The organism is Chryseobacterium sp. FH2, from assembly GCF_001045455.1.
In the GTDB taxonomy this organism is placed as follows: Bacteria; Bacteroidota; Bacteroidia; order Flavobacteriales; family Weeksellaceae; genus Chryseobacterium.
In genome coordinates, this window is the sequence record NZ_LFNE01000005.1 from 115,344 (window position 1) to 173,014 (window position 57,671).

Sequence of the window (57,671 nt, forward strand, 5' to 3'; positions counted from 1 at the left end):
AATACACTGTGATATCTTTTTCCACCAGCATCTGGCGGTATTTGTATTTATTGGAAAAGGTAGAAATTCCCGGCTTATTTTCAGGAAGAAGTCCTCCGAAAATTTCATTCACATACATTTTCGCAACACGTCTCGGAGAGTCTTTCAAAGAATCATCAGTCATATCCATTCCCAACGTTTCCATGATCTCCCCAAAAAGTCCCGTAATTTTCTCTATTTTTTCTTCTGGTGATTTATCAAAAGCATCTTTCCTTATAGGCGTATGTTCTTTTCCAGTGAAAATATCATCGTCGTTATCCGTAAAATCAACCATTTTTATTTAATTTGCAACAAAAATACGGATAATATCTTTTTAATTTATTTCAATTAAACTAAAAATATTATCTTTCAACCCCTACTCTCACTACAAGCTATGATTATTGTTGAAGAAGTACATAATGAAAATCAAAAACGAGAATTTTTAGAGTTTCCTGCGAGACTTTACCGGCATGATAAAAACTATATCAGACCTTTAGACAAGGATATCGAAGAGATTTTTAATCCCGAAAAAAATAAATTCTTCAAAAACGGGGAATGCAGTAGATTTTTATTTAAAAATAAACAAAATGAAACGATCGGGAAAGTTGCTGTTTTTGTGAATAAACTTTATAAACAAAAGCAGCCAACAGGAGGTCTTGGATTTTTTGACTGTATTAACAATCAAAAAACAGCAAATTTTATTTTTGATTATTGCAAAAACTGGCTTCAGCAAAGACGAATGAAAGCGATGGATGGTCCCATAAATTTCGGGGAACGGGATAAATTTTGGGGACTTCTCATTGAGGGTCTTATTGAGCCGTTGTATGGAATGAATTATAATTTTCCTTATTACAAAGACCTCTTTGAGAATTATGGCTTTAAAATATACTTTGAACAGCTTTGTTTTTCAAGACCAATATTTGCTGAAGTCTCGAGGGTTTTTACAGTAATGCACGCAAAACACAGTAAAAATCCGGATATTTCCGCAAGACCACTGAAAAAAAATAATCTGGAAAAATTTGCGAAAGATTTTACTGAAATTTATAATAAAGCGTGGGCTGCACACGGTGAAGGGAAACAAATGAGCGAAGATAAAGTTCTGAAAATGTTTAAAATGATGAAACCTATCATTAATGAACATATTTCTTGGTTTATATATGAAAACGAAAAACCTGTAGCCATGTGGATGAATATTCCAGATTTAAATCAATGGTTTAAATATCTGAATGGAAAATTTGGACTTTTAGAAAAACTTAAATTTTTATGGATTAAAAAATTCAAGAGAAATGAAAAGATGGTCGGAATCGTTTTCGGGGTAGTTCCTGAATGGCAAAGGAAAGGTCTCGAAGGCTATATGATTTGGGAGGGAACCCAACATCTAAGAAAACATACTGATTTTAAAACAACCGAACTCCAGTGGATTGGTGATTTTAATCCTAAAATGATAAAAATTGCTGAAAATCTGGATACGACAGTGACCAGAAAACTAGCAACTTATCGATACTTGTTTGATCAGAATAAGGAATTTGAAAGACATCCGATGCTGTAATATTGCTGGTTTCGGCGGAGCCAAAGGCTCCGCCGAAACCAGCAATATTACACAAAAAAAGCCTTGCTAAAAAAAACAAGACTTTAAAATCAAAATATCACTTTACTTTATTAGAATAGCTCTCCGGCTACTTGTTTAATATTATCACTTTTACCCATAGAGTAAAAATGCAGAACAGGAACTCCAAAATCAAGCAATTCTTTACATTGATTGATGGCCCATTCAATTCCGATTTGTTTTACAGCTTCATTATTTTTGGCACTTTCAACCTCATTAATCAATTCTTCAGGTAAATCAATTTTAAAGACCTGAGGTAAAATTTTTAAATGCTTTTTTGTTGCAATTGGCTTTATTCCAGGAATAATAGGAACTGTAATTCCCATCTCTCGTGCTTTTGTTACAAATTCAATATACTTTTTATTATCAAAAAACATTTGGGTTACAATATAATCCGCCCCGGCATCAACTTTTTGCTTCAGCCATTTCAAGTCATAATTCATGGAAGGTGCTTCCATATGTTTTTCTGGATATCCTGCTACTCCGATACAGAATTTATTATGCTCTTCACATTCTTTCTCTTCGTTATGAAGGTATTTTCCACGTCCTAAATCATTAATCTGATGAACCAAGTCCATCGCACTTGCATGTCCTCCCTGTGTGGGTTCAAAATATTGATGACCTTTCATCGCATCTCCTCTCAAAGCCATAATATTGTCAATTCCCAAATACATACAGTCAACCAAAAGATATTCCGTTTCTTCTTTGGTAAAACCTCCGCAAAGTAAGTGTGGAACGGTATCTACATTATATTTATGTTGAATAGCAGCACAAATCCCCAATGTTCCGGGACGCATTCTTGTGATACGGCGTTCCATCAAGCCATTTCCTTTATCAATATAAATATATTCTTCTCTGGAAGTCGTAACATCGATAAATGGAGGCTTAAACTCCATTAAAGGATCTATATTTTTATATAAATCTTCAATACCAATCCCTTTTTTCGGTGGAACAACCTCTAAAGAAAATAGAGCCTTTCCATTTGCATTTTTTATATGATCTGTTATCTTCATGTCTGTTATTTAATCTGCTAAATTTGGTGACAACCATTTTCTCGCTTCCTGTAATGAAATTCCTTTTCTTTTTGAATAGTCTTTTAACTGGTCTTCTGTAATTTTTCCCAAGCCAAAATATTTTGCATGCGGGCTCCCAAAATAATATCCCGAAACAGAGGCTGTAGGGAACATCGCTAAACTTTCTGTAAGATAGACTCCAATATTTTCTTTAACTTTTAATAAATCCCAAATCGCATGTTTTTCCAAATGATCTGGACACGCAGGATAACCGGGAGCCGGACGGATTCCTTTATATTTTTCGGCAATTAAATCTTCATTGCTTAAATTTTCCTGATTCGCATACCCCCAATATTCGGTTCTGACTTTTTTATGTAAAAATTCAGCATAGGCTTCCGCAAAACGGTCTGCTAAAGCTTTGACCATAATCGCGTTATAATCATCATTTGCTTTTTCATATTCTTCTGCCAGTTCATCTGTACCAAAACCTGTTGTCACACAGAAAGCTCCCATATAGTCGGTTTTTCCTGAACTTTGAGGAGCAATAAAATCGCTTAGCGCCAAATATTCTTTCCCTTTTGATTTCTGAACCTGTTGTCTTAATGTTAAAAATTTAACCTGCTCGTTATCATTTTCATCAAAGATTAAAATATCATCCGTTTCATTAGAATTTGCTTTAAAAATTCCGAAAATGGCTTTTGCGGTTAATAATTTTTCGTTTAAAATTTTCTTTAAAATAACCTGCGCATCTTTGAACAATTCTTGCGCCTGCGCTCCGACTACCTCATCTTCTAAAATATTTGGATATTTTCCGTGTAAATCCCAGCTTCTGAAAAATGGAGACCAGTCGATAAAAGGAACCAATTCATTCAAATCCTGATTTTTAAAAATCTGGATACCCAATTGATTCGGTGTGAAAATTTCTTCATTTTCCCAGTCAATTTTAAATTTATCTTTTCGTGCATCTTCAATGGAAACGTAATTCTTATCAACCTGTCTGTTTAAGAATTTTTCCCTGAAATCAGAATAATCATTCTTCAAATCCTCAACATATTCTTTATTTCTGTCTCCCAATAAAGAACTCACCACGTTTACCGCTCTGGAGGCATCATTTACGTGAACGACAGCATTTTTATATTTTAAATCGATTTTCACTGCGGTATGTGCTTTTGAAGTTGTTGCACCACCGATTAACAATGGAAAATCTAAATTTTGCCTTTCCAATTCCTGAGCTATATATACCATTTCATCCAAACTTGGTGTAATCAATCCGCTCAATCCGATAACATCTACTTTTTCTTCAATTGCAGTCTGAATAATTTTTTCGGCAGGAACCATCACTCCAAGGTCAACAATTTCATAATTGTTACATCCTAAAACTACACTCACAATATTTTTACCGATGTCATGAACATCACCTTTTACTGTAGCCATCAGGATTTTCCCATTGGCAGGTTTTGTTCCGTCTTTTTCCGCTTCGATGAATGGCTGTAAATAAGCAACCGCTTTTTTCATTACCCTTGCCGATTTTACTACTTGCGGCAAGAACATTTTCCCGCTTCCGAACAAATCCCCGACAACGCCCATTCCAGTCATTAAATTAACTTCAATAACATGCAAAGGTTTTACAGCGTGTTGTCTTGCTTCTTCCACATCTTCTTCAATAAAACGGTCGATTCCTTTTACTAAAGAATGCGTAATTCTTTCCTGTAAAGGTTTTGTTCGCCATTCAAGTTCTTCAACCTTTTCTTTTTTTACAGATTTATGCTTTTCAGAATAATCTAAAAGCCTTTCCGTTGCATCTTCTCTTTTGTCAAGAATAACGTCTTCAACAAGTTCCAGAAGCTCTTTATTAATCTCATCATAAACCTCCAGCATCGCAGGGTTTACAATTCCCATATTCATTCCTGCCTGAATAGCATGATAAAGGAAGACCGAGTGCATTGCTTCCCTCACTGTATCATTTCCACGGAAGGAGAATGAAACATTACTCACTCCCCCACTCACAGACGCATACGGAAGATTCTGACGAACCCATCTGGTTGCTTCGATGAAGTCGATTGCATTTCTTCTGTGTTCATCCATCCCGGTTGCGACAGGAAAAATATTTAAATCGAAAATAATATCCTCTGCAGGGAAATTCAGTTGATTCACCAAAATATCATAAGAACGCTTTGCAATCTCAATTCTACGTTCATAAGTATCGGCTTGCCCTTCCTCATCGAATGCCATGACAATCATCGCGGCACCATATCTTTTGATAGCTTTTGCATGTTTGATAAACTCTTCTTCACCTTCTTTTAAGCTGATGGAATTTACCACACATTTTCCTTGAGCAACCTGCAATCCCGCCTCTAAAATCTCCCATTTTGAAGAGTCAATCATGATAGGGATTCTGGAAATGTCAGGTTCGGCAGCAATTAAATTTAAAAACTTAATCATCGAAGCTTTTCCGTCAATCAATCCGTCATCGAAATTGACATCAAGAATCTGCGCCCCACCTTCAACCTGATGACGGGCAATATCCAGCGCTTCCCCGAATTTTTCTTCTTTTATTAATCTTAAAAACTTCTTTGAGCCGGCAACATTAGTTCTTTCACCAACGTTGATGAAGTTACTTTCCGGCGTAATAATCAAAGGCTCAAGCCCTGATAATCTTAAATATTTCATCAATTTATTCTTCTAAGATAAAATATGCGTTATTTGCATTTTGCCTCAGCAAATCAACATGTTTGCCCAAAGCGGTAAAAATTGGAAACCTCTTGTATGCCAAATTGTGCTTTTGGGCAAATTCTTCAATTTCCTCTGTAATTTCATTATAATAACAATAACTGTAATTTGGAAAAAGATGATGGGCAACGTGAAAGTTGAAATTTCCCAACACATTTCTTATAAACCAGTTATTTTCTTTTAAATCATTGGTCACCTCAAACTGGTGGTGAAGCCAGCTGAACGGCAATCCGTTTTTTTCATCCAATTTTGGAAAAGCGTTGTCTGGAAGCGGATGCAAAGGCAGCAAAACAAACAGCGCGAAAATACTCGCGGCAATCACCTGCAGAAACCAGGCTCCCAACGCCAAGCCGACAGACACTTTAAAAAATAAAACAGGAACTGCAATCTGATAGAAAAAGTAGAACAGTTTATAAAATACCATTTTTGCTTTCTCAATTGCTGGTATTGCTCCCTGAGTTTTCAGAATTACTCTTTCTTTATCAAAAAAATCCCTGAAATCTCTTATAAACATCCAATTGAACAGATATAAAGGATACACCAAAAAGAAAAAGAAATGCTGATATTTCTGAATTCCTTTCGCTTTAATCCAGGGAACAATTAAGAGAAGCCCACTCTGCTCAATATCTGTGTCCCATCCGTCCACATTCGGATAAGCGTGGTGGCTTGCGATGTGTCTCTTTTTCCAGATGTAGGAGTTTGCGCCTACAAAATCAAAAATCTGTAACACCAAACCGTTTAATTTTTTGCTTTTGTAAATATTATTATGGGCAGCTTCGTGGATTAAATTTAAATAAATCAATACCAAAGAAATTCCCATCAAAACAAAACTCGAAATATAAACCCAAGGTTTTCCGGCATTAAAAACAGCAAACACATATAAACTGAAATAGACCAAAGGCAAAATAATGGCTTTGATCTGAATATAAATATCCCTGTTTTCGGGAATGGCTTCTATACGCTGGTTCACTTTTTTTCTTAGTTCATTAAACAGTTGTATATCTTCTGAATCTTTTAAGTAAATCGGCTTTTCCATATCTTTAAATTTTGTGGTTCATTTAAAGATAATATTAAAAAACCGTTCCTTTTTTATCGATTCAATAAAAAAAATCTATCAAATCAGACAAATTCCTTCAATTTTCTTGGTGGGTAATTCGCGACCAAATCTGCAATCGCTTTGATATGGTCCGGTGTTGTTCCGCAGCAACCTCCGATAATATTGACTAATCTTTTTTCTACATATTCTTTAATCTGACCGGCCATATCTTCCGGTGTTTCATCATATTTTCCGAAAGCATTCGGAAGACCTGCATTCGGATATGCAGAAACATGGAACTCTGAATTATGCGCCAATGTTTCCAAATATGGTGTCAATTGATTTGCTCCTAAAGCACAGTTGAAACCTACACTTAATAAATTCAAATGTGAAACAGAAATTAAAAATGCTTCTGCAGTTTGTCCGCTCAACGTTCTGCCTGACGCATCTGTAATGGTTCCGGAAACCATGATGGGGATTTTAATTCTTCTTTCATCCTGAATTTCATCGATAGCGAATAATGCCGCTTTTGCATTTAATGTATCGAAAATCGTTTCAACCAAAAGAATATCCGAGCCTCCATCTAATAATGCCTCGCTCTGTTGCTTATAAGCTACTCTCAATTCTTCAAAAGTGATTGCTCTGTAACCCGGGTCATTGACATCAGGACTTAAACTTGCAGTTCTGTTTGTCGGTCCGATAGAACCTGCTACAAATCTTGGTTTATCCGGATTTTTTAAAGTAAATTCGTCACAAACTTTTCTTGCAATTTTTGCAGATTCATAATTCAGTTCATATACTAAATCTTCCATGTGATAATCTGCCATTGCAATCGTCGTTCCCGAAAATGTATTAGTCTCGATAATGTCTGCTCCGGCTTCCAAATATTTTTTATGAACTTCTTCAATTGCTTGTGGTTGTGTTAATGAAAGTAAATCGTTATTTCCTTTCACCGGATGTACCCAGTCTTTGAAACGCTCGCCACGATAATCTTCTTCCTCGAATTTATATCGTTGAAGCATGGTTCCCATTGCTCCGTCCAGGATTAAAATTCTCTCGGATAACGCTTTGTATAATTGTTCTGAATTTTTCATTACTTTTCTTTCTATTAATTTTTCAAACCGCAAAGGCCTTGACAAGGCTTGTTTTTAATCCAATGCCTGTTTTAAATCTGCAATAATATCATCTACATTTTCCAAACCGACAGAACAGCGAACCAAGCCGGCCGTAATTCCGACTTCATTTCTTTCTTCATCAGACAATTTGGAATGTGTCGTAGATGCAGGATGCGTAACAATCGTTCTTGTATCTCCAAGGTTTGCAGAAAGTGAACACATTTTAATTTTATCTAAAAAATTTCTTCCACCTTCAATTCCGCCTTTGATTTCGAATGCAACGATGTTTCCTCCCAGTTTCATTTGCTTTTTTGCCACATTATAACTTGGATGAGATGGCAGAAATGGATATTTTGTCAATTCTACGTTCGGATGGCTTTCTAAAAATTCAGCAACCTTTAAAGCATTTTCACAATGTTTTTCAACACGGATTGCCAATGTTTCCAAGCTTTTTGATAACACCCAAGCGTTAAAAGGCGACATTGCAGGACCTGTATTTCTTGCGAAAAGATATATTTCTCTGATTAAATCTTCTCTTCCAACCGCCACTCCACCTAAAACACGACCTTGCCCGTCAATTAATTTTGTAGCGGAATGTACCACGATGTCAGCTCCGTATTTAATCGGCTGTTGGAGATATGGTGTTGCAAAGCAATTATCTACAATGAAAATCAGATTATGTTTTTTTGCAATCTGTCCAAAAAATTCTAAATCTAAAACCTCAATTGCAGGATTAGTCGGGGTTTCCAGATATACAATTTTCGTATTCGGCTGAATATATTTTTCTACGTTTTCTGCATCTTCTGCTTTAAAATATGTTGTTTCGATATTCCATTTCGGGAAATATTTTGTGAACAGTGTGTGCGTTGAACCAAAAACGGACTGACAACTCACGATATGGTCACCTGCATTTAACAAAGTCGCGAAAGTTGAATAGATTGCCGCCATTCCCGTTGCAAAAGCATATCCTGCCTCTGCACCCTCCATTTTGGCGATTTTATCCGTGAATTCAGTCACATTAGGATTCGAAAACCGGCTATATAAATTCTTTGATTTTTCTTCTGCAAAACTTGCTCTCATGTCTTCCGCATCCTGAAAAATAAAGCTTGACGTGAGATATAAAGGCGTTGAATGCTCATCAAACTGGGTTCTCTCAGTTTGTGTTCTTATCGCGAAGGTTTCAAAATTTTCCATAAACTTAAAAATGTAGTAATGTATAGTTTAGCAATGTAACAATGAGATGCTTCAACAGGCTCAGCATGACAATGGTAATGAATATTGGTAAACTGTCACATTATTAATTGTTATATTAATATTATTATTTCGTTTCACTTACTCTTAAAATATCCCCGAAAACTCCTCTCGCAGTCACTTTCGCTCCGGCTCCGGCGCCCATAATAACGATGGGATGCTCTCCATAACTTTCGGTATAGATTTCAAAGATTGAATCTGAGCCTTTCAATTGCCCTAAAGCGGAAGTTGCAGGAACGGAAATCAGTTTTACATCAAGCTCTCCTTTTTCTTCCTGTAAATCTCCGTGTAAATCTCCCACATATCTTAAAACATGGCCGGGTTCTTGATTATCTTTGATTTTCTGATATTCTTCATCCAATTCTTCCAGTCTTAAAAGGAATTCTGATTTAGAAACAGAAAGTAAACTTTCAGGAACCAGATTTTGAATATTGATATCATTAAATTCATTGATTAAGTCTAATTCTCTTGCCAAAATCAACAGTTTTCTCGCAACGTCATTTCCTGATAAATCTTCTCGTGGATCCGGTTCCGTATATCCTTTTTCCAATGCTTCATTAATGATTGTTGAAAAATTATCGCTTCTCAAAGAAAAATTATTGAAAACATAACTCAATGTTCCGGAAAACACTCCTTTAATTCTTGTAATATTTTCTCCCGAAAGATGTAATAATTTGATGGTATCAATTAATGGTAAACCTGCGCCAACATTAGTTTCGTATAAATACCGTCTATTATTTTTGTTCAACGTATATCTTAGTTTACGGTATTCTTCAATAGGAAGTGTATTGAAAATTTTATTGGAAGAAACCAAATCAAATCCGTTTTCTGCCAAAGCATGATAATTATGAACAAAATCTTTACTCGCTGTATTATCAACAACGATAAGATTTTCAAGTTGGTTTTCTTTTGAAAATCTGATTAATTCCTGAACATTTGATGGGCTTTCTGCCGTTAGAATCTCATCGTTCCAATTATTATCAAAACCTCTTTTGTTGAAAGCAATTTTTCTTGAATTTGCCACCGCTACAACTTTAAGGTCAATTTTTTTACGTCTTCTGATTTCCTCTGAAGATTCCAAAACCTGCTCTATCAAAGTTTTCCCAACATTTCCATGACCGATAATTGCCAGATGAACCGTTTTTGGTTTTTTAGAAATTTCAGATTCGATGATATTTTTTGCTTTTTCATCTTGTGATGAGGTCACGACAATATTTACTCGTTTTTCGCTTGCTATTTGGTTTAAAAGCAGTGGAAAAACGTTATTTCTGGCTAATTCTGCCAATATTTTGTTAAAATCTTCTGCAACAAAGCCTAATACAGAGACATTATTTATACTGTAAATCTGAGAAACCTTTCCTGATTTTCTTTCCGCCTCAAATTCGTCAATCAGACAATTTACCGCTTTTTCTGAATCATTTTCATGGACCAAAATTGATAATCCGTTTTCAATTGCCTGTTGGGAAATTACTCCAACGCTGATTCGCGCCAAAGTAAGCGCTTTAAAAATTCGCCCGTCAATCCCGATTTCCCCTAAGAAATCTTCTCCTTCAAATTTAATGATTGATCTGTTTTTTAAAAATTTTATTTCGTTAGCATTTTTCATTCTACAAAATATTTTTAATGATATTATTTAATTGTTCGTATTCCATTAAAAAGGCATCGTGCCCATGAATTGATTTTATCTCATGATAGAAAACATTTTTTTTATTTTCCCTTAGCTTTTCGAAGCACATTCGAATTTCCAAAGCCGGGAAAAATAAGTCTGTATCTACTGCAATAAGGTGCATTCGCGCCTCAATCTTTTTCAATTGAGTTTCATTGGCATTAATATTCATCAGCAAATGATTCATCAGCCTGTAAGCCCTTAAACTAAATCTCTCGTTTAAAGCATCTCCGTGATAAACCAACCAATCTTCCGAATCTAACCGTTGCTTTTCCTGATTATATTTGTTTTGAAATCTATCATTTAACGATTCCGGCGTTCTGTAACATAACATCGCATGAATTCTGGCTCTTTGTAAGGGTTTATCATTCCCATCCAATAAAAATTTCTGAACCAGACATTGTGCATGAAGCCAATCATGAGTTTTAAAATCGCAGGCAATAGGAATAAAAAATTCGGCAAGCTGTGGATTTTTCGCTAGCATTTCCCAACCTATTCCACCTCCCAAAGATCCCCCAATAATGGCATATAAATTTTTGATTTGTAAAATCCCAAGACCTTTTAAAAAAATATTTGCGATATCTGAAGGCGTAAAATCTTCATATTCATCAATTAAAAAATCATCATAGCCGTTTCCGGGAATATTGAAACACAGAACCGTATATTTATTCGTATCAATAACCTGATTCTCACCAATTAATTTTTTCCACCATCCTTTTTCCCCTGAAACATTTGAATTTCCGGTTAAAGCATGATTTACTAAAATGATCGGTGCTGAAAACAAGCTTTTCCCGAAAAGCTGATAGCTCAACGAGATATTATATTCCTTATTGGAATTGGTTTGATACGAAAAATTAATATAGTTTAGTTCTGTTTTCAATTCTATTATACTTTTTTGATAATACAATTGAAAATGCCATGAGAAATGGCTGAAAGAACTTCAGTAAGTTATCTGTCCAAAAAAATCTTGGTAGAACGTAGCACCTTCTTCGCTTTCGCGAAGGGTTGCTAAGGTTTCACAGGGTCTAATCCCTCAACCTTTCTTGATAACATTTTCAATATGTGAATGATCGAATGGTGCAAAGATAAAACTTTTCTTTTAAATATTTATAAAAATTTAATTTAATGTAATAAACCCCGATAGATAAAAGGTTTTCACGGTAATATTAAATATTATTCAGATTAGGTAAGTTGGATTTTTTTTCCAAAAAAACTACCTTCGTAATGAAAAATGGTGAAATATGAGTGCCGAAAAACAAAGATTACAAGATAATAACTGGAAAAATTGGGGACCTTATGTCAGCAACAGGCAATGGGGAAATGTACGGGAAGATTACAGTTCAAACGGTGATGCATGGAATTTCGCCAACCACAATTCCGCAGAAAGCTACACCTATCGTTGGGGTGAAGAAGGAATTGCAGGAATTTCTGATGTAAAGCAAATTTTCTGTTTTGCCCTCTCTTTTTGGAACAGGAAAGATAAAATGGTAAAGGAGCGCTTTTTTGGACTGAGCAATCCTCAGGGAAATCACGGGGAAGACATCAAAGAAATTTTTTACTATCTTGATAATACCCCAACTCATAGCTATATGAAAATGGTGTATAAATATCCCATCAATGAATTTCCTTACGATGATATTCTTAATGAAAACGGAAGACGAAGCAAAAAACAACCTGAATATGAGCTCTTCGATACCGGAATTTTTGACAAAGATGAATATTTCGATATTTTTATTGAATATGCCAAGGCTGAACATAATGATATTTTAGTTCGTGTTACAGTCTGTAACAGAAGTGAGATTGACGCCCCGATTGTAGTTGCTCCGACTGTCTGGTTCAGAAACAACTGGAAATGGGGTTATAATACTTATAAAGGTCAGACTAATGCTTCATATGAGGGCTGTATTGATATCAATCACGACAGTATTCCCATAAAAAAGTTTTATTCCAGAAATATTAATGTAGAAAGTGTTTTTTGTGAAAATGAAACCAATAATCCCAAATTATACGGAGCCCCTTATCCTGGAAACTCTTACTTTAAAGATGGAATAAACGATTATATCGTTTATGGAAGCAACACTGTAAATCCTGAAAAAAGAGGGACGAAAGCTTCGTTTTTAGTTGATGAAACTATTGAAGCCGGACAATCAAAAGTTTTTGATTTCAGACTGTCTCCAAATGACTCAGATGAGCCTTTTGAGAATTTTGACGAAATATTGAAAACCAGAATTGCCGAAGCAAATGAATTTTATGATGAAATTCAGAATGACGTGGCAAATGATGATGAAAAAAATGTCCAGAGACAAGCTTTTGCAGGACTTCTTTGGAATAAGCAATTTTATCATTATAATGTCGGAAAATGGCTCAAAGGTGACCCCAATTTTGAAGCTCCAAGAGATTTCAACAATTATGTAAGAAATACAGAGTGGAACCATATGCACAATAAAGACATCATCTCCATGCCTGATAAATGGGAATATCCTTGGTATGCGACGTGGGATTTGGCTTTCCATTGTGTACCTTTTGCTATTATTGATGCTGAATTTGCGAAAGGGCAGCTTCTTTTGTTGACAAAGGAATGGTATATGCACCCGAACGGGCAGCTTCCTGCTTACGAGTGGAATTTAAGTGATGTGAATCCGCCTGTGCATGCATGGTCATGCTTTAGAGTTTTTAAGATTGATGAAAAACAAAATGGGAAACCCGACCTTTTGTTTTTAGAAAAAGTTTTCCAAAAATTACTTTTAAATTTCACTTGGTGGGTGAACAGAAAAGATAAAAACGGAAAAAATATTTTCGGAGGAGGTTTCCTTGGACTCGATAACATTGGGGCTTTTGACCGAAATATGGAATTAAAAGACGGTCAACATCTTGAACAAGCCGATGGAACAAGCTGGATGGCAATGTATGCATTGAATATGATGCGAATTGCGATGGAACTGGCTCAATATTATCAGGTTTACGAAGATATGGCGATTAAATTTTTCGAACATTATCTTTACATTGCTGAAGCGATGGAAAATCTGGGTGAGGGCACAAAAGGACTTTGGAACGAAGAGGATGGATTTTTTTATGATGTTTTACAGCTTGGAAACGGTGACAGTGTTTCTTTGAAATTGAGAAGTATTGTAGGATTGATTCCTATGTTTGCCGTAGAAATTATTGACCATCATTTATTAGAAAATATGCCAAATTTCACGACAAGAATGGAATGGATTTTAAAAAATAAACCCGAACTTACCAAGCTTGTTTCTCATTGGGACGAAGAAGGTCATGGAAGAAAACATCTGATGAGTATTCTTCGTAAGAACAGGCTTACAAAAGTTTTGACGAGAATGCTTGATGAAAAAGAGTTTTTAAGTAGTTACGGAATCCGCGCAATGTCGAAAGTGTATGAGGAAAATCCGTTTGTATTTTCTGTTCACGGTACTGAAAATGTAGTATATTATACCCCTGCGGAAAGTGACAGCCGAATGTTTGGAGGAAATAGTAACTGGAGAGGCCCCATTTGGTTTCCTATTAACTTTCTGATTGTTGAAAGTTTACAGAGATTCCATTTTTATTATGGAAATAGTTTAAAAGTAGAATTACCTACCGGAAGTGGCGATAAAAGAAATCTTGACGAAGTAGCCCAAAATATCAGCAGCAGATTGTGCTCTATTTTCTTAAAAGATGAAAACGGAGAGCGAGCTTTCAACGGTGGGAATGCCAAGTTCAACTATGATAAAAATTTTAAAGACTACATTACTTTTTACGAATATTTCCATGGTGATAATGGTCGTGGAGTTGGTGCATCACATCAGACGGGCTGGACTGCAACAGTTGCAAAATTAATGAAACCAAGACTAACAATATAATGTAAAAGCCTCTTTTTAAGGTGCCTTTTTTAATAAAATTTTATTTATTTTTAAATTATTCAGTATAAATTATATAAAAATGCGGACAAAAATTGTCCGCATTTTTTATTATTAAAGATTTAAAAAATTATATTTTTTCTCCGTTTACATAAACTTCATACCCTATTTCTACATTTGGTTCTAAAGTTTTAGAAACTGAACAATATTTGTCAAATGATAATTGAGCAGCTTTCTCCGCTTTTTTAGGATCAATATTCCCTTCTAAAAGAAATTTCACATTGATAGATTTAAATGGTTTGGCATCTTCCACCACTACTCTCTCACCTTCTACCTCAGCCTTGAAACCTGTAATTTCCTGTCTTTGCTTTTTTAAAATAGAAACCACATCTATCCCGCTGCAGCCGGCCACAGCCATCAAAACACTTTCCATAGGAGAAACTCCTTTCGCTCCCGGTTGCGTTGTATTATCTAAAAGAATTGAATTCCCCTGAGAATTGGTACATTCAAATAAAAAGTCGTCATTGATTCTATTAAGTGTTATTTTCATTCTAATTACTATTTTTCTTTATTCATAAATTATTCCTTCCGCATCCATTTCCTTCTTCTCTTCAGGAGTCATATACTTTCTCATAACCTTTATCGTATAAGCTCCTTTTACAGTATTCTTATCATTGTACATCCAATCACTGATTTTTCCAGCTGGAACTTCAACAGAATCACCTAGTTTTACCCCTACTTTTGGATCAACCGGTTCATTTTGAACTATACCATAATATTTTCCGTCTTTAAGATGAATATTACCTATCCATATATGCTCTCCCCCTCCATCAGATGTATCAAATTCTTGCTTTAGTGTAAAATTGGAATAATCAGGATTATTGCTTTGTATAGCTTTTTCAAATTCAAATAAAGTTTCTTTTGCATTTTTTACCGCGATATTCATTTCCTCATCAGAATTTTCAAAATATACTACATTAGGTTCTCCTTTTCGTTTAAATATTTCATGTTCTTTTTTCTCCTGGCAATTCATCATGAATGCCAAAAGGCAAATAGTTATTAATTTTTTCATCTGCAAAATTATAAAATTCCCCTTGCTTTTATCTCTAAATATTTATTGATAACGTCGATATTCAAATTTTCAGGAAGCGTATAAACCGTATAAATTCCATATTTACGGAGCTCCTGAATGATTAATTTCTTTTCAAATTCAAATTTCTCAGCAATAATTTCATCATAAATTTCCTGTATACTTTCAGGATTTTTATGAATTAAGGTCTGAAGTTCGGCATTTTTAAAGAAAACCACTACCAATAAATGGTTTTTGGAAATTCCACGGAGATATTTTAATTGACGGTTTAGTCCGTCAAGAGTTTCAAAATTGGTAAAAAGTAAAATCAAACTTCTTTGATTAATCGAATACTTCACATCCTGGTATAACCTGTTGAAATCACTTTCAAAGAAGTTGGTATTGATATTATAAAGCGCTTCCGAAATCTTTTTTAACTGTCCTGATTTATTTTCAGCAGCAATTTTATTTTCCGTTTTTTTAGAAAAAGTCATCATCCCTGCCCTGTCACCTTTCTTCAAGATAATGTGGGAAAGCGCCATAGCCGCATTAATGGAATAATCTAAGAGACTCAATCCGCTGAAAGGCATTTTCATGGTTCGTCCTGTATCAATCAGCATAAAAATACGTTGCGATTTTTCATCCTGAAACTGATTTACCATCAGGCGGTTTGTCTTGGAAGTCGCTTTCCAGTTAATTGTTCTGATATCATCCCCCGGAACGTATTCTTTGATTTGCTCAAATTCCATGGTATGGCCGAGCTTTCTGATTTTCTTAATTCCGCCCAGCAAAAACTCGCTCTGAATAGCCATCAATTCATATTTTCTTAAATGAATAAATGACGGATAAGAGGGCAGATTGGCATCTTTCTGAAACTGAAATCTTTTTGATACAAAACCAATTGGTGATTCTGCGTAAACATTTAAGCTTCCAAAACTATATTCACCTCTTTCTTTTGGCTCTAAAATATATTGAAAAAAGCTGTTTTTCCCAGACTCAATCTGCTTTTGAATCATAAAATCCCTCTTTTGAAACTGAAAAGGAATTTCATCAATAATTTTAGTCTTAATCTTAAAACCGTAATTGTTTTTAGCATCTATTTTTACCGGGTTTTCATCACCATTGGATAGTTTTTCAGGTAAAATTCTTTGCGCTAGAATTCCATCTTTTTGATTGAACAGCAAAAGATAATCTACAAATCCCGCAAGAAAACACAATAGCAACACGATATGAGCAATCCACATAAAAAATGGAAAAAAAAATGCCAAAACATACAGTATTCCCACTCCTATGAGTGCGAAGAAAAAACGCGTATTGATGTATAAGTTTTTCATTGGCTATTGGCTATAGGCAGTAAGCTAAAAGCTGACAGATGGCAACTCTCCACAAACAACCGATTTCCTATCTGGGAATCTCTATTCCCTCTAATATTTGTCTGATAATTTCATCTGCAGTTAAGCCCTCCATTTCTCTTTCCGGCGACACAATTATTCTGTGCCTTAATACTGCGTAACTTGCTTCTTTGATGTCTTCAGGTGTTACAAAATCCCTTCCTCTCAATGCTGCGAAAGCTTTAGACGCTGTCAATAATGCCAGACTCGCTCTTGGAGAAGCTCCAAGATATAAAAATTGATTTTCTCTTGTATTGATAATAATTTTTGCGATGTATTCCATCAACTGAGATTCAACAATGATTTCCTTTACCAAATGCTGATAACTTTTCAATTGCTGAGCCGAAATCACTCGGTTCACAACTTCAGTTTTATCTTCTTTTTTGCTTTCGTGCTGATTCCTGATGATGGCAACTTCCTGTTCAAGATTCGGATATCCTACATTTATTTTAAATAGAAAACGATCCAGCTGAGCTTCAGGAAGCCGGTAGGTACCTTCATGCTCGATAGGGTTTTGAGTGGCAACTACTAAGAATGGTTCTTCCATAATATAGCGAATTCCATCCATTGTAATTTGCCTTTCCTCCATTACTTCGAATAATGCTGCCTGAGTTTTTGCCGGTGACCTGTTAATCTCATCAATTAGGATAAAATTGGAGAAAATGGGACCTTTTTTAAATTCAAATTCAGAATTTTTCACATTAAAGACAGATGTTCCTAAAATATCAGAAGGCATTAAATCCGGTGTAAACTGAATCCGGCTGAATCCCACATCAATCGTTTTGGCCAACAATTTTGCCGTAATAGTTTTGGCAACTCCCGGAACACCTTCTATCAAAACATGTCCGTTTGATAACAATGCGGCCAAAAGATGCTCAACCATACTTTCCTGACCAACAATTACCTTCGCAATCTCCGTTTTTACTTTATCTAAACTCGCACGAAGCTTAATCATATCAATTCTTGACTGAAATTCGGTTCCGTTATTATCAGGGTTTACAGAATTTTGATTTTCTGCATTTTGATTATCAAAGTTTTCCATATTATATATTTTTCAATACAACAATGTAACAGTTACTCATTAATAAAAGCATTGGTACATTATCATACTTTTAAATTCCTATATTTAAATTATTTCGTCCAGCAATTTATTCATTCTGGCTAAATCTTCTTTCATTACACTTGCATAAGGATCTTGTCCTTTTTTAATCAAATCAATTGCTTCGTTTATCGTTTCAACTGATTTTCCGGTTTTCAGCTGAAGCTTTTTCGCAAACTCTTCATCTAAATTTTGAGTATCAATTAAAAGCTCCATCCTTATTTTATTCAGAAAATATTGGGCTTTTTTTGCCATCATATCATGAAAATCACCTTCCTGCAAATACAGATTCCCTATGCTTTTCACAAAATCTACAGAAGTATTTTTCAAAGGTTCGATTACAGGAACAATACGCTGTTTTCGTTTTGCATTAAAGAAAATGAATAAAATCAAGCCTCCCAAAAACACCCACCAGGCGTATTTCAGCGCAGGTTTTGAAAGAATAAACCTCATAAAAAAACTTGAAGCTTTTGTATTATTTTCTACAAACCAAAGCGTTTCTTTGTCATCAAGATAGGAAAAAACATCCTGAGCATATTTTATACTTCCTTTTTTCAGCAAATAATAGTTGGTGAGAAAAAGAGGCTCGCTGTGTACATAGATATTTCCTTTTCCAAATTTAGCTTTAATAAAATTTGCCTGATCAGAATTGTTTTTCTCTACCGTTTTCCCAAGGACTTCAACGTTAGGTTTCACATAGGTAAAGCCGTTTCCTGACGGAAATTTATCCAGTTTAATAAAATCGTTTTGATATTTTTTATCTGTAAGTTTCAATACATTTTGCTCATCAAAAGAAATCATAGAATCATAATACCCGATGCTGTCCGAAATTTCTTTTGGGATTTTTGAAGCAATCAGCATAGCATCAGAGCCTTTGGAAACCTCATCTAAAATTCTGTACCAGGATTCAGTATCAATTTCGCTTTCTATAACTAAAATATTATGTTTTTGCTTTTTATGTTGATTGTAGTATTCGAAAGGAGATTGATCTGTTTTTTTAAGATTATTTTTGAGAAGGCTATTTACTTCCTGATTAAAAACAAACAATCCGAAAGGTGTTTTTTGATTAACATCAAAATTTTTGCGCCAGTCCGTAACATCCTTTTTATTAACCTCAAGCAATGCCAATATCACCAGGATAATGATGAAAATTACAGCATATATTTTGAAAGTTTTGTTCATGATAAAAGCTTAATTACGGTTTAAATGACTGGTATTGGTTTTTAAATTTCAGATAATTATCCTCATCGATACTGAATTCTCCGTACCAAACATAATCGAAGATATAGGAAAGATTATAAAATTCATTTTTCAGATGCGGTGCCTTTAATTCTGCCACATAATCTTTATTGGTTTTTTCCGGGTTCCAGTTGATGATTTTTTTATCACTTAATTTTTTAAGGATAAACAAAAACTGATACCGAATTGCCGAACGATAGTCTTTTTGATTTTCAAATTTGGCAATACTTTCCGGGAAGTTAATTTCATGAATGTTCTCATGTAGATCTTCGTCATTAATATCAACTTTTTTATTTCTTTTACCAAAAATAAAACTTCCGTTTTTCCCCAATAAAGTTTTAATAATAAAATACAATAAAAAACCAACCAAAAGGATCGCAAAAAGACGTAAGACAACCCATGCTATATCTCCAGAAGTTTTAAAGCTTGTTTCTCCGAAAATATTTTGTAAGATCCTTGCTATTTTTCTCTGAATTTTTTGCCAGAAAGACTCTCTTGGTTTAGAAACAGAATAATCGAACTCCTTGTCTTTATATTTTAAATTAAAGTTTTCTCTGAATTTTTTCGGGTACACTGTATTATCAGTAACAGGATTTTTAATCAAAACAGAATCTGCGCGGAGCATATTTCTATAATGTCCCGTATGAATCGAATCTACATAATTTTCTACAACAGGCTCATTGTAATTGCCTTGTGCGTATGCAAATCCGATGGAGGAAAAAATCAGTAAAAAAATAAGAGTTTTATTCATTGATGCCAATGGTATCTATTTCTGCCAATTCTACTTTTTGGTGAAGGTCTGTTCTGCTGTCATAATATAGCAAACCGATATTCACATACAAGATATTAAAAAGAAAAAACGACAACAGCATGGAAATTCCGTATATCACAAAAAAGATAATCCCGACAGTTCCTGTGAACGGATTTGCTTCATAGCTCGCTGAAGAAGGTGCTGTAAGAAGTGAACTGTAAAAAAATATCATCGGAATAAACGTAAAAATCGTCGTAATAACATATATAAGTACGAAAATTATCAACGTAGCTCCCCAATATTTCCAGTAAGGAGATTTTTCTCTTCCGTTCGGATAAGAAAACTGCGCTCTCATAGAATAGCTTAAGCTTTCAAAAAAACCTCTTTCAGTGTTGAAAAAGTCAAACATCAAAAAGGTTGTAACATTGAAAACCGTCGGATAAACAATTAATATCAACAATATCCCTATAAAAACTAAAATCAGCGCATAAGAAATTCCTAAAACTATGATTGACAAGGGTGTTACAATAAAGATCATTCCGAGACACAGAACTCCTATTCTTCCTGCGTTGTTTTTAAAATCATTTAAAATATCATCAGTCCTGATTTTAGTTTCTCCTCTTGCCACTCTTTTCATATAAAAAACAGGATAGAGATAATTAACAATCATCAAAATCAGGAATAATAAAAACGTGAGACTTCCTACAGCGATTAGCATTCCTAAATTATCCTCAAAATAAGTTTCAAAGTAAGTACTTTGACCGCTCAGATTTGAGCCCAGAATCTGTGTGAAAAGTTCTTTATATCCAAAAATAAAAATCGTTACCATTAAAATTAATAGTAATCCGTTTATCAAAATATAGTTTTTGAAATAATTTTTACCGTATAATTTGAAAAAAGCGAAAGTGTCACTTATAAAAGTTCCAAAATCTCTTTTCTTATAAAACTGCATCATTGATTTGGTTATTTATGTTTTTATTTACAATATAAGGATAAACGACATAATAAAATCCTATCACCACCAAACATCCGAAAATAATAATCAGGTTTAGCATTAAAGGCATTTTTAAAGCATGCCTGGTGATATATCCTTCAATAATTCCTGCACAGATTGTAAAAGGAATGGTACTTAAAAATATTTTGAATGAATCTCTGAAACCATGTTTAAAGGATTCAAACCTTGAAAAAGTTTTCGGAAATAATATAGATGTCCCTAAAATCAATCCACACATAGCTTCTACCACCATGGCAAAAATCTCGAAAACACCGTGAAGCCAGATCCCTCTTGCACTGTCTTTCAATGCACCATAATCATAAAAGAAATATTGGAATGAACCCAACATTACGCTATTTGAAAGCAAAGCATACAATGTTCCCACACCTCCAAAAACTCCGTAAATATAAAGTTTCGCACCTACCCCGATATTATTGAAGATAATTCCAATCGTACTTCCCCAGGTGGAACCGCTTTGATATACGCCGACTGCATTCCCTTTTTTAATATTGTCGATTGTTTCGTTTACATAGCCTTCTCCAAGAATAATATTGGCAAAATCCTTGTCATAAATTCCGGAAAGCACGCCTATCAAAGTAAAAAGTGTAAAGAATAAAAAAGCATACAGCAAATATCTCCTATACTGAAAAACCAACATAGGAACTTCGGTAGCAAAAAAATGAAAAATTCTGTTTCGTTCTACTCTTTTCGTTTTATAAATTTTTTGAAAAATCTGAGAAGATAAATGATTCAGATAGACTGTAGTATTGCTTTTCGGATAGTAAGTTTGCGCAAAAGCAAGATCATTCGTAAGGTTAATATACAGCGAAGACAGGTCATCAGGATTTTTTTTAACTTTCCCCTGAACAACCTGCTCTATTCCCAACCATTTTTCTTTATTTTGTTTAATGAAATAAACCTCTCTCATAATTGTAAGGCTAAAATAATAAAAAATATGTCTCAAATTGCGATCAATACTTCACAAAATGTAAATATTAATTTCAACATTGCCAGTGTTGGCGAAAGGATGCTTGCATTTATAATTGACATGCTGATAAAAGTTGCTTACGTAATAATTACCCTTTACCTGTTTTTTAATTTTTTCAATCTTGATTATTTCCTTCGAGGTTTAGATACTTGGTCACAAATGGCTATTTACATTGCTATCACTTTTCCGGTTCATATTTATTCTTTAGTTTTGGAAAGCCTTATGGAAGGGCAAACCCCCGGCAAAAAGGCAGTCAGGATACGAGTGGTAAAAATTGACGGCTATCAGGCAAGTTTTGGAGATTATATGATTCGCTGGATTTTCAGACTTATCGATATTCTTATGCTCAGCGGAGTTGTGGGCCTGATTTCAATGATTATTTCTAAAAATAACCAGCGTCTAGGTGATATGGCTTCCGGAACAGCTGTCATTTCTCTAAAAAATAGCATCAATATTTCTCACACCATTTTAGAAAATATTCAGGAAAATTATGTCCCTACCTTTCCGCAGGTTATTGCACTGAGTGACAATGACATGAGAATTATTAAAGATAATTATATCAAGGCATTAAGAATTGACGACAGACAAATTATAAGCAAACTTTCCGATAAAATTAAAAGTATTTTAAAACTGGAAATTGATCCTACAAAAATGACGGAAAGACAGTTTATCGGTGTCGTTATCAAAGATTATAATTATTATACCGGAAAAGATAATTAATTTTCAATAAAAGCTTTCTTGATTCAGATCAAAACAGAGACGGTGCAGTTTTTGTATTTTTATTACTGTAAAAAACTTTGGTTATGAAATTTAACAATAATAAATCCGGAAACGGAGGTGTGATCACACTCAATAACGAAATAAAAGAAATCGGAAGACTTACTTACACAATTTTTCCTGATGATAATAAATTTATTATCTCTTTTGTGCTTGTACATCCCGAATTTGAAGGTCGTGGAATGGGAAAATTCCTGGTAGAAGAAGCTATTAAATTCGCAAGAGAAAATAATTGGAAAGTTTATCCACACTGCTCATATGCAAGAGCTGTAATGACCAGAATGAATGATGTGGAGGATGTTTTTCTAAAGTAATTATTACTTAATGGGTTTCATCCTTAGTTGATATAAATCTGTTAGGATATTTTTATAAATTACCAAAAATGCTGGCTGATTTAAATTACTAATAATCTTATTGTAATTCCAGCCAAAATACTCCATATTAACATTTAATAATAAGCAAATTTGAAGCCTTCATAATATTTCAAATGAGATTAAAAATTAGAAATTATTTTAAAGAGTGTCTGTGTGCACTCTTTTGCTTTTTTTTATCTGGAAATTATTTTTCACAAACAATTGCTATAAAAGACAGTATAGACAAAAAACCTATTGCATTTTGCGAAATATTAATTAATGATAAAACATATTACTCGGATTCATTAGGCAATTTTGAATGTAAAGACATTCAACATAAGCTGAATATTAAAAAATTTGGTTATAAGGATAAAATCATTTATAAATTATCCGATACACCCTATCAAATAATTTATATGTCACCAAAATACATTTCTATTCCGGGAATAGATTTGAAACCAACAGAACAATTAACTATAAAACCAAATGTAAAAAAAACTAATACAACAATATTATCCACCGGATTTGATCTAGGATTTAAGCTGGTAAATAATACCGGAAGAAATGCACTTATAAAGCAGATTATTTTACCCATAAAAGAAATCCGAAACAGCAACTATTATTTAAAATTAGACTTTTACGAATTAACTGATAACAAAAATGATATAACGAGTAAAAAAATCAATGGAGATTCCCAATTTATCCCTGTGGCTTCTCTACAAAGCGGAAATAACGCAATTAGTCTGGATGAAAAAATAGCTTTACCCAAAGAAGGTGTCCTATTAAGCATGAGAATTATTGAAAACATTGGTAAATATTCAGATAGAGTAACCAATCCTGTTATTGTATTTTATCATGACAAGGTTTTTGGTAATACCTATTTCTATAACAGTAAGCATATCTGGGAAGAATTCAAATCAAATCCTAAAATTGCTATTGGCCTGGTTCTTTTACAATAAATATGATCTACTTAACTAAAACTTCGTTTAACAAAATATCTTCAATATCATCGGGATAGTTTACCTGAAGGTGCTGATCGGAAGCCACCCAATCCTGAATCTCTTTTACCTCTAAGACTTTAGAATTTGGTATTCCCATTTTATCTAAAGCACAGGCATTGCATTCCTGTTCGTATTGATTATGAATAGGAATGACAAATAATTTTTTGTCCATGAAAAGGGCTTCAGCCGGAGTTTCAAAACCTGCATTGCATAAAATCCCGTCACAATTTTCAAAATATTTTAAATATTGAATTTCATCAATCGGAAACACTTCTACATTTCCATCTTTATGCTGAAGTTTGCTGTATTTCGAAAATACTTTCCATTCAACGGAAATCTGCTTTAAAACTTTAATGATATTTTCATCAGAAAAACTAGGAAGATAAACCAAATAAAATCCTTTTTTGTCAGGATCTAAATTTCTTATTTTCCTTCTGATAACCGGTTTCTTGATTTGCGGATGATAATTTTCGAAATGAAATCCTATTTTTCTTTCGCTGGGAACGTAGTATTTAAGAATCATTTCGCCAAAAAAATCTTTCTTTTCAGGTTTAGGTGTTTCTTTAAAGCTCATGGAAGCCTGATGGCTCAGCTCAATCATCGGGAGCTTTTTCGTTTTGCAAGCCCAGCCTGTCAAAGGTTCATAATCATTGATAATCAAATCATACTCAGACAAATCTAAATTTTTAATGATTTTAACAGCTTCTAAAAACTTGTTCTCAGTAAACGTTTTCCAATAGGATAAACCTCCTGTTTTATCATAAAGCAAGGAAATACCCTTGTATTGATAATTTAAGTCAAATGTGGCCTTTAATTGCGATTGATGGCCACTGATGAGCGTGTCAACAGAAACATGTTTTTTAAGGATGGGAATAATCTCCTGGGCCCTGGCTATATGACCGTTTCCCGTACCTTGAAATGCATATAAAATTTTCATTGAGTGAAGTTGGTTACTATTTTCAAAAGCTCGAAACTATTGATATCCTGAATATCTTCTGCTTCGTCATCTTTCAGCGAATGTTTGTGTTCATCATAATAAAAAATTTTCCATTCTTTATCATTGTATTCTAAAGCAGAGAGGTTTTCAATCCAGTCACCGGAATTCAGGTAAACACAAGATCCTTTTTTATTAACCACCTCCCGTATCTGGGGCTGATGAATATGCCCACAAATTACATAGTCGTAATGATTATCAATGGCCAATTCGGAAGCCGTTAATTCAAAATCACCAATATATTTTACCGCTTTTTTTACGTTGTTTTTAATTTTTTTTGAAAATGAATATTTTTCTTTACCCATTTTTTCTAAAAACCAATTTACAACATTATTTATTATAATTAATAAATCGTAGCCTTTTCCGCCCAATTTCGCAATCCATTTAGAATGCTGAACAGAAGCATCGAAAACATCTCCGTGAAAAATCCAGGTTTTTTTTTCGTTAATATTAAGGCAAATTTTATTGCATACTTTTAATTTACCTAATTCGAAATCAGTAAACTTCCGGAACATCTCGTCATGATTCCCGGTAATGTAGTAAACATCTGTATTTTTGGTAGCAAATGAAAGAATCTTTTTAATTACTTTCAAATGAGGTTTAGGGAAGTAAGACTTTTTGAATTGCCAGATATCTATAATATCACCGTTCAGCACCAACGTTTTAGGCTGAATGGAATTGAGATATCTCAATAATTCTTTAGCCTTACATCCATAAGTTCCCAAATGAACATCCGAAATTACAACTAACTCAACGTTTCTTTTCATATTTGATGCAAAGAAACTAATTGAAAGTTAACTATATATGAATGTTATATTATTTTTTATAAAGAGTCCATCAACTCCTCTGTGATTTCCATGTTGTGATAAACGTTTTGTACGTCATCATCTTCCTCGAAACGCTCAAGCATTTTCATATTTACTTTGAATTGCTCGTCTGTCACTTCTTTCGTATTATTAGGAATTCTTTGAAGTTCTGCACTCTTCACCTCAATTTTAAGTTCGTCCAATTTGTGAGATAAAGAACCAAAATCTTCAAAAGCAGTTGTAATCATTACCTCTTCCTCATCTTTTTCTACATCCTCTGCACCTCCGTCAATCATTTCCATTTCAAAATCATCCCATTCCATTTTGATTTGAGCTAAATCGATAGTGAAAATTCCTTTTCTGTCGAAGATAAAAGCCAATTCTCCGTTTTTACCAAGATTACCATCAAACTTATTAAAAATAGCTCTTACATTGGCAACAGTTCTTGTTGTGTTATTGGTAGTACATTCCACAAAAAAAGCCACGCCACCTTGTCCGTATCCTTCATAAGTGATTTCCTCATAGTTTTCTGCATCAGCCCCACTTGCTTTTTTGATAGCTCTTTCTACGTTATCTTTTGGCATATTTGCGCCTTTTGCATTTTGGATACATCTTCTCAATGCAGGATTCGATTCCGGATCCGGCCCTCCGGCTTTTACCGCTAACGCAATATCTTTACCTATTTTAGAGAAAGTTTTGGCCATTTTATCCCATCTGGCCATTTTAGAAGCTTTTCTATATTCAAACGCTCTTCCCATTTTTATTTTAAATTTTCAACAAAATTACTTAAAAGTCAACAAAAAAAAAATACCTCCAAAAAATTGGAGGTATTTATTATTTAGAAAAATTAATTATTTTTTCTTTTTAGCTGGAGCTTTTTTCTTAACTACAACTTTTTTCTTAGCAACAGCTTTCTTAACTGGAGCATCAGCGTAATCTTTCTTAGCGATTGCATTCCACTCAGCGTCATCTTCGATAGCAGTTACAACTACTTTTCTGTCAACTTGTCTTTCAGCATCAGAAGCTTTTTCAGAAACTGTAGCTTTAGATTCACCAACACCTACTGATTTAAGAGAGTTAGCATCTACACCTCTAGCATCTAAAGCAGCAACTACAGAAGCAGCTCTTTCTCTAGATAATTTCAAGTTGTAAGCTTCAGCACCTTTAGCATCTGTTCTACCTTCTAATAGATAGTGACCTCCATCTTTCTTAATGATTTCAGCAGCTCTATCTAATGCTGGTTTTGATTCAGCTTTGATTGAAGATTTGTTGAAATCGAAGTAAACATTTCTAAATTCGTTTTCTACTTCAACAGCAGTTTGTTTTTTAGGCTTAGGACATCCGTTGTATTCTGGAAGACCTGGAACTGTAGGACAAGCATCATCTTTATCAAGGATACCGTCACCGTCTGTATCTGGCCAAGGACAACCGTTGTTTTCAGCAGGACCTGCTACTGTAGGACAAGCATCATCTTTGTCGATAACACCATCACCGTCAGTATCTGGCCAAGGACAACCGTTGTTTTCAACCGGACCAGCTACATCTGGACATTGATCGTCTTTATCTGGAACTCCATCACCGTCAGTATCAGGACATCCTTGGAATTCTGGTAAACCTGGTGTATCTGGACATAGATCGTCTTTATCTAAGATACCATCCTTATCTCTGTCTCTGTTACCAAATCTGAAGTTTAATGATGCAGAAGCCTGCCAGAAGTTAGCAACTGTAGACTTATCACCTGGAGTTGATACGTAATCTCCTTGAACACCTAAACCAAAGTTTTTAGTCAACCAGAAGTTTACACCAGCACCTGTAGAAACTGTAAAGAAATTAGCTTTACCATTTTCGTTACCGTTTTCGCCATTAGATACCCACTCACCATTAACGTCAGTTCTTGGGAAAGTAAGAGCAGTATAGTCATGTCTTAAATAGTTAGCACCAACTCTTAAATATGGATCGAACCAAGATTCTTCATTCCATAAAAGACCGGCAGCTTTAACTTGTAAACCAAGACCTGTCATTAACATGAACTCTTTACCCATGTTGAATCTTTTGTTTTCAACATTTCCTACAGAAGTCTGCCAATCCACAACGAAACCTTTAGCAACGTTTCTTGCAACTGTTAACTTAGATAGTGGTGGTGTAATAGAGAAGTTGTTCATATTGAACATCGTCTTCGTTAAATTCTTTGCAGCAAAAGTATTACTGAAACCGTTTCTAACTGCTGTATGGTTCTCCGCATGAGCACCAACTCCGATCAACCACGGATTGTTGGTAGTCTGAGCGAATACAGTAGAAGCAACAGTAAGTGCCAATGCTGAAATTCCTAATTTTAGATTTTTCATAGAATTAAATGATTAAATAATTGATAATGCAAAATAAATATAATTTTTCTTTATAAACAAAGTTTTTCCAATGATTTTTAACTTTTCTTTAATATTCTGTCCAGGTTTCGTTTATTTTCTCTATCTTTTATGCTCTCCCTTTTATCAAAAAGCTTTTTACCTCTTCCCAGGGCTATCAACACTTTAGCTTTTCCCCTGTCATTAATATACAATTTTAAAGGTACGATAGTATTTCCTGCATCCTTTAACTTTTTTTCAAGTTTCTGCAATTCTTTTTTGTGCAAGAGCAATTTCCGTTCCCTTTTTGTTTTGTGATTATAAAATGTCCCCAATTTATATTCATCAATCATCATATTAATGATGTATAATTCCCCATCAATAAACTGACAGAAGGATTCTGTGATAGAGGCTTTCGAAGAACGCAAAGATTTTATTTCCGTACCCGTCAAAACCATTCCTGCTTCATAGTCTTCAAGAATTTCATATTCAAACCGGGCTCTTTTATTTAATATACTAACTGTTTTTTCAATCTTCATCATTCTAAATTTAGTTAATGAAATATATAAAAAATACCATCCATTTAAAAACTTGAGTATTACATTATTATAAATTACCCAAATTCTTTTCGTATTTTTGCGCCAAATTTACAAAACTATATGTTAACAGTATCTAATTTATCTTTACAATTCGGGAAAAGAGTTCTTTTTGACGAGGTAAACATAATGTTTACAAAAGGAAACTGCTACGGGATTATCGGAGCAAATGGTGCAGGAAAATCTACATTCCTTAAAATATTAACAGGAAAGCAGGATCCAACGACAGGACATGTGTCTCTCGAGCCAGGAAAAAGGATGTCAGTTCTTGAGCAGGATCACTTTGCTTATGATCAATATACTGTTCTTGAGGCTGTTTTGAGAGGGAACAAGAAATTATTCGAGATAAAAGAAGAGATGGACGCTTTGTATGCAAAAGAAGATTTCTCTGACGAAGATGGTATCAAAGCCGGTGAATTAGGTGTGGTTTATGATGAAATGGGCGGTTGGACTGCAGAGTCTGATGCACAAACAATGCTTTCAAATGTTGGAATTAAAGATGATATGCACTGGCAAATGATGAGCGAGCTTGAGAACAAAGACAAAGTAAAGGTTCTTTTGGCTCAGGCACTTTTTGGGAATCCTGATGTATTGATTCTGGATGAGCCTACGAATGACCTTGATATTGATACAATTTCGTGGCTGGAAGATTTCCTTGCTGATTATGAAAATACAGTAATTGTAGTTTCTCACGACCGTCACTTCTTAGATACGGTTTGTACGCACATCGGAGATTTAGATTATGCTAAACTTAACCTTTATACAGGTAATTACTCTTTCTGGTATCAGGCTTCGCAATTAGCAACGAGACAAAGAGCCCAGGCTAACAAAAAAGCGGAAGAAAAGAAGAAAGAACTTCAGGATTTCATCGCAAGATTTAGCTCCAACGTTGCAAAGGCTAAACAGGCAACTGCAAGAAAGAAAATGATCGACAAATTAAACATCGATGATATCAAACCATCTTCAAGAAGATATCCTGCAATTATTTTCGAAATGGAAAGAGAAGCAGGAGATCAGATTTTAGACGTAAAAGGTCTTGAAAAGACTAAAGACGGAGAATTATTATTCTCAAACATTGATTTAAATCTTAAAAAAGGAGATAAAGTTGCTGTATTGTCTAAAAACTCTTTGGCAATTACAGAATTTTTCGAAATTTTAGCCGGAAATACAGAAGCTGATAAAGGAACTGTTGCGTGGGGAGTTACCACTAACCAATCTCACATGCCTTTAGATAATACCAATTTCTTCCAGGAAGATTTAAGTTTAGTTGACTGGCTGAGACAATTCACTAAAAATGATGAAGAGCGTCATGAAGAATTTGTGAGAGGATTCTTAGGAAGAATGCTTTTCTCGGGTGATGAAGCCTTAAAATCTTGCAAAGTTCTTTCGGGAGGTGAAAAAATGCGATGCATGTTCAGCAGAATGATGCTTCAGAAAGCAAATGTTCTTTTATTAGACGAGCCTACCAATCATTTAGACCTTGAAAGTATCACGACATTGAACAACTCATTGTCAAACTTCAAAGGAAATCTTTTATTGGCATCTCATGACCACGAAATGCTATCAACTGTCTGTAACAGAATCATCGAATTGACTCCAACAGGAATTATCGACAGAGAAATGACTTACGACGATTATCTTGCTGATAAAAAAGTAAAAGAATTAAGAGAGAAAATGTATTCTTAATCTAAAGACAACATTAAAATTTATTATAAAAAATCCTCAAATTACTTTGAGGATTTTTATTTTAATTCGTTTACAATTATTTTGTCAATTTTGTTTTTGGCAGGGTAACAGTTCCCGGATCTTTCCACAGACCATCTTTTTCAGCACGTTTTTTTACCACTTCTGCCCTTTTATTACTATCCGGATGTGAGTTAAACATTTTTTGAAATCCAGACTGAGCCGTTCCGCTTTCAGACAATAATGCTAATTTTTTAAATGCGGTATATGCTCCTACTACATCATATTTATTAGCTTTCATGAAATCATAAGAATACATATCTGCTTCTGATTCTTGTTTTTTGCTGTGAGAAGCATCCAAAAACGCATTGGCCATTTTTCCAACCTGGCTTTCATTTAAAGTTGCAACCGTACTTGAAGCCGAAGAGGCCGCATCCAATGCAGCAGCTTTTAAATAAGCTGATTTAATAGCATCTTTTGTATCCTGATTTTTAACATGACCGATTTCATGACCGATTACAGCCAACAATTCATCGTCCGTCATAATATCCATAAGAGATGAAAAAACGCGTACACTCCCGTCTGCACATGCAAAAGCATTGATATCCGAAACCTTATAAACTTTATAATTAAGGTTTAATCCGTCTTGCGATTTATGCTTTGAAAAAAGCTTGTTTAATCTTACTGTATAAGGATCTTTTGGCCCTGCAACAGCATTATTCTTATCCATATAATCTACAGATTCTTTGGATAGTTTAACGGCATCTTCGTTGGTAAAAGTAAGAGCTTTAGAACCTTTAGAAACTACATCAACTGCTTTTCCTAAGTTGATTTTTTGTGCTTGTAGCGAATACATTGCCCCAATAAGCATAAGGCAAACAGTAATTTTTTTCATAATTATTTTTTTAATTTGGACCGCGAAGATAAATATTTTTTAACAAATAGCAACTCAAAACTTCAATGCAATGATTTCAGAATGCTATTTTTTTTCCCTATTTTTGTGAAATGAGTCAAAAATGGATTTACAAGCCTGAACCCGATGAAGAAATTGTGGATGGATTAAGTTCGTCACTTGGTTTTGGAACTTTTGAATCTAAACTCCTCGTTCTTAGAGGAATTGACAATTATCAAAAGGCAAGAGAATTCTTCAAACCAAACGTTGCTGATATACACAATCCTTTTTTAATGGCTGATATGCAGAAAGCCGTTGAACGCATTGCAACTGCCATTGAAAATGGTGAAAAAATACTGGTATATGGCGATTATGACGTAGACGGAACTACAGCCGTTGCTTTAATGTACCTGTACCTCAGCAAAATTGTTGAGAAAAAATATCTGGATTATTATATTCCTGACAGAAACTCTGAAGGGTACGGCATTTCAACGGAAGGAATTGATTTTGCTAAACAAAATGGATTTTCATTAATTATCGCACTCGATTGCGGAATCAAAGCAATCGACATGATAAATTATGCCCAAAGTTTAGATGTTGATTTTATCATTTGTGATCACCACCTTCCGGGCGAGGAAATTCCGAACGCTGTTGCTGTTTTAGATCCCAAAAGATCAGACTGCAGATATCCTTTCAAAGAACTTTCAGGATGCGGCGTTGGGTTCAAACTTTGTCAGGGACTTAATACAATTTATAAACTTCCGGAAGCTGAATTATTTGAGCTTACCGATCTTCTGGCAATTTCTATTGCTGCAGATATTGTTTCCATGACCGGCGAAAACAGAGTTTTAGCTAAAATGGGACTTAAAGTTTTGAGAAAAACCAGAAATTTAGGATTAAGATTATTAATCCCTGAAGACAAACTTTCTCACTTTGAAATTTCAAATATTGTTTTTGAAATTGCTCCGAAGATTAATGCTGCAGGAAGAATTTCTCAAGGTAAGGCGGCTGTTGAATTGATGGTTTCCGATAACCTGAAGCACGCTCATCAAATTGTCAGCGACATCATGAGTCTCAATGATGAAAGACGTGAGCTTGATATGAATTCTACCCTTTCGGCTTTAAACCAAATTATTGAATCTCAACAAGAAACAAAACATACAACGATCGTTTACAGTCCTGAATGGAATAAAGGAGTTATTGGAATTGTTGCTTCAAGACTTATCGAAACTTATTATAAGCCTACCCTGGTTTTCACTGATGGAAATAATGGTGAAATGGTAGCTTCAGCAAGATCTGTTTCTGACTTTGATGTACATGAAGCATTAGATATCTGTTCAGAATATTTTCTGAAATTCGGAGGTCATCATGCTGCGGCAGGCCTTTCGATGGAAAAAGATAAATTTGAAGCTTTCAAAGAAAAATTTGAAAGAGTGGTTTCCGAAAAAATTAAAGAGCACCAGAAAGAACCTTCGATTACCATAGATTCTGATATTAAAATTGATGAAATAAACCGTGAGTTTATCAATTTCCATAGGAAGCTGGCTCCTTTTGGCCCACATAATATGAAACCGATTTTGGTTTTAAGAGATCAGAAGCTTTCAGGCTACGTAAAAACGATGGGGAAAGACAACAATCACCTTAAATTTTACATTAAACAGGAATCTACCGGAAGAAATATTGAATGTGTTGGTTTTAAACTTGGACAGTTTTCTGAAGATTTTAAAACTAAGAACTTCGATTTAGCCTTTACGCTAGAGGAAAATCACTGGAAAGGAAATGTGACACATTATCTCAATATTAAAGACGTAAAATTTAGAGATTAGGATTTGAAAAAAATTGGTTTATTCTTCGGCTCTTTTAATCCAATTCATATTGGACATCTGATTTTAGCAAATTATATTCTTGAAAATTCGGATATGGATGAGTTATGGTTTGTTGTAAGTCCACAGAATCCTTTTAAGGATAAAAAATCTTTACTGAAAGATCATAACAGGCTGGATATGGTACAACTTGCCGTGAAAAATTATCCAAAAATGCGAGCTTCCAATGTTGAGTTCTCACTTCCAAAACCAAGCTATACAATTGATACATTAACCTATCTTCATGAAAAATATCCTGACTATTCTTTTAGTTTAATCATGGGTGAAGATAATTTAAGCAGCTTGCATAAATGGAAAAATTCTGAAACTTTAATTAAAAATCATCACATTATTGTTTATCCAAGAGTTTTTGAAGGTGAAAAAAAAGACTCTGAATATCTTCAGCATGAAAATATTTCTTTAGTGAAGGCTCCCGTTATTGAACTTTCAGCAACCGAAATCCGGAATATGCTGAAAAACGGTAAAAATGTAAGACCTATGCTTCCTCCAGAAGTTTTTGATTATTTGGATGGTAGTAGTTTTTATAAGTAAATTTGGACTCAGGAAAAGGTTATAGGAATTACTTAATTTATAACTTATAATCATCATTTATAACTCAAAAAATGAACTTCATCGAAAAATTTTTCTCAAAATATTCTCAGGAAAAAATCATCAAATGGTTTAAACAAATCTGTATGGCAGAAGCAATTTCCTGTATGTTATTGTATGGGATTGCGATGATATGGATTCGTTATGATGAAAATCTGTATTCCATAATATTCATAAGTGTTATTGGAAGTTTGCATGGACTTTTTTTCACACTGTATCTTTTACTTTGTCTTCCTGCAAGAAAAATTTACAACTGGGATGATGAAGATTTCGTTTTTGCTTTATTATCTGCTTTTTTCCCTTTTGCAACTGTTTGGGTTGATAAAAAATTAGCCCGTTTCGACAGAGAATAGAATTTATTTTTTAGAAATTTCACTTTTTACTGTAACATAATTGATGTTACAGTTGTCTTATTATATAGAAAATCAAAATACATTTAAATTTAATTTAAAATTTTATCTACTGACAATCAGTCGATTAAAAATATTTTTAAAACATTTTAAGTACTTTGTATTGCATGATACTATATTTATTACATATCTTTGCAATGTTAAATAATAACAAATACAAGCTATTAAGTTTAAAACCACTCTAAAAATAAAATCATGAAAACGTCAATTCTCATTGCAGCCATATTTTTCAGCGGACTGACATTCGCCCAGGAAAAAAAATCAGATTCAGTAAAGACGAAAAGTATAGAAGGCGTGACGCTTACAAAACAGGTTTTCAAAAAACAAAGCGACCGTTTTGTTTATGATGTTGCCGCTTCACCTGTTACAAAAGGAAATACAACTTTTGACCTTTTAAGGCAAACTCCACTTTTGTCAACAACTGACGATAAGACTTTGAAAATTGCAGGAAAAAACAATGCGCTAATCTATATCAATGGTAGAAAAACCAATATGGATGCAGAATCTTTAACTCAATTCTTAAAAAATACTCCTGCCGAAAATATTCAGAAAATTGAGGTGATTACAGTTCCGGGAAGTGAATATCAGGTAGAATCTTCTGATGGTATCATCAATATTATTTTGAAGAAAAAAATGAGCGACGGAACAAGCGGAAACATGAGAATGTCAAACACTCAAAACAAATACAATGCGAGTAATGCGAGTTTCTCTGTCAATTATAGAAAGGATAAACTAGGCATCAATGCTAATCTAAGTGGCGGTGAAAATATTCAGCCTCAATCTTATGTTTTGAAAAATGGAAATGCTTTGTCTTCTAATGAATCTGTAGGCGATATTGATGATCCAAATAAAAACCTAGGCGGTTATTTAAATATTGATTATCAATTAAATGATAATAGTAACCTTGCTTTATCATGGAATTCTTGGGCAAATAAAAGTTATAATTCAAGAGTAAATTTATTCAATACAATACGTTCTTTTGATGAAAAAGATAATAAGTATATTGAGAACTATACTTGGTCTAGAAATAAAGAAGATGCAAGATCATACAATAACTCTGTGAATTTAAATTATGAGTTAAAAACAGATTCATTAGGAAGTAAATTAAATATTAATGCAGCTTACTTAAATTATAGGAGATTTCAATTTACAGATAATAGAACAATTATTTCTGACGTAAATAGAAATGACATAAGAATTGGAAGACAAGTTTTTCAGGATTTACCACAAATTATTAATAATTTTTCAGGAACTGTAGATTATATTCAGAAACTAAAAAATGATTTTACAGTATCCATAGGTGGAAATTATAATAAAACAAAAACTGATAATGACACTAAAAATAATACTCTTGATTATGTGTATGATGATAATGGCCAATTAACAACTATTAAAAATACACCAACCCCAAATCATTTTGTATATGATGAAAATATTTATGGAGTTTATTTGACATTAGAAAAGAAATTTTCTGATAAATTTTCCGGAAAAGTTGGTGCTAGATACGAAATGACAAATAGTGTAGGAACTTCTGATAATGCAGCTCCAGAATATAGAAGAATCGAACAGAGCTATAATAATTTTTTACCCTATTTAACCTTTAATTATGCTATCAACGATAAAAACAATCTTTCTTATGCTTTCTCTAGTAGAATGCGAAGACCAAGTTTCTGGGAAATAAATCCTGTGAGAAATATCTTGACAGAAGATAATTATACTCAAAACAACCCTTTTGTAAAAGCATCTTCTACCTATAATCAGGAGTTGACATATATGTATAAAAATTCTTATTTCTTAATTTTAAGTCACTCATATTTCAAAGATCAAATCACACAGGTTCCTTTACAAAGAGATATTTTAAAACCTAGATTGGATGAAATGGGTAACCCTGTATTAGATGAGAATAACCAACCAATACTAGATCCCCATAAACAATTAAGATATATACGTACTAATTTCGGAGATAAACAAGAAATGTCTGTGACACTAGGAATGAATAAGACATTTTTCAAACAATACCTAACAACAAACTTTAATGTTGGTGTTCAATACAATGTAAATAATGGAAGTTTAAGTGTAGATCCTACTACCGGAGATGTTTTCCCGATTTATGAAAACAAGAGAAAATCTGCAAGTATTTTTATCCAAACCAACAACACCCTTCGTCTTGATAAAAAGAAAACTTGGTTTTTGGGAGCAAACTTCTTCTACGCAGACAAACAGCAAATCGAACTTGGGATGTTGAAAAACCTAATGAGTTTAGACCTAAGCATCAAGAAAAACTGGAACGACTGGACTTTTGCAGTAAATGTAAATGACGTTTTAAGAACAAATGTTGTAGAAATTGAAGATTATCAAGATAACGGAAACTACAACTACGTAAAAAATGACATGTACAGAAGAAGCGTAACGGTAAGTCTTACTTATAATTTCGGAAACCAGAAAGTGAAAAAAGTAAGAGACATCGAAAGTGCTTCTGATGCTATCAAAAACAGAACCAGATAACACAATATCATCTTCATATTCAATTATTTTTGTACAGACTCATCAATTTTATTGGTGAGTTTTTTATCTTTATCAGGTATGAAAAATTTAATTATCATTTTTAGCTGTTTACTCCTGCTTAATTGCAAAGAGAAAACAATGAATTTAAATAAAAATATATCGTTCGATGTTCAGAATGACATTTCTTATGGCAAAGATTCTGAGCAAAAACTAGATTTATATATTCCTAAAAATGACAAACAAAATCAGAATGTTTTTATTATCGTTCACGGTGGAGGATGGCGTGGAGGAAAAAAATCTGATCTAACATTTTTCACTCGTTCGTTGATGGAAAAGCTTCCCAATTCAGTCTTTGCCAATATCGAATACAGACTGGCCTCGACTACCCGTTTTGCAATTCCAGCCCAAACAGACGACATTCACAGTGTAATGCTTTATCTCGAAAAAGAATTAAGATACAAACCTAATTTTATTTTGTTGGGAAATAGCGCTGGCGGTCATTTATCAATGCTTTACGCTTATAAATTTGACAAAGAAAAGAATGTAAAAGCAGTTATAAATATTGTTGGTCCAGCCGATTTATCTGATAGAGGTTTTAAAAGTTATGTAGATTATTCATTTGTAGAAAATCATTTGATTGAGCCCAAACTAGTGGATAAAAATATTCAGAAAGAAAAATTCACCAGCCCGGTTTACTGGATTAATCAAACCTCAGCTCCTACTCTTTCTTTTTATGGAAACAATGATCAGATTGTTCCTGTTTCCCAAAAGAAAATTTTAGATTCAGCTTTAAATAAAAATAATGTTTTCTACGAATCCTTCGAATTTACAGGAGATCATATGGGGTGGACGAAAGAGCCCAATGATATTTTTTTAATTAATAAAATTTCTGATTTTCTGAAAAATCTAAGCAATAAGAAAGCTCACTGATTTGTCAATGAGCTTTTATTTTTAATACCCTAAGGCTTTCTTAGCTTCTAAACCCGTTATATTCAGTGTTTCTATACATTTATTAAAATTTACTTCACTTCTCAAATCCCAAAACGGAAACAAAACAATGATGGAAACATCTGTGTCCGGATCATAAGTCATTAATGAAAGATAACCTTCCGTCGCACCATTGTGACCATATCCTATTCCCGGAAAATAAGAACAGCCTAAAGCATAATTATTAGTCGTTGCAGCACCTTTGCTGTTTTTCATTTGCTGTATAGTAGAGTAAGCAAGAACATTTTCACCTTTCATCAAAGTTCTGATATAGTCGGTAAGCATTTCCATATTTCCTACTCCATTTCCTTCTGCAATATGTGCACTTGCATTTTTCTTGTCGGTAATTTCTGAATGATCAACATATTTGATAAAACCTCTGATGTATGAAACAGGCAACTGTTGGTCTGTTCCCAACTCAGGAAACTTAATTCCTAACGGAACTTTTGCAGAAGAGCCTACAATTTGATCATACATATAATTTCCATATGTTTTTGAAGCATTCGATTTTTGAGAATATACTCTCGAAATGATCTCACCCAAAATCGAAAATCCTGTATTTGAATAATGGTAAACCGTATTTGGAGCTCCGTAAGTCAAATTATGATCTTTTAGAACTTTTATATACTCTGCTGTTGTAAACTGATGTTCGGGAGCAGTTGCAAGCATATAATCTGTATATGTTTCCCCACCGATATTGTATTGGGAAGTATCATTCGTAACATCATAAATGCCGGCATTGTGTTGTAAAAGTTGACGAATTGTGATTTCGTTTTTATGTGGAAAATTCCAGTCAGCCGTATTGGGAACATACGGTGTTGTAGTTCCCGGAATGTTTGCTGTAATTTTATCATCAAGATTAAGCCATCCGTCCTGCATCATTTTTAAAACAGCCGTTGATGTAAAATTTTTAGTATTACTTGCCAACCGAAAATACGTTTTTTTATTCACGGCAGAACCATTCGAGCCTAATGCAGAACTGAAAAAAGTTCCTTTTGGTGACACAACATAAACGCTTAAGGAAGGTATATCTGTGCTCAACTCTTTCTCAAGATTATCATGAATGTTTGTAATGGTATTATCCAGATTGGTTTGATAATCATTTGCTTCATTGTCATTCTTACAGCTTAGGGATAGCATCAAGAGGAAAGACATTGAAAGGATTTTGAGTTTTTGCATAGCTTAGTTTTATTAATCTTGTAAATTTCGGTAAATTTTATAAATAATTCAATCAACTGCATGTATGATTTTTAAGAGTAAATTAATTATCAAAAATAAACCCTCCAGAAATTCTGAAGGGTTTACATTATTTTGTTAAAAAATATTACTCAGCTTTGAAAATTTCCGATCTTTCTGAAATCCCATTTGTATTGAAAGCTTCAATCTGAAAATAATAAGGATCTGTTCTGTCTGCTCCTGTGAAAAAATATTCATTTTTACCATAAACCATAATACTTCCGTATAATTTTTCCGGAGTTTTTCCCCAGTAGATTACATATCCATCTGCATCAGGGTTTTGCTGCCACTTCATCCAAATACTTCTTCTTTCACCATATTTTTTAGCATCCGCTCTCAACGGAACAAAGTTCTGAACTTTCAGAGGAACACTTCCTGTTCCTTTTCCGAATACTCTGAATCCGCTTAAGGCAAATTTTCCTGTTGGCATTTTTAAGTTTTCCATTTTCAGGAATCTTGCTTTGGCTGGTTTTTCAAGCTCAACATAATCATGAGGAACGTCTTTTGTATTTTTACTTTTATCAACAATTACACTCCACTTTTTACCATCATTGGAGCCGTAGATTTTATACTGATGCATTTTACCTAAAGTTTTACCCATAAATTCTACATCCTGATCCGCATAATTGATCTGAATGGCATTGATGGTAGAAATCTCTCCTAAATCCGTTTGAAACCATTCTCCAGCATTGCCTGTTTTAGCACTCCAATACGTCTTAATATCTTCATCCACCGCCAAGTTTGGCTGATAACCTCCTAAAGTAGATGAAACCTGAACCGGTTTATTATAATTTAAAAGCATCCATCCCGCAAAAAGACCTTTAGAAAAATCTTTTCCCTGAGCAAATTGTGGTAATAATGTAGGATAATCACCATAAGCTGTATTGGTATACATCACATCATCTTTGTCAAATCCCGCAGGCCAGATTCCCAACCTTCTTTCAAAATTATTTTTGGTTGAAATAAAAATCGTTGAAACGTGCCACCAGTTTTTATAATTATCTTCGAAAGTAGCACCATGTCCCGCACCTCTTGCAAAGCCTCCCGGTTTATATGAAAAAGGGTTGTGCTGCTGATATTCAAACCCTTCCAAAGGATTGTTACTTACATAAACCCCGTCAGAATACCCACTGAATTCCGTTGCGGGAGCCCCATACTGCATATAATATTTTCCGTTATGCTTTGTCATCCAGGCACCTTCTACAAAAGGCTGTAAGAAAACATTATCATTATATTCTCCAAATCTTTCCCAGCCATGATCTTCAGGTTTTAATCTAAGAATTGGTTTTACAAAACCTTCCGACTGTAGCGTTTTTACTTTTACTTCTGTTCCCAGCAAAGGCCATTCGTTACTTGATCCCCAATATAGATACAATTTATTTTTATCCTCATCATAATGAAAAGCAGGATCCCAAGCGCCCACTTTCAAAGTATCTGTTGCAATCTGCCAATCATCTTTTGTAGGATTTGTACTTTTCCAAATCGGGAAATCCTGTTCCCAAGTTGAGCCGAAAACATACAGCGTATCTTTCATTGCCCAAACTGCAGGTGCATTTAAGTCATGCTGATATTTATTATCTCTTAAAAATTTTCTGGAAACAAATTTCCAATCCAACATATCATCGCTATACCAATATCCTTCCTGATTGGTTGAAAAAAGGAAGAGCTTGTTTTTAAAATTGACAATCACAGGATCTGCCGTAGCACGATGTTTCCCCTGACTTGAAAAATTTTTAAAAGGTGTATACCCATAATCAATATTAATCGGGTTACAGAATGTTTTCTGCTGAGCATTCATAAAATAAAATGACAGCACCATCATCAATAAACTAAGTTTTGTTTTCATAAGCATTTTCATCCCGATTATAATATTTAAAATTTATTTTATTTTTTAGGCAGGAAAATCTCTGCAAGCATACAACGTGCACTACCACCGCCATTTACTTCAATTGTATTTAAATCTGAGTAAATAATTTCACAATATTTTTCAATATCTGAGACCTGTTCGGCAGTGAGAGACTGATAAGCTGTCTGGCTCATCACTAAAAATTTGTACCCTTCTTTATTCTGTACCTGAAGCATATTTCCTGCAAACTGCTGCATTTGTTCTTCAGAAATTTCAATGATTTCTTTACCTGAATTTTTGATTGTTTCAATCATTTTACTTCTCTCCAGTTCATCATCGATACAGTCGAGACAAATCACCACAAATTTATCTGCAACACACATCATCACATTGGTATGGTAAATCGGAAGTCTTTCTTCTCCTACTGTTTGAAAAGAATGAAAAACAATTGGTTCAAAACCATATTTTCCACAAAATTCTCTGAATAAATTTTCATCTAATCTTAAAGAAACCGAACCGTATGCAATTTTATTATCATGGTCAAAAATCATGCTGCCGGTGCCTTCCAAAAAGTGTCCCTGAGTTTCAGAAAAAGACCAGTCATCAATCTCTGCAACATAGAAGCCTTGTTCTTTTATGCTTTCAATAATATCTTCTCTTCTTTCAACCCTTCTGTTTGAAGCAAACATTGGATATAAAACTACTTTTCCGTCTTTGTGGAAACTCACCCAGTTATTTGGAAAAATAGAGTCCGGAGTATGTGGTTCCAATGTATCTTTTATCGTAATCACATTTATACCTTTGCTTCTTAATTTTTCAACAAAAATATTGAATTCCGCCAAAGCTTTAGTCTGAATATCAAGACCTTTTTGTTCTGTCTGAAAATAATTATTTTGTGCCGTTTCTGCATTGTAGCCGAATGCTATAGGCTCTATCATTAAAACTGTATCTGTTGTTTGCATTATTTTATAGTTTGAGGGCATTTAGGTTTAAAAGTCTGGGTGTTTTGGTGAAAATCAATCTTCTTAATTTACAGGAGAAAAAGTACACCAACTTTTTGACTGACTCGTCATATTAACCAATATCCCGATTATTTGATTATACTGATTAGTAAAATTATTAAATTGCTCTTCATTTATATATCTGCATTTCAATGCAAATTGCAACCATGTTTGGGTTTCTCTTGCTAAATCGGTGGGCTTTGCAATAAAAGATTTTTCATATCTTCTTTTTTCCAAACTTCGGTAATATTTGCAGAAACAGATCTTGAAGATTCTGATTTGATCGGTAAGAGAATAAAGCTCTTCTTTTGGAAGTTTTTGATAATTCATAGAATTACTCTTCGACTCTACTACTACTCTCTTACCAAAGGCATTGTAGAGCATCTCAACAATCCTCCCATTTTAGAAATTTCCCGGTAAGGGATTTCTTCAACCGTCATTCCCCACTCGTTTCTCAAGTGATTGTTCATTCTTGTAAATGCTTTGTCTGAAACTACAATTTCTGGAGAAATAGAGAAAATATTCGGGAACATTTCAAACATTTCTTCATCTGTAACGTGAAAACAGTTTTCTTCCCCGAAAATATCAATAATTAAACGGTAATCACTTTCGTCCACAAACCCTTTCTTATAAATAATACATTTATCTTCACCAACAGGATTGAAAGTACAGTCTAAATGTAAGATACCTTCGTACGGAATTCTATCATTTTTCTTTAGTTCCAAATCAATAATTCTCTTTTTGGGAAAATATTCTTTAATAATTTCTATTGCGTATTCATTGGTTCTTGCTGTTTTATAGTTTCTGTAATCTTCACTGAAACAAGTCCCGATGAAAATAAAATCATTCCAAACAATAACGTCTCCGCCTTCAATATGAGCAGTTTCCGGGAGATTTATGATTTTCCGCCAGGCTACTTTTTCGAAAACTTTTTTGTAAGCTTCCTGTTCATCAGCTCTATCTGCAATTACATTTGAAATAATCATCTTATCATCAATCACAAAAGCAACATCTCTCGCAAAAACCTGATTGTAGTCTTTAATGATGCTCGGGCGGAGAACCTCAACATCATATTTCCTTAAAACTGCTTCAAAAGCGTTCATTTCATTGATAATATCCTCTTCTTTAGGATAAATATTGTTTTCAATTGAATAGTATGACTTGGCGTCATAGCTTTCTTCAAGCGTAGGAATTCCTCCCATAGAATTAGGTTGGCCTAAAACAACTGACTTCAGCCTCCCTGTTTCATTTTTAATGTTTAGTTTCATAAAGATTTATGCAATGCTACAAATATAAGTAAAGCACTCTATTTGGGAAACTTTTAGATTGTTTTTAGGTTTAAATTGCAATTTTATTCTGCAAAATATTCGATATCCAGTATTTACTTCAGACGTTCTGCCTACAGACAAATTTAATTACTGCAAAACCTTAATTATAAAGATATTTTTAACCACAATTCATTGTTTATGATTAATTTACATTTAAAATATAATAATTATTTAAAATTAAATTCATACATTAGTGATATAATTTTCGCGAAAAATTAAAATTTAACTATTAACAATCAATCACAAAATCATGAACAAGAACAATCCGGTGCTAAAAAATGCACACAAATTAGCACGAGAAGAACAAAAATCTATCAAAGGAGGCATTGGACCAACCAAACCAAGATACTGCTGTGAATGGGACGATGCAGGAAACTGTACCATTTGGACCTGTGGTAACTGTGTATGCCCTTAACAACAATCTAAAAACCTGTCTTTTTTAAGGCAGGTTTTAGTTTATTCCATTCTATCTTTTAAATTATTTAAAATAATCCTTCGCAAATGCTCTTCATTTTCGTCCCCCCATTGTCCTAAAACAGAGATTACAGGGATCAAAGTTTGTCCCAATCCGGTAAGGCTATATTCTACTTTTGGAGGAACCACAGGATAGATTTTCTTTGTAACTAATTCATGTTTTTCTAATTCATTCAGCTGCATGTTGAGAACTCTGCGTGAAGCGTCAGGAATTTTTCTTTGTAATTCACTTGGTCGTTGTAACCCCTCATTAATAAACCACAGTAAACGGATTTTCCACTTACCATAAAGTACTTCACTGATTAAATCAAGTCCACAATTTAAATTTGGTGGAATTTTCCTTTCATACATCATACAAAATTAATTCAATATCCTCAAAACAGCAATAAGGGATAAATTTATCCCTATCCGATTCGTATTTCCGTACTTGTATAAGTTTATCATACAGCTGAAATTTGCAATAAAGTCTAGAAAATATGAAAGAACAGTTTAATTTTAATAACGAATTATCCGGAAAAACAGCATTAGTAACAGGAGGCACAAAAGGAACCGGAAAAGCCATTGCAGAAAGATTATTAAACGCGGGTGCAACAGTAATTATTACGGCAAGGAGTCAACCCGAATTCATTAACGAAAAACTCTACTTCATTTCTTCTGACCTAAGTAAAGCCGAAGGAACACAAAAAATTGTGGAAGAAGTGATAGCAAAATTCGGAAGAGTTGATATCCTGATTAATACACTTGGAGGCTCAGAAACTAAAGGAGGTGGTTTTTCCGTTTTATCCGATGAAGACTGGGAAACTACCATTCAAACAAATTTATTGGCTCCGGTACGTTTAGACCGAGGTCTTTTGCCACAAATGATTCAGCGGAAAAACGGAGTGATTATTCATATTGCCTCTATCCAGGGAAAATTACCGCTGTATGATTCCACATTACCTTATGCCGCTGCAAAAGCAGGGCTCATAAATTACAGCAAAGGCTTATCAAAAGAAGTATCACCAAAAGGGATCCGTGTTCTTACTGTTTCTCCGGGCTGGATCATGACTACTTCTGCAATCAGGATGATGGAACGGATTGCTGAAAGTTCAGATTCTACAATAGATGAAGCTACCCAAAGTGTTATGGATGCATTAGGAGGAATTCCTATCGGAAGACCTGCACAGCCCGAAGATATTGCCGAATTTGTTGGTTTCCTTGTCTCTCCAAGAGCAAATTATTTAACAGGAACTGAATATGTAATAGATGGCGGAACTATACCAACAATTTAATTAAAAAATATCAAAAATGAATTTACCTAAAATTTTAAAAGATTTATTAGAAGCTCAAAAGTATTTTGACAGTAATTTATATTCCAGCTGTTTTTCAGAAAATGCATTAGTATTTGATGAAGGAAAGATTTATAACGGAAAAGAAGAAATAAAGCATTGGAACGAAATGGCCAATAAAGAATTTAGACCTCAACTCGAAGTTCTTGATGTCTATACAGAGGACAGAACAATTATTTTAAGAATCAATATTTCAGGTTCTTTTGACGGAAGCCCTATTATGATGAAATTTTATTTTCAGATTGAAAAAGATAAAATTTCGGCTTTAATAATAAGTAATTAAATTCCATAGGCTACATTAATCTAACATTATAGGCCTAAAATAAAAAAATCCCAAAGCTTTGCTTTGGGATTTTTTTATTATGATAAGCTTTAATTATCTGTTTGCAATATCGATGTAATCTCTTTGCTGAGCTCCTTGGTAAACCTGTCTTGGTCTTCCGATTGGATCTCCTTTCAATCTCATTTCTTTCCACTGAGCAATCCATCCAGGAAGTCTTCCTAATGCGAACATTACTGTAAACATTTCTGTAGGAATTCCTAATGCTCTGTATATGATTCCAGAATAGAAATCTACGTTTGGATATAATTTTCTTTCGATAAAGTACTCATCTTCCAGCGCAACTTTTTCCAACTGCATTGCAATATCAAGAGCTTTGTCCTGAATACCTAATGCGGCCAATAAATCGTCTGCTGCTTTCTTGATGATTTTTGCTCTCGGATCGAAGTTTTTGTACACTCTGTGTCCGAATCCCATTAGACGGAAGCTATCGTTTTTATCTTTAGCTTTAGCGATATATTTCGATACATCACCTCCATCTTTTTCGATTAATTCAAGCATTTCGATTACCGCTTGGTTTGCACCACCATGAAGTGGCCCCCAAAGTGCAGAAATACCTGCAGAAACAGAAGCAAAAAGACCTGTGTGAGCAGAACCTACCATTCTTACTGTAGAAGTAGAACAGTTTTGCTCATGGTCAGCATGAAGAATTAATAATTTATCTAATGCATCAACTACTACCGGATTGATTTCGAAATCAGCATTTGGTAATCTGAAAGCCATTTTGTAGAAATTTTCTACATAGCTAAGATTGTTGTCTCCGTGGTTCAATGGAAGACCTAATGTTTTTCTGTACGTCCAAGCACAAAGATGAGCAAATTTAGCAATAAGCAATTCTGCGGCTAAATCCATTTCTTCTTTAGAATTCACATTAACAGCTTTCGGATTGAAGGCAGTCAAAGCAGAAGTTAAGGAAGATAAAACTCCCATAGGGTGAGCAGAACGAGGGAAAGCATCGATAATCTTTTTCATCTCCTCTGCTACGAAATTATATTTTTTAATATTACCGTTGAAGGTATTGAACTGATCTGAAGTTGGTAATTCACCGTGTAATAAAAGGTACATTACTTCTGTGAAGTTAGATTTCTCAGCAATCTGTTCGATTGGATAACCTCTATAGAATAACTCTCCTTTATCTCCGTCCAGGTAAGTGATGTCGCTAAGTGTAGCACCGGTGTTTTTATAACCTAAATCTAGAGTGATTAAACCTGTCTGGTCTCTTAATTTTGAAATATCGATTCCTCTGTCTCCGATAGTACTATCCACGATTGGATATTCATATGAATTACCATCGTAATTCAATATTACTTTGTTGTCTGACATTTATTTATTTTTTTTCTAAATATACTACTTTATACAAAATACGGCAAACTAAAATTATCGTTTGCCGTTATTTATAAATTCAATTATCTTTTTACTTTAAATGCTTTCAAGCCTGGAAAAATTGCAGTTTCGCCCAGCGCTTCTTCAATTCTCAACAGTTGATTGTATTTAGCCATTCTGTCTGATCTTGAAGCAGAACCTGTCTTGATTTGTCCGCAATTCATTGCTACTGCCAAATCAGCAATTGTAGAATCTTCAGTTTCTCCTGATCTGTGAGACATTACTGAAGTAAATTTGTTATGCTGTGCCATCTGTACAGCGGCCATTGTTTCAGAAAGAGAACCGATTTGGTTTACTTTTACAAGAATTGAGTTTGCAATTCCTTCTTCTACTCCTCGTGCAAGCCTTTCTACATTCGTTACAAACAAATCGTCACCTACTAGCTGTACTCTGTCTCCGATTTTATCCGTCAACATTTTCCAGCCTTCCCAATCATTTTCCTGCATACCGTCTTCGATAGAAATGATTGGATATTTAGCTGCCAATTCAGCTAAGTAAGAAACCTGCTCACTGCTAGAGAATTGAGCAGCATCCGGAGTCTGGAATTTTCTGTAATCATAAACTCCGTCTTTGTAGAATTCTGAAGCGGCACAGTCAAGCGCCAGCATAATATCGTCACCCGGCTTATAACCCGCTTTTTCAATAGCCTGAAGTAAAGTATCCAAAGCATCCTCGGTTCCAGTGAAAGTAGGCGCAAAACCTCCTTCATCACCTACTGCAGTAGATAAACCTCTAGAATGAAGAATAGATTTTAAGCTATGGAAAATTTCAGTACCTTTTCTCAAAGCGTGAGAGAAAGAATCTGCTTTTACAGGCATTACCATAAATTCCTGGAATGCAATTGGCGCATCAGAGTGAGAACCACCATTGATAACATTCATCATAGGAACAGGAAGCGTGTTTGCATTTACACCTCCTACATATTTATATAAAGGCATTTTCAATTCAGTTGCAGCAGCTTTTGCAGCAGCTAAAGAAACACCAAGAATAGCATTAGCACCCAGATTACCTTTGTTTTTAGTCCCATCCAGATCAATCATGATTTGATCAATAAAGTTTTGATCATAAACAGGAAGGCCAACCAATTCCGGAGCTATAATTTCTCTTACATTTTCCACAGCTTTCAGGACTCCTTTTCCTAAATATTCCGAACCACCATCACGTAATTCTACTGCTTCATGTTCTCCTGTAGATGCTCCCGAAGGTACAGCTGCACGACCCATCGCACCATTTTCTGTAAATACATCTACTTCAATTGTAGGATTACCTCTGGAATCCAAAATTTGTCTCGCTTCTATGTAAGAAATGTAACTCATTGTTCGTTTTTTTATAGTTCAGACAAATTTAATCAATTTTTAACTTCCCAAACCATTCTAAAAGCATTTTGTAGGGTGATTTCAAGTTAAATTTTAGTTAATTTTAATAATAATATGATTTTCCTATTATTTAAACAATTGTTTGTAATTAAAGGACTACTTCAAAAAGAAGTATCGTTTCTTTTTCTTTAGATAAAATTTTGAATCTTCCATTGCATTCCTGCATTCTTTTGTTCATATTTCGAAGGCCATTCCCCTCTCTATGTTCTTCCTTCATCCCAATTCCGTTATCAGAAATTTCAATCGTTAATTTTTTTTCATTTTGTTTAAACGAAATACTTAGTTGATTAGCTTTACTATGTTTATAGACATTATTCAGTGCTTCTTTTAAGCATAAAAACATGTTTCTCCTCAACTCGGTAGAAATTGGAAAATCATGAACTATATTTTCTTCCTCAAATTGAAACTGTATCCCGGTTTTTTTAAGAAAATTTTCTGCATAATTTTTAGAATAATTAATGAAGTTTCCAATTGTATCATTTCCTGAATGCAAACTCCACAACATTTCTCTCATTGAAAGATTCATTTCTTCCGAAGTTTTCAAAAGTTCTTCAATATCTGTTTTAAACTCTTCGTCTAATAATCTTTGTTTTAAAAACTCGGCTTGAAGTTTAAGCGCTGAAATTCCGGCTCCCAAGTCATCATGCATATCGTGAGAAATTCGTTCGCGTTCTCTTTCAATCGATTTTTGCTTTTCGAGTTCTTTTTGAAGAAGCTTATTTTGATATTCTGATTCTTTGAGTTGTTTTTCTTTCAGAAAAAGAAGTTGTCGCCGGTTATACATTAAAACTACAAAAATGATGAAGCAAACAAAGAGCATCATCACACCAATTGCGATAATATAAGCCAGTTTTATATCGTCTTGAAGCTGATTCATTGTAATTTTTTTTCATATTTCATTAGCGAAATATAAAACATGATATACATGAAAATATTAACCACATTCTGAGATGTTCTTAGAAATTGTAAAAACCCTTTATCTGTCGCGTCAAAGAAAAACATCGGCGTAACTCTGAAAATGAAAAAGCAACTCCACATCAATAAAGCTGTTGAAATCCAAAACACGGGATCATCTGTAATTTTATATTCATCAAAAGCAATGATTTTATGATAGAACCAAAGCATTGAATTAATTATATAAAATAATGTAATGGTGATTCCTATTCTTTTATCAAAATCATCACTAAGAAAATTTGTAGACAAAACAATGTATCCTAATGACAAAAGAGCAGACAAAAGGGAAATTTTGTTCAATAGATTCTTAAAAACTTTAGAGTAAAAAAAGTAAAAAAATACAACACAGAAAATAAAATAGAAATTATACTGAAGTCCAACTTTTACATTCGGATCAAATTTATTTCTAATAAATGATATCCATTCATTAACAACCGTAATAAGAAGGTATACAAAAAGATAATTCTGAGCAGAAAAAGAATATTTTCTACCCAGAAAAAATGATTTTATTAAAGGAATTAATAATACGATTTTGTAAATGATTCCTATGAGCATTGTGTTATGGTTTTAGGTCTCCTGCATTATAATCTATGGTCTGTTCATCTTTCAAATTACTCATATATGGTTTTACAGCAAAAGAAACCCTGCCAATATCATCAACTTTCTTAGCATATTCTTTTGAAAGACAAAGCATTCTAAATCTTAGTTTTTCAATTTTAAATGCATGAGAAATCATTCCATTATAGTTTCTAACTGATGGATATTTAAATAGTATCATTTCAGTGGCTTTACTTGATGAACTTTGTTTTTGTATTTGATCTTTCATTCCTCCGGCATCTATAAACCTATTTCTTTTAGCAGAGAAATCTCTCTTAACAAATTCTTCTTTTTCGAGTTCGAAAAGTACATCTTTAGATAAGTCCAAATCTTGGTTATTAGAGAAAGCAAGCCCTAGGCTCAGCATTCCATTGTCATCTAGTAAATAAAATTTACAAAAACTAAATGTTGAATTATTTTCAATAACATTTTTGAACTTTACAAAATCAATTAGGAATTCTTCTTTTAGTCCACTCACAGGAATTTTTACAAATAGTATTCTTCCATCATTCACATCTTGTTCAGGCATTACTTTTTCAAAAGGAGGAAAAGCTTTTTCAAAACCAAATCCTTTTAAACTTTTAAAATCAATAACCTTATTGTTTATAATAGAATCTGTTTTCATCTTCCACATATTCCCATTAATTTGAGCAGATAACTTACTAAAACAGCTGACCAGTAAAAATACCGCAGATATCAAAACAATTACAATAACATTAATTTTTCTCATGGTTTCTTAGTTTTTAAAATGGTTAAATTTATTTATTGCTTCCACCTTATTATTCACTTGAAGTTTTCGGTAGATATTGCCAACATGCTTTTTAACGGTATCAATAGAAATGAATTTTTTATCTGCAATTTCTTTGTAAAGTAAGCCCTCAGAAAGAAGTTCGAGAATTTCTTTTTCGCGTTCGGTGAGCTCATCAAAATCTTTGATTTCGGGTAATTTCCTTTCAAAATGATTTAAAACTCTTCTTGCAATTGAGAAACTCATCGGCGCACCACCGTTGTAAACATCACGAATTGATGTAAGAATCTTATCCATACTTTCGCCTTTGATAAGATATCCCATCGCTCCAGCTTTTAGAGAGTTGAAAATTTTTTCGTCATCATCGAAGCTGGTGCACATGATAAATTGGGTCTTAGGTATTTCTTTTCGTAGCTTCTCGATGACTTCGATACCAAGCATATCTTGAAGCTGAATATCCATCATCACAACATCCGGAGAAAATTCTGGTAAATTTTTCAATGCATCATTTCCATCAAAAAACTGAGCAACCACCTTCATGTCATTTTGATAATCAATAACCTTCTTCAACGCATTGTTGTAGTTTTTTTCATCTTCTACTATGACTATGGAAATGCTCATGCTTACATTTTGTTTGATACAAATTTCAACAGAAAAGAAAATAGAAACAATTACACATTTGTGTAATTTTAGAGTTTGAGTCCGCGGTTATTGGTTTAGTTTTTATTTTACTAAATTTAATCAAAATTCTTTTAACATAGAAAAATAATAGCAATCAATAATATTAATTAAAAATAAATATCATGAAAAAAGGACTTTTAATCGCTGCTTCCGCAGTTACTTTATTATTAAGCTGCAATAAGAATGAGAGTGGGAATAAGAATGTATTAAAATCAGACAGTTTAGAAACTATTCTGGCAGATAACGGAAAAGTGGATTCGACTATAAATTATAATACAGATGTAAACGGAAAAAAAAGCATAAAGACAGACTATGTTTACAAAGCGACTGACGGAAGTCTTGTAAAAGTGGTTTTCAATTACAAAGAAAATACAATGAGCGTAAGAAGTAATAACAAAACTTTCATTCTAAATAAAGTTGAGTCCAAAGGAAATGAAACTACTTACGAGAAAATGGATATGAAAGCAACTGTAAAAGGTGATAGTCTTATTTTAGACCAGGAAAATAATCTTATCCAACTTGTAAAAACAAAAATTTAAAAACATAAAAAAACCGTTCAGATTCTGAACGGTTTTTTTATATATCTGAATGAATATTATTCTTCAGTTTTTTCCTCTGTAGAATCAGCAGCTTCAGCCTTTGGAGCTTCTGCTTTTTCTTCTACCGCAGGAGCTTCAGCAACTACAGCCTCTTTCTTAGTTGTAGCTCTTCTGCTTCTTCTTGTAGTTTTCTTCTCTTCAGCATTAGGATTGTAAAGCTCGTTGAAATCTACCAGCTCGATAAGAGCAGTATCAGCAGCATCACCTGGTCTGAAACCCGTTTTGATGATTCTTGTATAACCACCGTTTCTTTCAGCGATTTTAGGAGCTACTGTTCTGAATAATTCAGTAACAGCCTCTTTATTTTGAAGATATGAAAAAACAATTCTTCTATTGTGTGTAGTATCTTCTTTTGCTTTTGTTAATAGAGGTTCAACATATACTCTTAAAGCTTTAGCTTTAGCTACAGTAGTGTTGATTCTTTTATGCTCAATTAGAGAACAAGCCATATTAGAAAGTAAAGCACTTCTGTGAGAAGCCGTTCTTCCTAAGTGATTGAATTTTTTACCGTGTCTCATTATTAATTATTTATCAGCGTCTAACTTATATTTTGCAACGTCGAAACCGAAGTTAAGACCTTTTGAATGCACTAATTCTTCTAGTTCTGTCAAAGATTTTTTACCAAAATTTCTGAATTTCATCAAATCAGACTTACTGTAAGAAACCAGTTCGCCAAGCGTTTCTACTTCAGCTGCTTTCAGACAGTTCAGGGCTCTTACAGAAAGATCCATATCTGCTAATTTAGACTTAAGAAGCTGTCTTGTGTGAAGGGTTTCTTCATCGTACTGGATAGACGCTTTTACAGCTTCAGTTTCAAGAGTTATTCTCTCATCAGAGAATAACATGAAGTGATAAATTAATATCTTAGAAGCTTCTGTTAAAGCATTTTGAGGACTGATGGAACCATCAGTTTCTATATCTAATACAAGTTTTTCGTAGTCTGTTTTTTGCTCTACACGATAATTTTCAATGCTATACTGTACTTTCTTGATTGGGGTAAAAATAGAATCAATAGCAATTGTACCGATAGGTGCATTGTTTGATTTATTTTGTTCTGAAGGAACATAACCTCTACCTTTTTCAATGTTGAAAGTAATTTCGAAAGTTACATCGCTGTTTAGGTTACAGATCAACAAATCTGGGTTTAAAACCTCAAATCCGTTCATCGATTTACCTAAATCACCAGCGGTAATAACTGTTTGTCCCGAAACTTTAGCAACAACCTGCTCGTTAGATTGGTTTTCTGCTGTAGCTTTTAGTCTTACCTGCTTAAGGTTAAGAATAATTTCGGTAACATCTTCGATTACTCCCGGAATAGTTGAAAATTCGTGCTCTACACCTTCTATTTTGATAGATGAAATAGCATATCCTTCCAGAGAAGAAAGCAACACTCTTCTCAAAGCATTACCGATTGTAAGCCCGAAACCTGGTTCTAAAGGTCTGAATTCAAATTGACCTCTAAATTCATCAGAGTTAAGTAAAATTACTTTATCGGGTTTTATGAATTGTAAAATTGCCATATTATTGGGTTGAGCAAAAATTTGATTAAAAAATTATTTAGAGTAAAGTTCGACAATAAGCTGTTCCTTGATGTCCTCCGGAATTTGGATTCTTTCAGGAGCAGAAACGAAAGTACCTTCTTTCTTCTCATCGTTGAATTGTAACCACTCATAATTTGACTTAGAAGCTAAAGCGTTTGTAACAACTTCTAGAGACTTAGACTTTTCTCTTACAGCGATTACATCACCTGCTTTAAGTAAATAAGATGGAATGTTTACTAGCTCTCCGTTCACAGTGATGTGTCTGTGAGAAACTAATTGTCTAGCCCCAGATCTGGTTTTAGCAAAACCTAATCTGTATACTACGTTATCCAATCTAGATTCGCAAAGCTGTAATAGAACTTCACCTGTTACACCTTTACTTCTGTGTGCTTTATCAAATAAGTTAGCAAACTGTCTTTCTAAAATACCGTAAGTATATTTAGCTTTTTGTTTTTCTGCTAACTGAACTGCGTATTCAGATTTTTTAGCACCTCTTCTCTTATTAGGACCATGTTGTCCTGGCGGTTGGTTTTTTCTTTTCTCGAAGTTTTTATCATCTCCGTAGATTGCAGCACCAAACTTTCTAGCAATCTTAGTTTTAGGTCCAATATATCTTGCCATAATGGGTAAATTCTAAAAATTAAACTCTTCTTCTTTTTGGTGGTCTACATCCATTGTGCGGCATAGGAGTCACATCAATGATTTCGCTAACTTCAATTCCTGAATTGTGGATAGTTCTGATAGCAGATTCTCTACCTGCACCTGGACCTTTCACAAACACCTTCACTCTTCTTAGACCAGCTTCGTGAGCTACATTAGAGCAATTTTCAGCCGCCATTTGAGCAGCAAATGGAGTATTCTTTTTAGAACCTCTGAAACCCATTTTACCGGCAGAAGCCCAAGAGATAACTTCTCCGTTTTTATTTGTTAAAGAAATGATGATGTTATTGAAAGAAGCTTGAATATGCGCTTCTCCAATAGCTTCAACTTTTACTTTTCTTTTTTTAACTACTTTACTTTGTTTTGCCATAATTCCTAACGATTATTTACTTGCCTTTTTCTTGTTAGCAACAGTTTTTCTCTTTCCTTTACGGGTTCTAGAGTTGTTTTTCGTTCTCTGGCCTCTTAAAGGTAGTCCTAGTCTGTGACGTATTCCTCGTTGGCATCCTATGTCCATCAATCTCTTGATGTTCAATTGCACTTCAGATCTTAATTCTCCTTCAACTTTTACGTTTTCTGAGATATACGTTCTGATTGCAGCCAATTCATCGTCATTCCATTCGTTGACTTTCTTGTCTTCGCTGATACCGGCAGCCTTAAGGATTTCAGAAGAAGTACTTCTTCCAACTCCGTAGATGTAAGTTAAACCGATAACGCCTCTTTTGTTTTTTGGTAAATCAATACCTGAAATTCTCGCCATAATTTAATGTTAGCCTTGTCTTTGTTTAAATTTTGGGTTTTTCTTGTTGATTACAAATAGTACACCTTTTCTGCGTACGATTTTGCAATCAGCACTTCTTTTTTTAATTGATGCTCTAACTTTCATTTTGATAGTATTTATTTTTCAACAATAGCCAAATGGAACAGTAATTCCATTTGGCATTTGTTTAATATCTAAATGTAATTCTCCCTTTCGTTAAATCATAGGGAGACATTTCTAGTTTTACCTTATCACCAGGTAAAAGTTTAATATAATGCATTCTCATTTTACCAGAAATATGAGCGATAAGGATATGCCCATTTTCTAGTTCTACACGGAACTGGGCGTTCGAAAGTGCTTCCGTTATAACGCCATCTTGTTCAATATGTTTTTGTTTTGCCATAAATTAATATCCAGTCGTTCTTGATAATTTAGACTGCATTAAGCCATCATAATGATGGTTCAGCAGATAAGTATTAATCTGTTGAACAGTATCTAAAATTACTCCAACCATAATCAATAATGATGTCCCCCCGAAAAATAAGGCGAACGCATCTGTCTGAACAAAGCTTCCATGCACAATTGCCGGAAGGACTGCAAAGATAGATAAAAATATTGCACCTGGCAAGGTAATTTTTGATAAAATATCATCTAAATAATCAGCCGTCTCTTTTCCCGGTCTTACTTTTGGTACCAACCCTCCATTTCTCTTCAAATCATCAGCCATTTGGTTTACCGGAATTGTAATTGCAGTATAGAAAAACGAGAAGATAATAATTAATAGTGCAAACAATACATTGTATTGCCAGCTAAAAACATTCTTGAAACCTGCAAGAAAAGTATTAGACTCATCAACTTTAGTTAATAAACCTGGTACGAACATCAGTGCCTGCGCAAAAATGATTGGCATTACTCCAGCTGCATTAACTTTTAATGGAATCCATTGTCTTGCTCCTTGCATAAGATTTCTGTTTACACCTCCTCTTGCTTGAGCTCTGCTTACATACTGAATTGGGATTTTCCTAACAGCAACGGATAACACCACTGCCAATAGAACAACCAACATCCAGAATATCACTTCAATAAGGATCATGATTGATCCCATTCCTCCTTTTCCGTTCTGCACGGCCATTTCCTGCACGAATGCTTCCGGTAATCTTGAAAGAATCCCTACCATAATAAGGATAGAGATACCGTTTCCGATACCTTTGTCAGTGATTTTCTCACCTAACCACATCGCGAATACTGAACCGGCAACCAAAATAACGATACTTGGCAGCCAGAACATAATAGAATTTGGCTCTACATAGTATGCAGACTGGAACTGAGCATATGGTAAGAATAATTGAGTAATAGAAGTTAAATAAGAAGGTGCCTGTACTAAACAAACTCCGATAGTTAACCATCTTGTAATTTGGTTCAATGTATTTCTACCTGACTCTCCATCTTTCTGAAGCTTCTGAAGATAAGGAATAGCCATTCCCATCAACTGAACAATAATAGAAGCAGAAATATAAGGCATGATACCCAACGCCATTACAGAAGCGTGGCTGAAAGCCCCTCCTGTAAACGACGAAAGCAAGCCAAGGAGACCTGCTCCTTGCTTGTTACCGCCTTGATTTTTATAATGCTCTAAGAGATCCCCTACTTCTGCAAGATTGATTGCAGGTAGAGAAATATAAGATGCGAATCTATACACAAGGATAATACTTAAAGTAAAGAGAATTTTATCTCTAAGTTCTTTTAAGCTCCAAATATTTTTAAGTGTTTGTATAAATTCTTTCATTAGTTACTATTATAAGGTAATTGCTTTTCCACCTGCTTTAGAGATAAGCTCTTCAGCAGATTTAGTGAATTTGTCAGCAGAGATTGAAACCGCAGATTTCAATTCTCCTCTACCCATAATTTTCACTAATTCGTTTTTAGTAATTAAACCGTTTTCAATTAAAACCTCTCTTGTAATATCTCCAGTGATAGATTTATTTTCGATTAAAGTTTGAATTGTATCAAGGTTAATTCCTCTAAACTCTTTTCTGTTTACGTTTTTGAATCCGAATTTAGGTAATCTTCTTTGTAAAGGCATCTGACCTCCTTCAAAACCGATCTTCTGAGAATAACCAGCTCTTGCTTTCTGTCCTTTATGTCCTTTTGTAGCAGTACCTCCTTTTCCACTACCTTGACCTCTACCAATTCTTTTTGAATTGAAAGTAGATCCTGCAGCAGGTTTTATGTTATTTAAATTCATTTTAATTTCTTTTGTTAAAAATTATTTTTGAACTTCAAGTAAATGACTAACTGCAGCTATCATTCCTAAGATAGAAGGAGTAGCTTCGTGTTCTACAACTTGGTGAAGTTTCTTAAATCCTAATGCTTCAAGCGTTCTCTTTTGGGTTTTTGTTCTACCAATAGCGCTTCTTACTTGTTTTACTTTAATTGTTGCCATTGTTTATATATTAACCGTTAAACACTTTACTTAGTGAAACTCCTCTCATTCTAGCAATTTCTTCAGGTCTTCTAATGTCTAATAACGCTTTGAAAGTAGCTTTCACCACGTTGTGAGGGTTAGAAGATCCTTTAGATTTTGAAAGGATATCGTGAATACCAGCAGATTCCAATACCGCTCTTACCGCACCTCCGGCGATAAGCCCTGTACCGTGAGAAGCAGGTCTTAAGAAGATATCTGCACCACCGTATCTAGCAGCAGTTTGGTGAGGAATTGTATGGTTCATTACAGGAACTTTCACAAGGTTTTTCTTAGCGTCCTCAACAGCCTTAGCAATTGCAGAAGCAACCTCTTTAGATTTTCCTAGTCCGTAACCGATAACTCCTTCTTCGTTACCTACCACTACGATAGCGGAGAATCCGAAAGCTCTACCTCCTTTTGTTACTTTTGTTACTCTATTAACAGCAACGAGACGATCTTTTAATTCTAATCCTCCCGGTTTTACTCTTTCTATATTATCTAGTCCTAACATATTTCCGAAATTTAATGATTAGAATTTAAGTCCACCTTCTCTCGCACCATCAGCTAGAGCCTTAACTCTTCCGTGATATACGAATCCGTTTCTATCAAATACGATATTTTCGATTCCTGCAGCGATAGCTTTAGCAGCAATAGCTTTACCTACAGCAGCAGAAACTTCAGATTTAGTACCGTTAGCATCCACACCTTTCTCTCTAGA

At 34.1% G+C, this 57,671-nt stretch carries 60 protein-coding genes and 1 riboswitch (2 of these 61 cut by a window edge); of the genes, 14 read left to right on the forward strand and 46 right to left on the reverse strand.

Translation table 11 applies throughout. The annotated features are described in order from the left end of the window. A protein-coding gene (gene folE / locus ACM39_RS09550) for a GTP cyclohydrolase I FolE (RefSeq protein ID WP_048510818.1) crosses the window boundary here: on the reverse strand, positions 1-313 show its beginning. 356 nt of this gene lie to the left of the window's left edge; the window shows 313 of its 669 coding nt (coding positions 1-313); the start codon lies at positions 311-313; its stop codon lies beyond the left edge, outside the window. Between the two features lie 99 nt (positions 314-412). Here folE and ACM39_RS09555 point away from each other — a divergent pair, with 99 nt between their 5' ends. Then, a complete protein-coding gene (locus tag ACM39_RS09555) occupies positions 413-1,567 on the forward strand; it encodes a hypothetical protein (protein ID WP_048510819.1) in 1,155 nt (384 codons plus the stop codon). A 110-nt stretch (positions 1,568-1,677) separates the two neighbouring features. Here ACM39_RS09555 and metF read toward each other — a convergent pair whose 3' ends face one another. The 7 genes from metF to ACM39_RS09590 form a co-directional block, all read right to left on the reverse strand. Next, entirely contained in the window at positions 1,678-2,637 is a 960-nt protein-coding gene (metF, locus tag ACM39_RS09560) for a methylenetetrahydrofolate reductase [NAD(P)H] (protein WP_048510820.1), read from the reverse strand. 9 nt (positions 2,638-2,646) lie between these two features. Continuing rightward, positions 2,647-5,307 (reverse strand): methionine synthase, encoded by a 2,661-nt coding sequence (gene metH, locus ACM39_RS09565; RefSeq protein ID WP_053073317.1) that lies wholly within the window; start codon positions 5,305-5,307, stop codon positions 2,647-2,649. Between the two features lie 4 nt (positions 5,308-5,311). Beyond that, positions 5,312-6,403, reverse strand: a complete 1,092-nt coding sequence (locus ACM39_RS09570; RefSeq protein ID WP_048510821.1) for a fatty acid desaturase family protein — start codon at positions 6,401-6,403, stop codon at positions 5,312-5,314. An 83-nt stretch (positions 6,404-6,486) separates the two neighbouring features. Then, positions 6,487-7,497, reverse strand: coding sequence for a homocysteine S-methyltransferase family protein (locus ACM39_RS09575; protein ID WP_048510822.1), 1,011 nt, complete (start codon positions 7,495-7,497; stop codon positions 6,487-6,489). Positions 7,498-7,551: 54 nt separating this feature from the next. Further along, positions 7,552-8,712, reverse strand: a complete 1,161-nt coding sequence (locus tag ACM39_RS09580) for an O-succinylhomoserine sulfhydrylase (RefSeq protein WP_048510823.1) — start codon at positions 8,710-8,712, stop codon at positions 7,552-7,554. A 124-nt stretch (positions 8,713-8,836) separates the two neighbouring features. Beyond that, positions 8,837-10,375: an ACT domain-containing protein gene (locus ACM39_RS09585; protein ID WP_048510824.1), complete on the reverse strand. Its 1,539-nt coding sequence runs from the start codon at positions 10,373-10,375 to the stop codon at positions 8,837-8,839. Between the two features lies 1 nt (position 10,376). Next, positions 10,377-11,315 (reverse strand): alpha/beta fold hydrolase, encoded by a 939-nt coding sequence (locus ACM39_RS09590; protein ID WP_048510825.1) that lies wholly within the window; start codon positions 11,313-11,315, stop codon positions 10,377-10,379. A 65-nt stretch (positions 11,316-11,380) separates the two neighbouring features. Beyond that, a riboswitch (SAM riboswitch) is annotated at positions 11,381-11,488 on the reverse strand. A gap of 188 nt (positions 11,489-11,676) precedes the next feature. Between ACM39_RS09590 and ACM39_RS09595 the strand changes: the two genes are divergently transcribed. Next, positions 11,677-14,292, forward strand: coding sequence for an MGH1-like glycoside hydrolase domain-containing protein (locus ACM39_RS09595; RefSeq protein WP_048510826.1), 2,616 nt, complete (start codon positions 11,677-11,679; stop codon positions 14,290-14,292). Positions 14,293-14,419: 127 nt separating this feature from the next. On the opposite strand, the gene ACM39_RS09600 is transcribed toward ACM39_RS09595, so the two are convergent. The 8 genes from ACM39_RS09600 to ACM39_RS09635 all read right to left on the reverse strand — a co-directional run bounded on the left by ACM39_RS09600 (position 14,420) and on the right by ACM39_RS09635 (position 21,760). After that, positions 14,420-14,839 carry an OsmC family protein gene (locus tag ACM39_RS09600; RefSeq protein ID WP_048510827.1) on the reverse strand — a complete coding sequence of 140 codons (420 nt, stop codon included), beginning with the start codon at positions 14,837-14,839 and terminating at the stop codon, positions 14,420-14,422. 18 nt (positions 14,840-14,857) lie between these two features. Further along, positions 14,858-15,361: a YegJ family protein gene (locus ACM39_RS09605; RefSeq protein ID WP_048510828.1), complete on the reverse strand. Its 504-nt coding sequence runs from the start codon at positions 15,359-15,361 to the stop codon at positions 14,858-14,860. An 8-nt stretch (positions 15,362-15,369) separates the two neighbouring features. Next, entirely contained in the window at positions 15,370-16,692 is a 1,323-nt protein-coding gene (locus tag ACM39_RS09610) for a DUF58 domain-containing protein (RefSeq protein WP_048510829.1), read from the reverse strand. Between the two features lie 67 nt (positions 16,693-16,759). After that, on the reverse strand, positions 16,760-17,791 hold the full coding sequence (locus ACM39_RS09615) for an AAA family ATPase (RefSeq protein ID WP_048510830.1): 1,032 nt from the start codon (positions 17,789-17,791) through the stop codon (positions 16,760-16,762). 84 nt (positions 17,792-17,875) lie between these two features. After that, on the reverse strand, positions 17,876-19,030 hold the full coding sequence (locus tag ACM39_RS09620; RefSeq protein WP_048510831.1) for a hypothetical protein: 1,155 nt from the start codon (positions 19,028-19,030) through the stop codon (positions 17,876-17,878). Between the two features lie 13 nt (positions 19,031-19,043). Continuing rightward, on the reverse strand, positions 19,044-19,838 hold the full coding sequence (locus tag ACM39_RS09625; protein ID WP_048510832.1) for a DUF4129 domain-containing protein: 795 nt from the start codon (positions 19,836-19,838) through the stop codon (positions 19,044-19,046). Next, complete coding sequence (locus tag ACM39_RS09630; protein ID WP_048510833.1) at positions 19,831-20,793, reverse strand: DUF4013 domain-containing protein; 963 nt, start codon at positions 20,791-20,793, stop codon at positions 19,831-19,833. Before ACM39_RS09630 ends, ACM39_RS09625 begins: the two co-directional genes overlap by 8 nt. Then, positions 20,777-21,760 carry a stage II sporulation protein M gene (locus ACM39_RS09635; protein ID WP_048510834.1) on the reverse strand — a complete coding sequence of 328 codons (984 nt, stop codon included), beginning with the start codon at positions 21,758-21,760 and terminating at the stop codon, positions 20,777-20,779. The genes ACM39_RS09630 and ACM39_RS09635 overlap by 17 nt, the downstream gene beginning before the upstream one ends. A 27-nt stretch (positions 21,761-21,787) precedes the next feature. On the opposite strand from ACM39_RS09635, the gene ACM39_RS09640 reads away from it, so the two are divergent. The 3 genes from ACM39_RS09640 (at position 21,788) to ACM39_RS09650 (ending at position 23,909) form a co-directional block, all read left to right on the forward strand. Next, positions 21,788-22,540 carry an RDD family protein gene (locus tag ACM39_RS09640; RefSeq protein ID WP_048510835.1) on the forward strand — a complete coding sequence of 251 codons (753 nt, stop codon included), beginning with the start codon at positions 21,788-21,790 and terminating at the stop codon, positions 22,538-22,540. An 83-nt stretch (positions 22,541-22,623) separates the two neighbouring features. Beyond that, entirely contained in the window at positions 22,624-22,911 is a 288-nt protein-coding gene (locus ACM39_RS09645) for a GNAT family N-acetyltransferase (protein WP_048510836.1), read from the forward strand. A gap of 455 nt (positions 22,912-23,366) precedes the next feature. Next, on the forward strand, positions 23,367-23,909 hold the full coding sequence (locus ACM39_RS09650; protein ID WP_131701437.1) for a hypothetical protein: 543 nt from the start codon (positions 23,367-23,369) through the stop codon (positions 23,907-23,909). Positions 23,910-23,916: 7 nt separating this feature from the next. Here ACM39_RS09650 and ACM39_RS09655 read toward each other — a convergent pair whose 3' ends face one another. From ACM39_RS09655 to smpB, 5 genes are all read right to left on the reverse strand, one after another. Then, positions 23,917-24,888, reverse strand: a complete 972-nt coding sequence (locus ACM39_RS09655) for a glycosyltransferase family protein (RefSeq protein WP_048510838.1) — start codon at positions 24,886-24,888, stop codon at positions 23,917-23,919. Next, the gene (locus ACM39_RS09660) at positions 24,885-25,712 is read right to left on the reverse strand and encodes a UDP-2,3-diacylglucosamine diphosphatase (protein WP_048510839.1); all 828 of its coding nucleotides are present in this window, start codon (positions 25,710-25,712) and stop codon (positions 24,885-24,887) included. Before ACM39_RS09660 ends, ACM39_RS09655 begins: the two co-directional genes overlap by 4 nt. Positions 25,713-25,768: 56 nt before the next feature. After that, a complete protein-coding gene (locus ACM39_RS09665) occupies positions 25,769-26,509 on the reverse strand; it encodes a YebC/PmpR family DNA-binding transcriptional regulator (RefSeq protein ID WP_048510840.1) in 741 nt (246 codons plus the stop codon). Between the two features lie 93 nt (positions 26,510-26,602). Then, a complete protein-coding gene (locus tag ACM39_RS09670; RefSeq protein WP_048510841.1) occupies positions 26,603-28,096 on the reverse strand; it encodes an OmpA family protein in 1,494 nt (497 codons plus the stop codon). A gap of 77 nt (positions 28,097-28,173) precedes the next feature. Further along, the gene (smpB, locus tag ACM39_RS09675) at positions 28,174-28,632 is read right to left on the reverse strand and encodes an SsrA-binding protein SmpB (RefSeq protein WP_048511002.1); all 459 of its coding nucleotides are present in this window, start codon (positions 28,630-28,632) and stop codon (positions 28,174-28,176) included. 120 nt (positions 28,633-28,752) lie between these two features. Between smpB and ACM39_RS09680 the strand changes: the two genes are divergently transcribed. After that, positions 28,753-30,375 (forward strand): ABC-F family ATP-binding cassette domain-containing protein, encoded by a 1,623-nt coding sequence (locus tag ACM39_RS09680; protein WP_048510842.1) that lies wholly within the window; start codon positions 28,753-28,755, stop codon positions 30,373-30,375. Between the two features lie 76 nt (positions 30,376-30,451). Here ACM39_RS09680 and ACM39_RS09685 read toward each other — a convergent pair whose 3' ends face one another. Then, a complete protein-coding gene (locus tag ACM39_RS09685; protein WP_048510843.1) occupies positions 30,452-31,267 on the reverse strand; it encodes a M48 family metalloprotease in 816 nt (271 codons plus the stop codon). A gap of 110 nt (positions 31,268-31,377) precedes the next feature. Between ACM39_RS09685 and recJ the strand changes: the two genes are divergently transcribed. From recJ to ACM39_RS09710, 5 genes are all read left to right on the forward strand, one after another. Next, positions 31,378-33,090 (forward strand): single-stranded-DNA-specific exonuclease RecJ, encoded by a 1,713-nt coding sequence (recJ, locus tag ACM39_RS09690; RefSeq protein WP_048510844.1) that lies wholly within the window; start codon positions 31,378-31,380, stop codon positions 33,088-33,090. A gap of 3 nt (positions 33,091-33,093) precedes the next feature. Continuing rightward, entirely contained in the window at positions 33,094-33,678 is a 585-nt protein-coding gene (gene nadD / locus ACM39_RS09695; protein WP_048510845.1) for a nicotinate (nicotinamide) nucleotide adenylyltransferase, read from the forward strand. Positions 33,679-33,749: 71 nt separating this feature from the next. Further along, the gene (locus ACM39_RS09700) at positions 33,750-34,088 is read left to right on the forward strand and encodes a DUF3817 domain-containing protein (RefSeq protein WP_048510846.1); all 339 of its coding nucleotides are present in this window, start codon (positions 33,750-33,752) and stop codon (positions 34,086-34,088) included. 252 nt (positions 34,089-34,340) lie between these two features. Next, entirely contained in the window at positions 34,341-36,650 is a 2,310-nt protein-coding gene (locus ACM39_RS09705; protein ID WP_048510847.1) for a TonB-dependent receptor domain-containing protein, read from the forward strand. A 138-nt stretch (positions 36,651-36,788) separates the two neighbouring features. Beyond that, complete coding sequence (locus tag ACM39_RS09710) at positions 36,789-37,580, forward strand: alpha/beta hydrolase (RefSeq protein ID WP_228377092.1); 792 nt, start codon at positions 36,789-36,791, stop codon at positions 37,578-37,580. A 21-nt stretch (positions 37,581-37,601) separates the two neighbouring features. Here the strand turns inward: ACM39_RS09710 and ACM39_RS09715 are convergent, their stop codons facing one another. The 6 genes from ACM39_RS09715 to ACM39_RS09740 all read right to left on the reverse strand — a co-directional run bounded on the left by ACM39_RS09715 (position 37,602) and on the right by ACM39_RS09740 (position 43,876). After that, positions 37,602-38,816 (reverse strand): serine hydrolase domain-containing protein, encoded by a 1,215-nt coding sequence (locus tag ACM39_RS09715; RefSeq protein ID WP_048510848.1) that lies wholly within the window; start codon positions 38,814-38,816, stop codon positions 37,602-37,604. 145 nt (positions 38,817-38,961) lie between these two features. Continuing rightward, positions 38,962-40,719 (reverse strand): discoidin domain-containing protein, encoded by a 1,758-nt coding sequence (locus tag ACM39_RS09720; protein WP_048511004.1) that lies wholly within the window; start codon positions 40,717-40,719, stop codon positions 38,962-38,964. A gap of 38 nt (positions 40,720-40,757) precedes the next feature. Beyond that, positions 40,758-41,681 (reverse strand): citrulline utilization hydrolase CtlX, encoded by a 924-nt coding sequence (ctlX, locus tag ACM39_RS09725; RefSeq protein WP_048511005.1) that lies wholly within the window; start codon positions 41,679-41,681, stop codon positions 40,758-40,760. A gap of 63 nt (positions 41,682-41,744) precedes the next feature. Further along, positions 41,745-42,050: a four helix bundle protein gene (locus ACM39_RS09730; RefSeq protein WP_053073318.1), complete on the reverse strand. Its 306-nt coding sequence runs from the start codon at positions 42,048-42,050 to the stop codon at positions 41,745-41,747. Between the two features lie 23 nt (positions 42,051-42,073). Beyond that, the gene (locus tag ACM39_RS09735) at positions 42,074-42,988 is read right to left on the reverse strand and encodes a dimethylarginine dimethylaminohydrolase family protein (protein WP_048510849.1); all 915 of its coding nucleotides are present in this window, start codon (positions 42,986-42,988) and stop codon (positions 42,074-42,076) included. A gap of 516 nt (positions 42,989-43,504) precedes the next feature. After that, on the reverse strand, positions 43,505-43,876 hold the full coding sequence (locus ACM39_RS09740; RefSeq protein ID WP_228377093.1) for a winged helix-turn-helix transcriptional regulator: 372 nt from the start codon (positions 43,874-43,876) through the stop codon (positions 43,505-43,507). A gap of 122 nt (positions 43,877-43,998) precedes the next feature. Here ACM39_RS09740 and ACM39_RS09745 point away from each other — a divergent pair, with 122 nt between their 5' ends. Both ACM39_RS09745 and ACM39_RS09750 read left to right on the forward strand, forming a co-directional pair. Beyond that, positions 43,999-44,793 (forward strand): SDR family oxidoreductase, encoded by a 795-nt coding sequence (locus ACM39_RS09745; protein WP_048510851.1) that lies wholly within the window; start codon positions 43,999-44,001, stop codon positions 44,791-44,793. 16 nt (positions 44,794-44,809) lie between these two features. After that, complete coding sequence (locus ACM39_RS09750) at positions 44,810-45,133, forward strand: nuclear transport factor 2 family protein (protein ID WP_048510852.1); 324 nt, start codon at positions 44,810-44,812, stop codon at positions 45,131-45,133. Positions 45,134-45,226: 93 nt separating this feature from the next. Here the strand turns inward: ACM39_RS09750 and ACM39_RS09755 are convergent, their stop codons facing one another. From ACM39_RS09755 to ACM39_RS09780, 6 genes are all read right to left on the reverse strand, one after another. Further along, positions 45,227-46,513: a citrate synthase gene (locus tag ACM39_RS09755; RefSeq protein ID WP_048510853.1), complete on the reverse strand. Its 1,287-nt coding sequence runs from the start codon at positions 46,511-46,513 to the stop codon at positions 45,227-45,229. Between the two features lie 83 nt (positions 46,514-46,596). After that, positions 46,597-47,889 (reverse strand): phosphopyruvate hydratase, encoded by a 1,293-nt coding sequence (gene eno, locus ACM39_RS09760; RefSeq protein ID WP_048510854.1) that lies wholly within the window; start codon positions 47,887-47,889, stop codon positions 46,597-46,599. 148 nt (positions 47,890-48,037) lie between these two features. Next, a complete protein-coding gene (locus ACM39_RS09765) occupies positions 48,038-48,826 on the reverse strand; it encodes a sensor histidine kinase (protein WP_048510855.1) in 789 nt (262 codons plus the stop codon). Further along, positions 48,823-49,458 carry a hypothetical protein gene (locus ACM39_RS09770; protein WP_048510856.1) on the reverse strand — a complete coding sequence of 212 codons (636 nt, stop codon included), beginning with the start codon at positions 49,456-49,458 and terminating at the stop codon, positions 48,823-48,825. The genes ACM39_RS09765 and ACM39_RS09770 overlap by 4 nt, the downstream gene beginning before the upstream one ends. Before the next feature lie 4 nt (positions 49,459-49,462). Beyond that, positions 49,463-50,230, reverse strand: coding sequence for a hypothetical protein (locus ACM39_RS09775; protein WP_048510857.1), 768 nt, complete (start codon positions 50,228-50,230; stop codon positions 49,463-49,465). Between the two features lie 6 nt (positions 50,231-50,236). Next, entirely contained in the window at positions 50,237-50,869 is a 633-nt protein-coding gene (locus tag ACM39_RS09780; RefSeq protein WP_048510858.1) for a response regulator, read from the reverse strand. A gap of 182 nt (positions 50,870-51,051) precedes the next feature. Between ACM39_RS09780 and ACM39_RS09785 the strand changes: the two genes are divergently transcribed. Next, complete coding sequence (locus tag ACM39_RS09785; protein WP_048510859.1) at positions 51,052-51,468, forward strand: hypothetical protein; 417 nt, start codon at positions 51,052-51,054, stop codon at positions 51,466-51,468. Between the two features lie 56 nt (positions 51,469-51,524). Here the strand turns inward: ACM39_RS09785 and rplQ are convergent, their stop codons facing one another. From rplQ to rplR, 12 genes are all read right to left on the reverse strand, one after another. Further along, positions 51,525-52,046, reverse strand: a complete 522-nt coding sequence (rplQ, locus tag ACM39_RS09790; protein WP_048510860.1) for a 50S ribosomal protein L17 — start codon at positions 52,044-52,046, stop codon at positions 51,525-51,527. Positions 52,047-52,052: 6 nt separating this feature from the next. Beyond that, positions 52,053-53,048, reverse strand: coding sequence for a DNA-directed RNA polymerase subunit alpha (locus tag ACM39_RS09795; RefSeq protein ID WP_048510861.1), 996 nt, complete (start codon positions 53,046-53,048; stop codon positions 52,053-52,055). A 33-nt stretch (positions 53,049-53,081) separates the two neighbouring features. Next, positions 53,082-53,690: a 30S ribosomal protein S4 gene (rpsD, locus tag ACM39_RS09800; protein WP_048510862.1), complete on the reverse strand. Its 609-nt coding sequence runs from the start codon at positions 53,688-53,690 to the stop codon at positions 53,082-53,084. A 19-nt stretch (positions 53,691-53,709) separates the two neighbouring features. Further along, entirely contained in the window at positions 53,710-54,099 is a 390-nt protein-coding gene (gene rpsK / locus ACM39_RS09805) for a 30S ribosomal protein S11 (protein ID WP_048510863.1), read from the reverse strand. Between the two features lie 12 nt (positions 54,100-54,111). Further along, on the reverse strand, positions 54,112-54,489 hold the full coding sequence (rpsM, locus tag ACM39_RS09810; protein ID WP_007839478.1) for a 30S ribosomal protein S13: 378 nt from the start codon (positions 54,487-54,489) through the stop codon (positions 54,112-54,114). Positions 54,490-54,498: 9 nt separating this feature from the next. After that, complete coding sequence (rpmJ, locus tag ACM39_RS18850) at positions 54,499-54,615, reverse strand: 50S ribosomal protein L36 (protein WP_007839480.1); 117 nt, start codon at positions 54,613-54,615, stop codon at positions 54,499-54,501. Positions 54,616-54,676: 61 nt separating this feature from the next. Further along, on the reverse strand, positions 54,677-54,892 hold the full coding sequence (gene infA, locus ACM39_RS09815; protein ID WP_034684855.1) for a translation initiation factor IF-1: 216 nt from the start codon (positions 54,890-54,892) through the stop codon (positions 54,677-54,679). A 3-nt stretch (positions 54,893-54,895) separates the two neighbouring features. After that, on the reverse strand, positions 54,896-56,275 hold the full coding sequence (gene secY / locus ACM39_RS09820; RefSeq protein WP_048510864.1) for a preprotein translocase subunit SecY: 1,380 nt from the start codon (positions 56,273-56,275) through the stop codon (positions 54,896-54,898). A 9-nt stretch (positions 56,276-56,284) separates the two neighbouring features. Beyond that, entirely contained in the window at positions 56,285-56,734 is a 450-nt protein-coding gene (gene rplO, locus ACM39_RS09825) for a 50S ribosomal protein L15 (protein WP_048510865.1), read from the reverse strand. Positions 56,735-56,755: 21 nt separating this feature from the next. Further along, positions 56,756-56,932 carry a 50S ribosomal protein L30 gene (gene rpmD / locus ACM39_RS09830; RefSeq protein ID WP_007839493.1) on the reverse strand — a complete coding sequence of 59 codons (177 nt, stop codon included), beginning with the start codon at positions 56,930-56,932 and terminating at the stop codon, positions 56,756-56,758. 10 nt (positions 56,933-56,942) lie between these two features. Further along, the gene (gene rpsE, locus ACM39_RS09835) at positions 56,943-57,464 is read right to left on the reverse strand and encodes a 30S ribosomal protein S5 (protein ID WP_048510866.1); all 522 of its coding nucleotides are present in this window, start codon (positions 57,462-57,464) and stop codon (positions 56,943-56,945) included. A gap of 18 nt (positions 57,465-57,482) precedes the next feature. Continuing rightward, positions 57,483-57,671 carry the 3' portion of a 50S ribosomal protein L18 gene (gene rplR / locus ACM39_RS09840; RefSeq protein ID WP_048510867.1) on the reverse strand. It continues 165 nt past the right edge of the window, so 189 of the gene's 354 nt are visible here — the last part of the coding sequence; its start codon lies beyond the right edge, outside the window; the stop codon is at positions 57,483-57,485.

Coding starts and splice junctions, on each gene's coding strand:
- ACM39_RS09555 (WP_048510819.1), top strand. CDS start 413: ATGATTATTGTTGAAGAAGTACATAATGAAAATCAAAAACGAGAATTT.
- metF (WP_048510820.1), bottom strand. CDS start 2,637: ATGAAGATAACAGATCATATAAAAAATGCAAATGGAAAGGCTCTATTT.
- metH (WP_053073317.1), bottom strand. CDS start 5,307: ATGAAATATTTAAGATTATCAGGGCTTGAGCCTTTGATTATTACGCCG.
- ACM39_RS09570 (WP_048510821.1), bottom strand. CDS start 6,403: ATGGAAAAGCCGATTTACTTAAAAGATTCAGAAGATATACAACTGTTT.
- ACM39_RS09575 (WP_048510822.1), bottom strand. CDS start 7,497: ATGAAAAATTCAGAACAATTATACAAAGCGTTATCCGAGAGAATTTTA.
- ACM39_RS09580 (WP_048510823.1), bottom strand. CDS start 8,712: ATGGAAAATTTTGAAACCTTCGCGATAAGAACACAAACTGAGAGAACC.
- ACM39_RS09585 (WP_048510824.1), bottom strand. CDS start 10,375: ATGAAAAATGCTAACGAAATAAAATTTTTAAAAAACAGATCAATCATT.
- ACM39_RS09595 (WP_048510826.1), top strand. CDS start 11,677: ATGAGTGCCGAAAAACAAAGATTACAAGATAATAACTGGAAAAATTGG.
- ACM39_RS09600 (WP_048510827.1), bottom strand. CDS start 14,839: ATGAAAATAACACTTAATAGAATCAATGACGACTTTTTATTTGAATGT.
- ACM39_RS09605 (WP_048510828.1), bottom strand. CDS start 15,361: ATGAAAAAATTAATAACTATTTGCCTTTTGGCATTCATGATGAATTGC.
- ACM39_RS09610 (WP_048510829.1), bottom strand. CDS start 16,692: ATGAAAAACTTATACATCAATACGCGTTTTTTCTTCGCACTCATAGGA.
- ACM39_RS09615 (WP_048510830.1), bottom strand. CDS start 17,791: ATGGAAAACTTTGATAATCAAAATGCAGAAAATCAAAATTCTGTAAAC.
- ACM39_RS09620 (WP_048510831.1), bottom strand. CDS start 19,030: ATGAACAAAACTTTCAAAATATATGCTGTAATTTTCATCATTATCCTG.
- ACM39_RS09625 (WP_048510832.1), bottom strand. CDS start 19,838: ATGAATAAAACTCTTATTTTTTTACTGATTTTTTCCTCCATCGGATTT.
- ACM39_RS09630 (WP_048510833.1), bottom strand. CDS start 20,793: ATGATGCAGTTTTATAAGAAAAGAGATTTTGGAACTTTTATAAGTGAC.
- ACM39_RS09635 (WP_048510834.1), bottom strand. CDS start 21,760: ATGAGAGAGGTTTATTTCATTAAACAAAATAAAGAAAAATGGTTGGGA.
- ACM39_RS09640 (WP_048510835.1), top strand. CDS start 21,788: ATGTCTCAAATTGCGATCAATACTTCACAAAATGTAAATATTAATTTC.
- ACM39_RS09645 (WP_048510836.1), top strand. CDS start 22,624: ATGAAATTTAACAATAATAAATCCGGAAACGGAGGTGTGATCACACTC.
- ACM39_RS09650 (WP_131701437.1), top strand. CDS start 23,367: ATGTCACCAAAATACATTTCTATTCCGGGAATAGATTTGAAACCAACA.
- ACM39_RS09655 (WP_048510838.1), bottom strand. CDS start 24,888: ATGAAAATTTTATATGCATTTCAAGGTACGGGAAACGGTCATATAGCC.
- ACM39_RS09660 (WP_048510839.1), bottom strand. CDS start 25,712: ATGAAAAGAAACGTTGAGTTAGTTGTAATTTCGGATGTTCATTTGGGA.
- ACM39_RS09665 (WP_048510840.1), bottom strand. CDS start 26,509: ATGGGAAGAGCGTTTGAATATAGAAAAGCTTCTAAAATGGCCAGATGG.
- ACM39_RS09670 (WP_048510841.1), bottom strand. CDS start 28,096: ATGAAAAATCTAAAATTAGGAATTTCAGCATTGGCACTTACTGTTGCT.
- smpB (WP_048511002.1), bottom strand. CDS start 28,632: ATGAAGATTGAAAAAACAGTTAGTATATTAAATAAAAGAGCCCGGTTT.
- ACM39_RS09680 (WP_048510842.1), top strand. CDS start 28,753: ATGTTAACAGTATCTAATTTATCTTTACAATTCGGGAAAAGAGTTCTT.
- ACM39_RS09685 (WP_048510843.1), bottom strand. CDS start 31,267: ATGAAAAAAATTACTGTTTGCCTTATGCTTATTGGGGCAATGTATTCG.
- recJ (WP_048510844.1), top strand. CDS start 31,378: ATGAGTCAAAAATGGATTTACAAGCCTGAACCCGATGAAGAAATTGTG.
- ACM39_RS09700 (WP_048510846.1), top strand. CDS start 33,750: ATGAACTTCATCGAAAAATTTTTCTCAAAATATTCTCAGGAAAAAATC.
- ACM39_RS09705 (WP_048510847.1), top strand. CDS start 34,341: ATGAAAACGTCAATTCTCATTGCAGCCATATTTTTCAGCGGACTGACA.
- ACM39_RS09710 (WP_228377092.1), top strand. CDS start 36,789: ATGAATTTAAATAAAAATATATCGTTCGATGTTCAGAATGACATTTCT.
- ACM39_RS09715 (WP_048510848.1), bottom strand. CDS start 38,816: ATGCAAAAACTCAAAATCCTTTCAATGTCTTTCCTCTTGATGCTATCC.
- ACM39_RS09720 (WP_048511004.1), bottom strand. CDS start 40,719: ATGAAAACAAAACTTAGTTTATTGATGATGGTGCTGTCATTTTATTTT.
- ctlX (WP_048511005.1), bottom strand. CDS start 41,681: ATGCAAACAACAGATACAGTTTTAATGATAGAGCCTATAGCATTCGGC.
- ACM39_RS09730 (WP_053073318.1), bottom strand. CDS start 42,050: ATGAATTATCAAAAACTTCCAAAAGAAGAGCTTTATTCTCTTACCGAT.
- ACM39_RS09735 (WP_048510849.1), bottom strand. CDS start 42,988: ATGAAACTAAACATTAAAAATGAAACAGGGAGGCTGAAGTCAGTTGTT.
- ACM39_RS09740 (WP_228377093.1), bottom strand. CDS start 43,876: ATGATGTATGAAAGGAAAATTCCACCAAATTTAAATTGTGGACTTGAT.
- ACM39_RS09745 (WP_048510851.1), top strand. CDS start 43,999: ATGAAAGAACAGTTTAATTTTAATAACGAATTATCCGGAAAAACAGCA.
- ACM39_RS09750 (WP_048510852.1), top strand. CDS start 44,810: ATGAATTTACCTAAAATTTTAAAAGATTTATTAGAAGCTCAAAAGTAT.
- ACM39_RS09755 (WP_048510853.1), bottom strand. CDS start 46,513: ATGTCAGACAACAAAGTAATATTGAATTACGATGGTAATTCATATGAA.
- eno (WP_048510854.1), bottom strand. CDS start 47,889: ATGAGTTACATTTCTTACATAGAAGCGAGACAAATTTTGGATTCCAGA.
- ACM39_RS09765 (WP_048510855.1), bottom strand. CDS start 48,826: ATGAATCAGCTTCAAGACGATATAAAACTGGCTTATATTATCGCAATT.
- ACM39_RS09770 (WP_048510856.1), bottom strand. CDS start 49,458: ATGCTCATAGGAATCATTTACAAAATCGTATTATTAATTCCTTTAATA.
- ACM39_RS09775 (WP_048510857.1), bottom strand. CDS start 50,230: ATGAGAAAAATTAATGTTATTGTAATTGTTTTGATATCTGCGGTATTT.
- ACM39_RS09780 (WP_048510858.1), bottom strand. CDS start 50,869: ATGAGCATTTCCATAGTCATAGTAGAAGATGAAAAAAACTACAACAAT.
- ACM39_RS09785 (WP_048510859.1), top strand. CDS start 51,052: ATGAAAAAAGGACTTTTAATCGCTGCTTCCGCAGTTACTTTATTATTA.
- rplQ (WP_048510860.1), bottom strand. CDS start 52,046: ATGAGACACGGTAAAAAATTCAATCACTTAGGAAGAACGGCTTCTCAC.
- ACM39_RS09795 (WP_048510861.1), bottom strand. CDS start 53,048: ATGGCAATTTTACAATTCATAAAACCCGATAAAGTAATTTTACTTAAC.
- rpsD (WP_048510862.1), bottom strand. CDS start 53,690: ATGGCAAGATATATTGGACCTAAAACTAAGATTGCTAGAAAGTTTGGT.
- rpsK (WP_048510863.1), bottom strand. CDS start 54,099: ATGGCAAAACAAAGTAAAGTAGTTAAAAAAAGAAAAGTAAAAGTTGAA.
- rpsM (WP_007839478.1), bottom strand. CDS start 54,489: ATGGCGAGAATTTCAGGTATTGATTTACCAAAAAACAAAAGAGGCGTT.
- rpmJ (WP_007839480.1), bottom strand. CDS start 54,615: ATGAAAGTTAGAGCATCAATTAAAAAAAGAAGTGCTGATTGCAAAATC.
- infA (WP_034684855.1), bottom strand. CDS start 54,892: ATGGCAAAACAAAAACATATTGAACAAGATGGCGTTATAACGGAAGCA.
- secY (WP_048510864.1), bottom strand. CDS start 56,275: ATGAAAGAATTTATACAAACACTTAAAAATATTTGGAGCTTAAAAGAA.
- rplO (WP_048510865.1), bottom strand. CDS start 56,734: ATGAATTTAAATAACATAAAACCTGCTGCAGGATCTACTTTCAATTCA.
- rpmD (WP_007839493.1), bottom strand. CDS start 56,932: ATGGCAACAATTAAAGTAAAACAAGTAAGAAGCGCTATTGGTAGAACA.
- rpsE (WP_048510866.1), bottom strand. CDS start 57,464: ATGTTAGGACTAGATAATATAGAAAGAGTAAAACCGGGAGGATTAGAA.